The organism is Arthrobacter sp. ok909 (assembly GCF_900104405.1).
GTDB lineage: Bacteria > Actinomycetota > Actinomycetes > Actinomycetales > Micrococcaceae > Arthrobacter > Arthrobacter humicola.
The window spans coordinates 1-55,872 of the sequence record NZ_FNJS01000004.1; the positions used below are offsets into that span (position 1 = coordinate 1).

General features: G+C 68.2%; 53 protein-coding genes and 1 tRNA gene. 31 read left to right on the plus strand and 23 right to left on the minus strand.

The window, feature by feature from the left end; all coding sequences use genetic code 11:
- Positions 1 to 1,170: AAA family ATPase (locus BLR03_RS04565; protein ID WP_139184462.1), on the plus strand; the 1,170-nt coding region annotated here is incomplete at its 5' end.
- Positions 1,171 to 1,299: 129 nt separating this feature from the next.
- Here BLR03_RS04565 and BLR03_RS04570 read toward each other — a convergent pair.
- A complete protein-coding gene (locus BLR03_RS04570; RefSeq protein WP_091250057.1) occupies positions 1,300 to 1,746 on the minus strand; it encodes a QcrA and Rieske domain-containing protein in 447 nt (148 codons plus the stop codon).
- A 158-nt stretch (positions 1,747 to 1,904) separates the two neighbouring features.
- Between BLR03_RS04570 and BLR03_RS04575 the strand changes: the two genes are divergently transcribed.
- From BLR03_RS04575 to dhaM, 7 genes are all read left to right on the plus strand, one after another.
- Positions 1,905 to 4,016, plus strand: coding sequence for a S9 family peptidase (locus tag BLR03_RS04575; RefSeq protein WP_175460411.1), 2,112 nt, complete (start codon positions 1,905 to 1,907; stop codon positions 4,014 to 4,016).
- A gap of 59 nt (positions 4,017 to 4,075) precedes the next feature.
- A complete protein-coding gene (locus tag BLR03_RS04580) occupies positions 4,076 to 4,585 on the plus strand; it encodes an amino-acid N-acetyltransferase (RefSeq protein ID WP_091250062.1) in 510 nt (169 codons plus the stop codon).
- Positions 4,586 to 4,690: 105 nt separating this feature from the next.
- Positions 4,691 to 6,106: an FAD-binding oxidoreductase gene (locus BLR03_RS04585; RefSeq protein ID WP_091250065.1), complete on the plus strand. Its 1,416-nt coding sequence runs from the start codon at positions 4,691 to 4,693 to the stop codon at positions 6,104 to 6,106.
- 69 nt (positions 6,107 to 6,175) lie between these two features.
- Positions 6,176 to 6,547 carry a hypothetical protein gene (locus BLR03_RS04590; protein ID WP_139184463.1) on the plus strand — a complete coding sequence of 124 codons (372 nt, stop codon included), beginning with the start codon at positions 6,176 to 6,178 and terminating at the stop codon, positions 6,545 to 6,547.
- 162 nt (positions 6,548 to 6,709) lie between these two features.
- Complete coding sequence (gene dhaK / locus BLR03_RS04595; protein WP_091250071.1) at positions 6,710 to 7,711, plus strand: dihydroxyacetone kinase subunit DhaK; 1,002 nt, start codon at positions 6,710 to 6,712, stop codon at positions 7,709 to 7,711.
- 2 nt (positions 7,712 to 7,713) lie between these two features.
- The gene (gene dhaL / locus BLR03_RS04600) at positions 7,714 to 8,340 is read left to right on the plus strand and encodes a dihydroxyacetone kinase subunit DhaL (protein WP_091250073.1); all 627 of its coding nucleotides are present in this window, start codon (positions 7,714 to 7,716) and stop codon (positions 8,338 to 8,340) included.
- On the plus strand, positions 8,337 to 9,008 hold the full coding sequence (gene dhaM, locus BLR03_RS04605; RefSeq protein WP_091250075.1) for a dihydroxyacetone kinase phosphoryl donor subunit DhaM: 672 nt from the start codon (positions 8,337 to 8,339) through the stop codon (positions 9,006 to 9,008). The genes dhaL and dhaM overlap by 4 nt, the downstream gene beginning before the upstream one ends.
- Positions 9,009 to 9,082: 74 nt before the next feature.
- Here the strand turns inward: dhaM and BLR03_RS04610 are convergent, their stop codons facing one another.
- Together BLR03_RS04610 and BLR03_RS04615 are read right to left on the minus strand one after the other, a co-directional pair.
- Positions 9,083 to 9,580 carry a hypothetical protein gene (locus BLR03_RS04610; RefSeq protein ID WP_091250078.1) on the minus strand — a complete coding sequence of 166 codons (498 nt, stop codon included), beginning with the start codon at positions 9,578 to 9,580 and terminating at the stop codon, positions 9,083 to 9,085.
- A 16-nt stretch (positions 9,581 to 9,596) separates the two neighbouring features.
- The gene (locus tag BLR03_RS04615; RefSeq protein ID WP_368086941.1) at positions 9,597 to 10,415 is read right to left on the minus strand and encodes an HhH-GPD family protein; all 819 of its coding nucleotides are present in this window, start codon (positions 10,413 to 10,415) and stop codon (positions 9,597 to 9,599) included.
- Between the two features lie 323 nt (positions 10,416 to 10,738).
- Here BLR03_RS04615 and BLR03_RS04620 point away from each other — a divergent pair, with 323 nt between their 5' ends.
- Positions 10,739 to 11,476 carry a hypothetical protein gene (locus BLR03_RS04620; protein ID WP_175460412.1) on the plus strand — a complete coding sequence of 246 codons (738 nt, stop codon included), beginning with the start codon at positions 10,739 to 10,741 and terminating at the stop codon, positions 11,474 to 11,476.
- Between the two features lie 167 nt (positions 11,477 to 11,643).
- Here BLR03_RS04620 and disA read toward each other — a convergent pair whose 3' ends face one another.
- The gene (gene disA / locus BLR03_RS04625) at positions 11,644 to 12,720 is read right to left on the minus strand and encodes a DNA integrity scanning diadenylate cyclase DisA (RefSeq protein ID WP_091250080.1); all 1,077 of its coding nucleotides are present in this window, start codon (positions 12,718 to 12,720) and stop codon (positions 11,644 to 11,646) included.
- A gap of 378 nt (positions 12,721 to 13,098) precedes the next feature.
- Between disA and BLR03_RS04630 the strand changes: the two genes are divergently transcribed.
- Positions 13,099 to 14,712: a peptide chain release factor 3 gene (locus BLR03_RS04630; RefSeq protein ID WP_091250082.1), complete on the plus strand. Its 1,614-nt coding sequence runs from the start codon at positions 13,099 to 13,101 to the stop codon at positions 14,710 to 14,712.
- A 180-nt stretch (positions 14,713 to 14,892) separates the two neighbouring features.
- On the plus strand, positions 14,893 to 16,266 hold the full coding sequence (locus tag BLR03_RS04635) for a protein kinase domain-containing protein (RefSeq protein WP_091250084.1): 1,374 nt from the start codon (positions 14,893 to 14,895) through the stop codon (positions 16,264 to 16,266).
- Positions 16,267 to 16,283: 17 nt separating this feature from the next.
- On the opposite strand, the gene BLR03_RS04640 is transcribed toward BLR03_RS04635, so the two are convergent.
- On the minus strand, positions 16,284 to 17,492 hold the full coding sequence (locus BLR03_RS04640) for a PucR family transcriptional regulator (protein ID WP_091250086.1): 1,209 nt from the start codon (positions 17,490 to 17,492) through the stop codon (positions 16,284 to 16,286).
- Between the two features lie 97 nt (positions 17,493 to 17,589).
- On the opposite strand from BLR03_RS04640, the gene BLR03_RS04645 reads away from it, so the two are divergent.
- Positions 17,590 to 18,672: a ferredoxin reductase gene (locus BLR03_RS04645; protein WP_091250089.1), complete on the plus strand. Its 1,083-nt coding sequence runs from the start codon at positions 17,590 to 17,592 to the stop codon at positions 18,670 to 18,672.
- 13 nt (positions 18,673 to 18,685) lie between these two features.
- Positions 18,686 to 19,915, plus strand: a complete 1,230-nt coding sequence (locus tag BLR03_RS04650; RefSeq protein WP_254788160.1) for a fatty acid desaturase family protein — start codon at positions 18,686 to 18,688, stop codon at positions 19,913 to 19,915.
- 189 nt (positions 19,916 to 20,104) lie between these two features.
- On the opposite strand, the gene BLR03_RS04655 is transcribed toward BLR03_RS04650, so the two are convergent.
- The 6 genes from BLR03_RS04655 to BLR03_RS04680 all read right to left on the minus strand — a co-directional run bounded on the left by BLR03_RS04655 (position 20,105) and on the right by BLR03_RS04680 (position 27,577).
- Entirely contained in the window at positions 20,105 to 20,740 is a 636-nt protein-coding gene (locus BLR03_RS04655; protein WP_091250091.1) for a class I SAM-dependent methyltransferase, read from the minus strand.
- Positions 20,741 to 20,756: 16 nt separating this feature from the next.
- On the minus strand, positions 20,757 to 22,925 hold the full coding sequence (locus BLR03_RS04660) for a heavy metal translocating P-type ATPase (RefSeq protein ID WP_091250093.1): 2,169 nt from the start codon (positions 22,923 to 22,925) through the stop codon (positions 20,757 to 20,759).
- A gap of 87 nt (positions 22,926 to 23,012) precedes the next feature.
- Positions 23,013 to 24,491 carry a multicopper oxidase family protein gene (locus tag BLR03_RS04665; protein WP_091250095.1) on the minus strand — a complete coding sequence of 493 codons (1,479 nt, stop codon included), beginning with the start codon at positions 24,489 to 24,491 and terminating at the stop codon, positions 23,013 to 23,015.
- Positions 24,491 to 24,838 (minus strand): SHOCT domain-containing protein, encoded by a 348-nt coding sequence (locus tag BLR03_RS04670; protein ID WP_091250099.1) that lies wholly within the window; start codon positions 24,836 to 24,838, stop codon positions 24,491 to 24,493. The genes BLR03_RS04665 and BLR03_RS04670 overlap by 1 nt, the downstream gene beginning before the upstream one ends.
- A gap of 177 nt (positions 24,839 to 25,015) precedes the next feature.
- Positions 25,016 to 26,389 carry a DNA repair protein RadA gene (gene radA, locus BLR03_RS04675; RefSeq protein ID WP_091250102.1) on the minus strand — a complete coding sequence of 458 codons (1,374 nt, stop codon included), beginning with the start codon at positions 26,387 to 26,389 and terminating at the stop codon, positions 25,016 to 25,018.
- 60 nt (positions 26,390 to 26,449) lie between these two features.
- Positions 26,450 to 27,577, minus strand: coding sequence for an FUSC family protein (locus BLR03_RS04680; RefSeq protein WP_091250104.1), 1,128 nt, complete (start codon positions 27,575 to 27,577; stop codon positions 26,450 to 26,452).
- 340 nt (positions 27,578 to 27,917) lie between these two features.
- Between BLR03_RS04680 and pstS the strand changes: the two genes are divergently transcribed.
- From pstS to pstB, 4 genes are all read left to right on the plus strand, one after another.
- A complete protein-coding gene (gene pstS / locus BLR03_RS04685; RefSeq protein WP_091250107.1) occupies positions 27,918 to 29,039 on the plus strand; it encodes a phosphate ABC transporter substrate-binding protein PstS in 1,122 nt (373 codons plus the stop codon).
- A 196-nt stretch (positions 29,040 to 29,235) separates the two neighbouring features.
- Entirely contained in the window at positions 29,236 to 30,168 is a 933-nt protein-coding gene (pstC, locus tag BLR03_RS04690; RefSeq protein WP_091250109.1) for a phosphate ABC transporter permease subunit PstC, read from the plus strand.
- The gene (pstA, locus tag BLR03_RS04695) at positions 30,169 to 31,278 is read left to right on the plus strand and encodes a phosphate ABC transporter permease PstA (protein ID WP_091250113.1); all 1,110 of its coding nucleotides are present in this window, start codon (positions 30,169 to 30,171) and stop codon (positions 31,276 to 31,278) included.
- Between the two features lie 45 nt (positions 31,279 to 31,323).
- On the plus strand, positions 31,324 to 32,103 hold the full coding sequence (gene pstB, locus BLR03_RS04700; RefSeq protein WP_091250115.1) for a phosphate ABC transporter ATP-binding protein PstB: 780 nt from the start codon (positions 31,324 to 31,326) through the stop codon (positions 32,101 to 32,103).
- A gap of 77 nt (positions 32,104 to 32,180) precedes the next feature.
- Here the strand turns inward: pstB and BLR03_RS04705 are convergent, their stop codons facing one another.
- The 3 genes from BLR03_RS04705 to BLR03_RS04715 all read right to left on the minus strand — a co-directional run bounded on the left by BLR03_RS04705 (position 32,181) and on the right by BLR03_RS04715 (position 34,900).
- The gene (locus tag BLR03_RS04705) at positions 32,181 to 33,194 is read right to left on the minus strand and encodes an inorganic phosphate transporter (RefSeq protein WP_091250586.1); all 1,014 of its coding nucleotides are present in this window, start codon (positions 33,192 to 33,194) and stop codon (positions 32,181 to 32,183) included.
- A gap of 4 nt (positions 33,195 to 33,198) precedes the next feature.
- Complete coding sequence (locus BLR03_RS04710) at positions 33,199 to 33,816, minus strand: DUF47 domain-containing protein (protein ID WP_091250118.1); 618 nt, start codon at positions 33,814 to 33,816, stop codon at positions 33,199 to 33,201.
- Between the two features lie 430 nt (positions 33,817 to 34,246).
- Complete coding sequence (locus tag BLR03_RS04715; RefSeq protein ID WP_091250121.1) at positions 34,247 to 34,900, minus strand: hypothetical protein; 654 nt, start codon at positions 34,898 to 34,900, stop codon at positions 34,247 to 34,249.
- 193 nt (positions 34,901 to 35,093) lie between these two features.
- On the opposite strand from BLR03_RS04715, the gene BLR03_RS04720 reads away from it, so the two are divergent.
- The 4 genes from BLR03_RS04720 to BLR03_RS04735 all read left to right on the plus strand — a co-directional run bounded on the left by BLR03_RS04720 (position 35,094) and on the right by BLR03_RS04735 (position 37,236).
- A tRNA-Lys gene (locus BLR03_RS04720) sits at positions 35,094 to 35,166 on the plus strand.
- A 177-nt stretch (positions 35,167 to 35,343) separates the two neighbouring features.
- Entirely contained in the window at positions 35,344 to 35,847 is a 504-nt protein-coding gene (locus BLR03_RS04725) for a MarR family winged helix-turn-helix transcriptional regulator (RefSeq protein ID WP_091250124.1), read from the plus strand.
- A 100-nt stretch (positions 35,848 to 35,947) separates the two neighbouring features.
- Complete coding sequence (locus BLR03_RS04730) at positions 35,948 to 36,280, plus strand: hypothetical protein (RefSeq protein WP_091250126.1); 333 nt, start codon at positions 35,948 to 35,950, stop codon at positions 36,278 to 36,280.
- Positions 36,277 to 37,236 carry a serine/threonine-protein kinase gene (locus BLR03_RS04735; protein WP_254788162.1) on the plus strand — a complete coding sequence of 320 codons (960 nt, stop codon included), beginning with the start codon at positions 36,277 to 36,279 and terminating at the stop codon, positions 37,234 to 37,236. Before BLR03_RS04730 ends, BLR03_RS04735 begins: the two co-directional genes overlap by 4 nt.
- Here BLR03_RS04735 and BLR03_RS04740 read toward each other — a convergent pair.
- The gene (locus BLR03_RS04740; protein WP_175460413.1) at positions 37,220 to 38,299 is read right to left on the minus strand and encodes a lactonase family protein; all 1,080 of its coding nucleotides are present in this window, start codon (positions 38,297 to 38,299) and stop codon (positions 37,220 to 37,222) included. The genes BLR03_RS04735 and BLR03_RS04740 overlap by 17 nt on opposite strands.
- 253 nt (positions 38,300 to 38,552) lie before the next feature.
- Between BLR03_RS04740 and BLR03_RS04745 the strand changes: the two genes are divergently transcribed.
- The gene (locus tag BLR03_RS04745; RefSeq protein ID WP_091250128.1) at positions 38,553 to 39,383 is read left to right on the plus strand and encodes a putative protein N(5)-glutamine methyltransferase; all 831 of its coding nucleotides are present in this window, start codon (positions 38,553 to 38,555) and stop codon (positions 39,381 to 39,383) included.
- A gap of 35 nt (positions 39,384 to 39,418) precedes the next feature.
- On the opposite strand, the gene BLR03_RS04750 is transcribed toward BLR03_RS04745, so the two are convergent.
- The 5 genes from BLR03_RS04750 to BLR03_RS04770 form a co-directional block, all read right to left on the minus strand.
- Positions 39,419 to 39,811: a YtxH domain-containing protein gene (locus BLR03_RS04750; RefSeq protein ID WP_091250131.1), complete on the minus strand. Its 393-nt coding sequence runs from the start codon at positions 39,809 to 39,811 to the stop codon at positions 39,419 to 39,421.
- 177 nt (positions 39,812 to 39,988) lie between these two features.
- Positions 39,989 to 40,252: a GlsB/YeaQ/YmgE family stress response membrane protein gene (locus BLR03_RS04755; protein ID WP_091250134.1), complete on the minus strand. Its 264-nt coding sequence runs from the start codon at positions 40,250 to 40,252 to the stop codon at positions 39,989 to 39,991.
- Between the two features lie 228 nt (positions 40,253 to 40,480).
- Entirely contained in the window at positions 40,481 to 41,452 is a 972-nt protein-coding gene (locus tag BLR03_RS04760) for an aldo/keto reductase (protein WP_091250137.1), read from the minus strand.
- Positions 41,453 to 41,550: 98 nt separating this feature from the next.
- Positions 41,551 to 41,760, minus strand: a complete 210-nt coding sequence (locus BLR03_RS04765; RefSeq protein ID WP_091250140.1) for a dodecin — start codon at positions 41,758 to 41,760, stop codon at positions 41,551 to 41,553.
- Positions 41,761 to 41,812: 52 nt separating this feature from the next.
- Positions 41,813 to 42,772, minus strand: a complete 960-nt coding sequence (locus tag BLR03_RS04770; protein ID WP_091250143.1) for an SGNH/GDSL hydrolase family protein — start codon at positions 42,770 to 42,772, stop codon at positions 41,813 to 41,815.
- Positions 42,773 to 42,934: 162 nt separating this feature from the next.
- Between BLR03_RS04770 and BLR03_RS04775 the strand changes: the two genes are divergently transcribed.
- Positions 42,935 to 43,192 (plus strand): metal-sensitive transcriptional regulator, encoded by a 258-nt coding sequence (locus tag BLR03_RS04775; protein WP_091250145.1) that lies wholly within the window; start codon positions 42,935 to 42,937, stop codon positions 43,190 to 43,192.
- Positions 43,193 to 43,244: 52 nt separating this feature from the next.
- Here BLR03_RS04775 and BLR03_RS04780 read toward each other — a convergent pair whose 3' ends face one another.
- Positions 43,245 to 43,955, minus strand: a complete 711-nt coding sequence (locus tag BLR03_RS04780) for a FadR/GntR family transcriptional regulator (RefSeq protein WP_091250148.1) — start codon at positions 43,953 to 43,955, stop codon at positions 43,245 to 43,247.
- Positions 43,956 to 44,173: 218 nt separating this feature from the next.
- Here BLR03_RS04780 and BLR03_RS04785 point away from each other — a divergent pair, with 218 nt between their 5' ends.
- The 8 genes from BLR03_RS04785 (at position 44,174) to BLR03_RS04820 (ending at position 52,642) form a co-directional block, all read left to right on the plus strand.
- Complete coding sequence (locus BLR03_RS04785; RefSeq protein ID WP_091250151.1) at positions 44,174 to 45,661, plus strand: four-carbon acid sugar kinase family protein; 1,488 nt, start codon at positions 44,174 to 44,176, stop codon at positions 45,659 to 45,661.
- Between the two features lie 53 nt (positions 45,662 to 45,714).
- On the plus strand, positions 45,715 to 46,614 hold the full coding sequence (locus tag BLR03_RS04790; protein ID WP_091250154.1) for an NAD(P)-dependent oxidoreductase: 900 nt from the start codon (positions 45,715 to 45,717) through the stop codon (positions 46,612 to 46,614).
- Positions 46,615 to 46,727: 113 nt separating this feature from the next.
- Positions 46,728 to 48,194 carry a GntP family transporter gene (locus BLR03_RS04795; protein ID WP_091250156.1) on the plus strand — a complete coding sequence of 489 codons (1,467 nt, stop codon included), beginning with the start codon at positions 46,728 to 46,730 and terminating at the stop codon, positions 48,192 to 48,194.
- A complete protein-coding gene (locus BLR03_RS04800; RefSeq protein ID WP_091250159.1) occupies positions 48,194 to 49,078 on the plus strand; it encodes a class II fructose-bisphosphate aldolase in 885 nt (294 codons plus the stop codon). Before BLR03_RS04795 ends, BLR03_RS04800 begins: the two co-directional genes overlap by 1 nt.
- Positions 49,079 to 49,248: 170 nt before the next feature.
- Complete coding sequence (locus BLR03_RS04805; protein ID WP_091250162.1) at positions 49,249 to 50,589, plus strand: acyltransferase family protein; 1,341 nt, start codon at positions 49,249 to 49,251, stop codon at positions 50,587 to 50,589.
- Positions 50,586 to 50,930, plus strand: a complete 345-nt coding sequence (locus tag BLR03_RS04810) for a GNAT family N-acetyltransferase (RefSeq protein WP_091250164.1) — start codon at positions 50,586 to 50,588, stop codon at positions 50,928 to 50,930. Before BLR03_RS04805 ends, BLR03_RS04810 begins: the two co-directional genes overlap by 4 nt.
- Before the next feature lie 142 nt (positions 50,931 to 51,072).
- Positions 51,073 to 51,834, plus strand: coding sequence for a hypothetical protein (locus tag BLR03_RS04815; protein WP_091250167.1), 762 nt, complete (start codon positions 51,073 to 51,075; stop codon positions 51,832 to 51,834).
- A 25-nt stretch (positions 51,835 to 51,859) separates the two neighbouring features.
- Positions 51,860 to 52,642: an SDR family NAD(P)-dependent oxidoreductase gene (locus tag BLR03_RS04820; RefSeq protein ID WP_091250170.1), complete on the plus strand. Its 783-nt coding sequence runs from the start codon at positions 51,860 to 51,862 to the stop codon at positions 52,640 to 52,642.
- Between the two features lie 14 nt (positions 52,643 to 52,656).
- Here BLR03_RS04820 and BLR03_RS04825 read toward each other — a convergent pair whose 3' ends face one another.
- Together BLR03_RS04825 and BLR03_RS04830 are read right to left on the minus strand one after the other, a co-directional pair.
- Entirely contained in the window at positions 52,657 to 53,739 is a 1,083-nt protein-coding gene (locus BLR03_RS04825) for an FUSC family protein (RefSeq protein WP_091250173.1), read from the minus strand.
- Positions 53,740 to 53,929: 190 nt separating this feature from the next.
- A complete protein-coding gene (locus BLR03_RS04830) occupies positions 53,930 to 55,534 on the minus strand; it encodes an MFS transporter (protein WP_091250175.1) in 1,605 nt (534 codons plus the stop codon).
- Positions 55,535 to 55,872 lie beyond the last annotated feature (338 nt).

Genomic DNA, 55,872 nt, shown 5'->3' on the forward strand with positions numbered 1-55,872 from the left:
GACTTCGAAGGTGCCGCGTCGCTGCGTGACAAGGAGCAGAAGCTCATTGCCGAACGCGCCGAGAAGGAACGCCAGTGGAAGACCGGCGGCATGGACGACATCTCCGAGGTTGATGAGGATCTCATCGCCGAGGTGCTGGCGAATTCCACCGGCATCCCGGTCTTCAAGCTGACCGAGGAGGAGTCCTCGCGCCTGCTGAAGATGGAAGACGAGCTGCACAAGCGTGTGGTCGGCCAGGACGAGGCCATCAGGGCCCTGTCCCAGGCGATCCGGCGCACCCGTGCAGGCCTGAAGGACCCCAAGCGTCCGGGCGGTTCGTTCATCTTCGCCGGCCCCACCGGCGTCGGCAAGACCGAGCTCGCCAAGGCTCTCGCGGAGTTCCTGTTCGGCGAGGAAGACGCCCTGATCACGCTGGACATGTCCGAATACTCGGAGAAGCACACTGTGTCGCGGCTCTTCGGTGCCCCTCCGGGCTACGTGGGCTACGAAGAGGGCGGGCAGCTGACCGAGAAGGTCCGCCGTCGTCCGTTCTCCGTGGTCCTGTTCGACGAAGTGGAGAAGGCTCACGCCGATCTCTTCAACTCGCTGCTGCAGATCCTGGAAGACGGCCGCCTGACCGACTCGCAGGGCCGCGTGGTGGACTTCAAGAACACCGTGATCATCATGACCACGAACCTCGGCACCCGGGACATCTCCAAGAGCGTTGCCACCGGCTTCCAGTCGGGCACGGACACGCAGACCGGCTACAACCGGATGCGCGCCCGCGTCACCGAAGAGCTCAAGCAGCACTTCCGCCCCGAGTTCCTCAACCGTGTTGACGACGTTGTGGTCTTCCCGCAGCTGACCCAGGACGAGATCATCGAAATCGTGGACATGTTCGTGGCCCGGCTCGAGAAGCGCCTCAAGGACAAGGACATGGGCATCGAGCTCACGCCCGCGGCCAAGGTCCTGCTCGCGACCCGCGGCTACGATCCCGCGATGGGTGCCCGGCCGCTGCGCCGCACCATCCAGCGCGAGATCGAGGACCAGCTCTCCGAGAAGATCCTCTTCGGCGAGCTGCACTCCGGAGACATCGTGGTGGTGGATGTCGAAGGCGAGGGCGACGACGCGAAGTTCACGTTCGCGGGCAATGCCAAGCCGCGCATCCCGGAGATCGCTCCGAGCGTCTAGGCAGTAGTTCCAAAGGCGCGATAATTCAACGCCACACAGCAAGAGGCCCCGTCCGCTCCCGAAAGGGAGGGGCGGGGCCTCTTGCTGTGTGGCGCCCAGCGGGCGCCAACTGGCGTCCGGCGGCGTCCGTCAGGCGGTGACGGTGATCCAGTCCCCGTCGATGGCGGCGGTCAGGGGCGCGAGGGGGCTGCGCGCCGGACCCGTTATGACACTTCCGTCCGCGCCCTTGAAGGCGGAGCCGTGGCACGGGCATTCGAAATTCTGGCCGGACGGGGCCACCGGGCAGCCGGCGTGGGTGCACGTCGCATCATAGGCCAGGACCTTCTGGTCCGCGGGCCGGAAAATGACCACGGTCTTTCCGTTGGCGGTCCCGGTGGCAGTGGCGCCCACTTTAACCTCGCTGAGCTTGCCGACCCGGACAGGCGTGCCCGCAGGCGCCGATGCATCGGCGGCCGTCGAAGGGGCCGCGCTGTCCGAGGGTTGGGCGGCGCACGCGGAAAGGGCCAGACCGCCACCAACCGTGGCGGCCGCACCGAGCAGCATTGAGCGTCTGGGCAGGGACTTTTCAGGGTTCATGGACCCATCATGCCAAGTCACCCTGAAAGGACGCTGCGATTCCGGCGGCAGGCCGACCCGGCCGGCGTGTCCCGGAAGGACCCGGGCACTCTGAAGCGGCCGGTTCACTCTCAGTGAACTTTTTGTGATCGACGCCACAGGAGGTGTTGAATCGGTGCATGGCTGCCAAGGACTCAGTGACCCTGAGCGAACAACCCGAGACCCCTTTCCATGACCTGGACCATTACCTCGCAATTCCCCGAGTGAGCGGTCTGGCGCTGAGCCCCGACGGAGGGCGGCTGGTTACCACCGTGGCCACGCTTAACGCCAAGGGCACCGAATACTGCACCGCGCTGTGGGAAGTTGATCCGAACGGGGCCAGTCAGGCCCGCCGGATCACGCGCAGCGCCAAGGGGGAAGCGGGCGCGGTGTTTACAGCCAACGGGGACCTCTACTTCACCTCCGCCCGTCCCGATCCGGAGAGCCCCGAGGCCGACCCCGTCAATGCCCTCTGGATGCTCCCGTCCGGCGGCGGCGAAGCCCGGGTGGCCTTTTCCCGTGCCGGCGGGATCACCGGCGTCCTGGCAGCTGCGGATGCGGACACCTTGGCGGTCGCGGCCCCGGTCCTCGCCGGCGCCACCGACGAGGACGACGACGAGGAGCGCCGGAAGGCCCGCAAGGACAACAAAGTCGCGGCGATCCTGCACAGCGGCTACCCCGTCCGCTACTGGGACGCCGACCTCGGCCCGGCGCAGCCGCGGCTGTTCGCCGTCGAGCCCGGAGAGCCACTGGAGACCGGAAAACCGGCGACGGTCGACGCCGCGCCGCCGCTGAAGCTCCGCAACCTGACGCCCGACGCCGGCAACAGGCTCAGGGACGCCCAGACAGTGATCAGCCCGGACGGCAGGACCATTTACTGCAGCTTCACGAAGCCCCTTGCGAACGCCGATTCGCGCTCCGTGCTGGTGGCCATCGACGTCGCCACCGGCACCCGGACGATGCTGCTGGACACGGACGGGATGCACTATTACCCGGGACCTGTCAGCCCGGACAACCGGAACCTCGTGGTGGTCAGTGAAAGCGATACCACCCCGTTTGCGGCCCCGCAGATCAAGCTCCACCTGCTCGACGTCACTGCCCCGGCAGGCGGGGGCGCGCTGACGCCCCTTGCCCACGACTGGGACCGCTGGGCCCGCCCCGCCGCCTGGCTGCCGGACGGCTCGGCCCTGCTGGTCACCGCGGACGAGGACGGCGCCGCGCCGGTCTTCCGGATCCCGGTCGCAGGGGCACCCGGCCAGGTGTCCCGCCTGACAGCCGACGACGCCGCGTACACCGACGTCGTGGCAGCACCGGACGGGCGCGGCGCCTACGCCCTGCGCAGCTCCTACGAATTTCCCGCCGAACCCGTGCGGATCGACCTCGCCTCCGGCGGCGTCGTCCGTTTGCCGGCACCGGCCGAGCGTCCGAAGTACAAGGGGACGCTCGAACGCGTGGAGGCGACGACGGCCGACGGCGCCCGGGTGCCCGCGTACCTGGCCCTTCCGGACGGCGCGTCCGCCGCGAACCCGGCCCCGCTGCTGCTCTGGATCCACGGCGGGCCGCTGGGATCCTGGAACGCCTGGACCTGGCGCTGGAACCCATGGCTGCTGGTGGCCCGCGGCTACGCGGTGCTGCTGCCGGACCCTGCCCTCTCCACCGGCTACGGCCAGGACCACATCCAGCGCGGCTGGGGCGAATGGGGCAAGGCGCCGTACACGGACCTGATGGCCGTGACCGACGCCGTCGTGCAGCGCCCCGACATCGACCAGGAGCGCACGGCCGCCATGGGCGGATCCTTCGGCGGCTACATGGCCAACTGGGTAGCCGGGCACACGGACCGCTTCAAGGCAATCATCACGCACGCCAGCCTCTGGGCCCTGGACCAGTTCGGTCCCACCACGGACGCCGCGCAGTACTGGCTCAAGGAAATGACGGCCGAGATGGCGATGGAGAACTCCCCGCATCTGCACGTCGACAACATCCGGACTCCCATGCTGGTCATCCACGGCGACAAGGACTACCGCGTGCCGATCGGCGAGGGGCTCCGGCTCTGGTACGAACTGCTGGCCAAGTCACAGCTCGCGGCCGACGCGAACGGCGAAACCGACCACCGCTTCCTGTACTTCCCGGACGAGAACCACTGGATCCTGCAGCCGCAGCACGCCAAGGTCTGGTACGGCGTAGTGGAGCACTTCCTCGCCCGGCACCTGCTGGACAAGGACCTCCCCGTCCCTGACGAACTGGGTCTCTGACGCCGCGGACCCGCGGGCCGGCCGCGGGCCGACCCCCGGGGCACCCGTAAGATTGGGCTGTGACTGAGACGATCCGTATCCGCCCTGCCCGCACCGGCGACGTTGCCGCCATCAAGACCTTGGTTGCGCCGCTGGCCGAGCAGCGGATCCTCATGGCCAAGGAAACCGTGGCCTACTACGAAAGCCTGCAGGAATTCCGGATTGCCGAATCGGACGACGGCGAGGTGATCGGCTGCGGGGCGCTGCACGTCATGTGGGAGGACCTCGCCGAGGTGCGCACCCTCGCGGCCTCCGATGCCTGGCGCGGCAAGGGCGTTGGGCACGCGCTCGTGGAGCGCCTGCTGGACGACGCCCGGGACCTGGGCGTGTCGCGCGTCTTCTGCCTGACGTTCGAAGTGGATTTCTTCAAGAAGCACGGCTTTGAAGTCATGGCTGACCAGACCGCCGTCGACCCTGTGGTGTATTCCGAGCTCCTGCGCTCCCATGACGAAGGCGTCGCCGAGTTCCTGGACCTCGCGCGGGTGAAGCCGAACACCCTGGGCAACACCCGAATGATCAAGGAGCTGTAGGGCGCGCCCAAAATGCCTGATTTATAGATCTTCCGATATATCCACTCGATCTATAAACTTCTAGGAGCTCGCTGGGGAGCGATTCCGCCTAGCTGAAAGTACCCCATGCGCCCTCACGCCTCTGCTCACGAAAAAACCTCCCTCCAGCTGCGCGTCCGCGGACTCGTCTACCTCCCCGGAGACTCCGCCTATGACCAGGAAGCCGCGGCCTTCAACCTCGCCACCCGCCACACCCCCGACCTGGTCCTTGCCGCTGCCGACGCCGACGACGTCGCAGCAGCCGTCCACTGGGCCGCCGAACGCGGCATGTCGATTTCGGTCCAGGCCACGGGGCACGGTGCTGCCAACGCCATCACGGACGGGCTCCTGGTCAGCACCCGCAGGCTCCTGGACCTCGACATCGACCCGGAAGAGCGCACGGCCCGGGTCGGCGCCGGCATCCGCTGGCGCGAGGTCGTGGCCGCCGCCGCACCCTACGGGCTGATGGGCCTGCACGGATCCGCCACCGACGTCGGCGTCGTGGGTTACACCGTGGGCGGAGGGCTGCCGCTGCTCGGCCGAAAGTACGGCTTCGCGTCAGACCATGTGCTGGCCATTGAGGTCGTGACGCCCGACGGCGTCCAGCACCGCGTGGACCAGCACAACAACCCCCGGCTGTTTGCGCTCCTGCGCGGCGGCAAAGGCAACTTCGGCATCGTCACCGCCATGGAGTTCAGGCTCTTCCCGGCCGGCGAGCTCTACGCGGGCGGGATCTTCTATCCCGGGGAACGGGCCCGGGAAGTCCTCACGGCCTTCCGTGAATGGGCGCCGGCGCTTCCTACAGACGCCTCGGCTTCGCTCGCTTTCCTGCGGCTGCCCGAACTCGAGGACATCCCGGAGTTGCTGCGTGGGCGCTTCGTGATGCACCTCCGGTTCGCGTGGCAAGGGACTGCCGCTGAGGGCCAACGCCTCCTTGACCCGATGCGCGGCGTGGCCCCCGTCCTGGCCGACCTCACCGGTCCACTGCCATTCACGCAGGTCGATGCGGTGCACCTGGATCCGGAGAATCCCGTCCCGGTGCGCGAAGGCGGCATGCTGCTAAATGAACTGGACGAGGCACTCGCGGAGGCCCTCCTGGAAGTCGCCGGCCCGGACAGCAACGCACCCCTCCTCCTGGCTGAGGTCCGGCTGATGGGCGGAGCCCTCGCAGCCCCGGCGGCGCCTTCGAGCCACGACGACCACGTGGCCGGGCGGGACGCCGCGTGGTCGTTCTTCGCGGTGGGCGTCATGATGCCGGAGAGCGCCGACCTTGTCCCGGCAGCCATCGCGGCCGCCCGCCGGACGCTGGCACCGTTTGGAACCGGTGGCACCGCCGTGAACATGCACGGCCACGTCGAATCCGCCGCCGAGGCCGCCAAGGCCTGGCCGGAAGGCTCCCGCCGCCGGCTCAGCGAAGCCAAAGCAGAATTGGATCCGCAGAACCTGTTCCGGCATGGCCACGCGATTGTCCCGGCAGTTCCGGGGCCGGCCCCGGCGTTCTAGGGCCGGCGGCGGCCAGCCGTCGCACCCCGCCGAACCCCGCAGTGCCGGGGCTTCCATTCAATAAATTTGGTGGATAAACTGATGCCGGCCCAGGGGGTGGGCCGCCATACTTCCGGAGGCAAAAAATTGCATAACGACGTGATTTTTCCCGATTTCTCCGCTTCGCCCAGCAAAAATATGAGCAGGACAGCCGCCAGCGCCCCGGCAGCGCCGCCGGTCCAGAGGCTCGATACGCCGGACCAGCCGTCGCCGGAACGTGCGAATCAGTTGTCGGCCGATGCCGATGCACCCGCAGGCGGACAAACGGCCGGCCCGGGATCCGCGTCCGGGCCGCCGGCCGCGCCCCGCACCCGCAAGGGCCGACTCGCCGCGCCGCCGTTTTCCTGGCTGGGCGGCGATGCCTGGCCGCACTTTCCGGCGTGGGCCGACACGCAAGTCTGAATCGTCGTCGGAGCCAAGAGCCCGCCGCGGAACCATCCCGCCGGTACGGGCGCTCGCAGCCCCGGCAGGAAGCCTCACAAGGGAAACGGGAGCCTACCGCCGGCCGTGCCCCGGTAGTAGGGTCTAAGCAAGCAGCCAGGACACCATCCAGGGAGCACCGCCATGAAGAAACTCATCAATGATCCCAAAGCCGTGGTCGACGAGTCAGTGGAAGGGTTCGGGCTTGCACATGCCGACCTCGTGACCGTTTTTGCCGACCCTAAGTACATCGTGCGCAAGGACGCGCCGGTGGCCGGGAAAGTCGGACTCGTCTCCGGCGGCGGCAGCGGTCACGAGCCGTTGCACGGCGGCTATGTGGGAATGGGCATGCTCGACGCCGCCGTTCCCGGCGCCGTCTTCACTTCGCCCACACCGGACCAGATCCTGCCGGCCACGCTGGCCGTGAATTCCGGCGCCGGCGTCGTGCATATCGTGAAGAACTACACCGGCGACGTCCTCAACTTCGAGACCGCCGCCGAACTCGCGCAGGCCGAAGGCGTCGAGGTCCGCACTGTCCTGGTCAACGACGACGTCGCCGTGCAGGACTCGTTGTACACCGCCGGCCGCCGCGGCGTCGGCGGCACGGTCCTGGTCGAGAAGATCGCCGGCGCCGCCGCCGAGCGCGGCGACAACCTGGACGCCGTCGCCGCCATCGGTGACCGCGTCAACCAGAACGTGCGCAGCATGGGCGTGGCATTGTCCGCCTGCACCGTTCCGCACGCGGGCGTTCCCAGTTTCGAGCTCGAGGAAAACGAGATCGAGATCGGGATCGGCATCCACGGCGAGCCGGGACGGCACAAGATCCCCATGGAAAACGCCGACGGCATCACCGACCGGCTTCTGGACCCCGTGGTCAGCGACCTCGGACTGAGCTCCGGGGACAAGGTGCTTCTGTTCGTCAACGGCATGGGCGGCACCCCGGCGAGCGAGCTGTACATCGTTTACCGCCGGGCCGCGCAGAGGCTGGCGGAGCAGGGCGTCACCGTGGCCCGCTCGCTCGTGGGCAACTACATCACCTCCCTTGAGATGCAGGGCTGCTCCATCACAGTCCTGCGCCTCGATGACGACATGACGTCGCTCTGGGACGCTCCCGTGCACACCGCGGCCCTCCGCTGGGGCGTCTGACCGTGGGGCTGGACGTCGGCTGGGCCGTTCGCTGGCTGACCCTGTCAGCGCAGGCCATGGCGGAGCACCGGGTTGAGCTGATCGAGCTGGACCGGCCGATCGGGGACTCGGACCACGGCGAGAACATGGACCGCGGCTTCAAAGCCGTAATGGTCAAACTCGCCGAGGCGCCGCCGGAAACCCCGGGCGCGGCCCTGAAACTGACCGCCATGACGCTGATGTCCAAGGTCGGCGGGGCCGCCGGCCCGCTGTACGGCACGGCGTTCCTGCGGGCCGCCACCGCGCTGGGAGACACTTCCGACGTCGACGCCGCCACCCTGGCCACGGCCCTGCAGGCCGCCCGCGACGGAATCGTCGCCCGCGGAAAGGCAGAGTCCGGGGACAAGACCATGGTGGACGCGTGGACTCCCGCGATCGAGGCGGCCGCTGCCGCGGCAGGGGACGGCGACGTCCGGAAAGTCCTCGTGTCCGCGGCGGAGGCGGCGGAGGCAGGGGCCGTTTCCACGGATCCGATGCTCGCCCGCAAGGGCCGTGCCAGCTACCTGGGGGAGCGCAGCATCGGCCACCGCGACCCCGGAGCGGTCTCCAGCGCACTGATCCTGCGCGCCGCGGCCGGAGCAGCCGAATGACAGTCCGGCTTGTCGTCGTCTCGCACAGTGCAAAAATCGCGGACGGCGCCGCCGAACTCGCCGCGCAAATGGCGCCCGACGTCCTCATCCTTTCCGCCGGAGGCACTGACGACGGCCGGATCGGCACGAGCCTGGAGAAGGTCATGGCGGCCCTCGAAAAGGCCGCCGGTGACGGCGTCGTGGTGCTCACCGACCTCGGATCCGCCGTGATGACGGCCGAGTCCGCAGCGGAGTTCGCGGCGGATCCGGAATCCGTGCTGCTTGCGGACGCACCCCTGGTGGAAGGACTCGTGGCCGCTGCTGTGGCGGCACAGACGGGGGCCGACGCAGCGGCGGTGAAGGACGCCGCCGAAGCCGTCTACCGGCCCCCGATCCACCCCGCGGAGGCCGAACACGTGCACCAGCAGCCGCCGGACGCCACGGGGGACTTCGAGCTCGTCAACCAGGCCGGCATGCATGCCCGGCCGGCAGCCAAAATCGCCGGGGGACTGTCCGCCATGGACGCCGACGTCACCGTCAACGGGGCGGATGGCGCCTCCATGACGGAGCTCATGATGCTTGCCGCCGGCAAGGGAACCGTCCTGCATGTGGAGGCCAGCGGCCCGGACGCCGCCAAAGCAGTGGGCTATCTGGAACGCCTGGTCAGCTCGGGGTTCGGCGAGCCCTAGTCTTGTCCTGCCGGCCGTAGCCCGGGCGCGGAGAGGCGTCCGGGCCGGGCCCCTCGGAGTCCGGGGAATATGAGCTAGGGGGACGGCCGAAGGCCGGCCGCGTCGAGCACCACGTGGGCCGTGATGAAGCTTCCGCAGTGCTCTCCAAACGGATGCGCCACGCGGGGCGTGAAAGCCGCGTTCCGTGCCGGCAACGGGTCCCCGCTGATGGACGTGCCCGTGGCCGTCACCTCGATCCGGTTGGCGGTCAACGTCTCCATCATCAGTATCCCGGTCAGGGTTCCGTCGGGGGAGGACGTGGCCGAACAGACGCCGTCGCTGCCCGACGGGCCCGGTTTGCAGCCCTGGTCCACGGCGACGCTCCCCGGAGCCAGTTCCAGGTCCGCTTCCTTGCAGCGGCCGTCCTGGCAGGCCAGCAGGTGGATAGTCTTCACGGACGGGGCGTACTCCCGGTCCACGGTCAAGGACACCACCGGCGCCTGCGCGATCGCCGGACAAACGGCCTCCGGCCGGCACGAGGTGACCAGGACGGCGGTGAGGGCCAGAGCGGCCACGGCCGCCAGCTTGCGCATGCTCCAGCGTAGATCCTCAGCCAGGGAGCCGGAAGCCGCCCTGGTGCAGTTCCGCGAGCCCGTCGCCCAGCAGGCCGGCCAGCGCGCGTTCCAGCTGTTCGGGAGCCGCATTGAGCCGGTGGAGGGCCGCGAGGGGAATCCCGATTCCATGCGGTTCGAAGCCCAGGTCCGCCGGGGCCTGATGGAACAGTTCCGGCGCCACGGGGTCCTCGGCCACCCGCAGGACAGCCATCACAGCGCCGCGCACCTGCCGGTCCGTTCCATGCCATGACTGGCCCTTTGGCGTGTACGTCGGCGGCGGCTCGCCGGCGGCAAGCCAGGCGCAGGAGTCACGGACCGGGCACTGCCCGCACTTGGGGGCCCGGGCGGTGCAGACCATCGCGCCGAGTTCCATCACTGAGGCGTTCCAGCGCACAGAGGCGGCCGGGTCGTCCGGCAGCAGCGATGCCGCCAGCCGCATTTCGGCTGCGGTCAGGGCCTGCGACGGCAGTGCCGAGCCCGAGACCAGGCGTGCGTGGACCCGGCGGATGTTGGTGTCCACCACCGTCTCTCGGCGGCCAAAGGCGAAGGCGGCAACAGCGGCTGCTGTGTAGCTGCCCACGCCCGGGAGTTCCAGGAGTTCGGTGTAGGCGCCGGGGACCGCCCCTCCGTGGCTGTCCCTGATGGCGACGGCGGCCGCGTGCAGGCGCAGCGCGCGCCGCGGATACCCCAGCCGGCCCCAGGACCGTACGGCTTCTCCCGCGGGTTCCGCGGCGAGGGCGGACGGCTCCGGCCAGCGGCGCAGCCACTGCTCCCAGACCGGCAGGACCCGGACCACGGGCGTCTGCTGGAGCATGACCTCGCTGACCAGGACGCCCCAGGGCGTGCACTCCGCCGCCCGCCACGGCAGCTCCCTGGCGTTGGACGCGAACCATTCATCCAGCGCGGCGAGGAGGGCGGGCAGATCCGCGGCAACGGCAAGCCCTCCGGCGGCCAGCTCGCCGGAGGAAAGCGGACCGGCGGCCCGGGATCCGGGAGGCGCCACGGTGGCTACGGAAGGGGTCTGGGTTAGAGTTTCGATCCATTCAGCGTAATAGATCCGGCGAACCGATCCGGACGGCTGCGGGTCCCGCGGCGTGGTCGGACGCCATAGCCCGCACGGTTCTCTAGGCTAGAAGCATGGTCAGGCAAGGCAGTTCAGCAAAGGGTGGTTCACGGCCGAAAGGACCCGGCGGAGGCCAATCCGCCGGAAGGCCCGGGCGGCGTCCGCTCAGCCCGGTCTACCGCCGACGCCGGCTGTTTGCGGGCGTTGTCCTGCTAATCGTCCTCGCCGTCGCCTTCGGCGGCTTCGCCGCCGTCTCGAACGCCCTGGGTGGAGGGCAGCCTTCCGGAGCGGGAACGGCGCCGTCGGGCCAGCCGTCCGCGGCAAGTGCCGCGCCGTCGAACCAGCCAACAGCCTCTGCGTCGGGGAGTCCTGGGGCGTCGGAGGACCCGTCGGCCACTCCTACCCCCACAACATCCGGCGATGGCTGCGAGCAGAATCTGCTGATCGTCACGGCCGCCACCGACCAGCAGGTCTATGCCGCGGGGGAGAAGCCGCTGCTAACCCTGAAAGTGACCAATAACAACAAGGTGCCGTGCGCGGTCAACATCGGGACGTCGCAGATGGAATACATGATCACCAGCGGCTCGGACCGGATCTTCTCATCCAAGGATTGCCAGGCGGAGAGCACTGACCTGATGAAAACCATCGCGCCGGGCAAGAGCGAGACCGCGAACTTCCCGTGGCAGCGCAACCGCACGGTGCAGGGCTGCGAACCCGTCGCCGCCAAGCCCGGAGCCGGCGGCGCCTACTACGTCTTCACGGCCCGGCTGGCGAACAAGACCAGCGACAAGGCCGTATTCCAGCTCAACTAGTTCCCGTCGAAGAAACCCCACATCGACTGCTCCCCACCGGCCCCTCGCCTCGCAAGCTCGGCCAGGGAACCCTGCCGGCGTGGGCCCAGGTGCCGTTTTGGGCGCCCGAAAGGGCCGGTACGGAGTAATTGAGGCGTGTTGGAGGGGTGTTGGAGAGTTGAGGCGGGCTAGAGGAAGCGGTCCAGCAGGCTGGCCTCGGCCATGCGGCTCAAGCCCTCCCGCACGGTCCTGGCCCGCTGGTCGCCGATCCCGTCCACGGTCATGAGGTCATCGATCGTTGCCGCCATCAGGAACTGCAGGCCGCCAAAGTGGTCCACCAGGCGGTCGGCGACAGCCTTCGGCACGGCCTTGAGGCCGGAGAGCAGGCGGTAGCCGCGCGGCTGCACGACGGCGTCGAGGTTCGCCTCGCCGCCGGCGAAGCCGACGATCCCGGCGATCTTGCCCAGATCGATCAGCTCGGTGGGGCCCAGGCTCACGAGGGCCTTGACCGCCTTCTCAATGTCCTCCGCGGTGGCCGCCGGGCCGGAGTAGTCGCGGATGATCACGTCGCTGCCCGGGCCCCGTCCCACGGTGAGCTCGTCGAGCTGCAGCGAGAGCAGGCGGCCGTCCTCGCCCAGTTCGAGGACGTACTGGGAGATTTCCTCGGAGATCCTGCGCACCATTTCCTGGCGCTGCAGCGTGACCGCGACGTCGCGGACCGTCACCATGGCCTCGATTTCCAGGGCGGAGAGCGAGCTGGTCACCTGGTCCAGGCGCGAGCGGTAGCGTTCCAGGGTTGCCAGGGCCTGGTTGGCGCGGGCCAGGACCTTCTCCGAGCCCTCCAGGACATGCCGCAGACCGTTCACGTACAGTGCGATGATCTGCATCGACTGGCTGACCGAAATGACCGGGACGCCCGTCTGGATGGCCACCCGCTCCGCGGTCCGGTGCCGGGTGCCCGATTCCTGGGTTTCGATGCTCGAGTCCGGAACGAGCTGGACCGCCGCCCGCAGGATATTGCTGGCATCTTTGTCGCAGACAATGGCGCCGTCCATTTTGGCCAGTTCGCGCAGCCGCGTGGGGGAGAAATCGATGCCGATCTCGAAGCCGCCCGAGCAGATGGACTCGATGGTCCTGTCGATGCCGAGCACGATCAGCGCGCCGGTGCGTCCGCGGAGAATGCGTTCCAGACCGTCTCGCAGGGCGGTGCCCGGTGCCACTCTGGCCAGAGTCGCCTTGAGCGAATCTTCAGGGCTCCGAGCCATAGATTTCCCTTCAAAGGTGCGGGCACTGGCCCGCAGGTACGCCGGTTTCCAGGGTCCACCGGCAGGATCAAAAGTACTCAGTTCCCCGCTCTCCCCATGATAGGGGTAAAGCAGGGGCACTTCCGCACAGGCAAGCCTTAAAGTGGTCCATTGCGACGTGCCGCGGGAAGCCCCCCGAATGGCTGTCGCGGGTCCCGTCGGCGGCGGCACTTTGGTGCCGCCGGGCGGCCGCCGCGCGTGGTGCCCTGCGCGGTGTTGGCACAGGTGTTTGGACGCCACTTCGTGCGGGGTCGGCGGCCTGCGATAAACTTGGATCCTTGGGTGTACCGCGGGCTCTCCGCGCCGTGACCCGTCCACAGCCGCAGCGAAAGTAGCATCGTGTCTCAAGAAGTCCTCAGCCCCGCCCGAGTCCAGGAGATTCACAAGCAGGCGGCCCGGCGCCGGACTTTCGCGGTCATTTCGCACCCCGACGCCGGCAAATCCACCCTCACGGAGGCCCTCGCGCTGCACGCCAAGGTGATCGGCACGGCCGGCGCCTCCAGCGGCAAGGCCAACCGCAAGGAGACGGTCTCGGACTGGATGCAGATGGAAAAGGACCGCGGCATCTCCATCAGCTCGGCTGCGCTGCAGTTCGCCTACCGTGACACCGTCATCAACCTTCTGGACACCCCCGGCCACGCCGATTTCTCGGAAGACACCTACCGCGTGCTGGCAGCCGTGGACTGCGCCGTCATGCTGGTCGACGCCGCGAAGGGCCTGGAAACCCAGACCATGAAGCTCTTCGAGGTCTGCAAGCAGCGGAACCTGCCCATCATCACCGTCATCAACAAGTGGGACCGGCCGGGCCTGGACGCACTGGCCCTCATGGACGAGATCACCGAGCGCACCGGGCTGCAGCCGATGCCGCTGACCTGGGCCGTGGGCATCTCCGGGGACTTCCGCGGCGTGTGGGACCTGCGCAACGACCGTTTCGCCCAGTTCAAGCGCAACAACGCCGGTGCCAACATCGCCCTCACCGAGTACTTCACCCCCGACGAGGCCGCCGTCAGCCAGGGCGACGACTGGTCCAACGCGGTGGACGAGGCCGGACTGGTCATCGAATCCAACCTCGCGTTCGACGTCGAGGCCTTCCATGCCGGCAAAGCGACGCCGATCCTCTTCAGCTCTGCCGCCCTCAACTTCGGCGTGAAGGAAATCCTCGACGCCCTTGTCGACTTCGCCCCGCCGGCCGCGCCGCGGCCCGACGTCGACGGCGAGCCCCGCCCCGTCGATGCCCCCTTCGCCGGGTTCGTCTTCAAGGTCCAGGCCGGCATGAACAAGGCCCACCGCGACCACGTGGCCTTCATCCGCGTCTGCTCCGGCATGTTCGAGCGCGGCATGGTGGTCACCCAGGGCCGGACGGGAAAGTCCTTCGCCACCAAGTACGCCCAGCAGGTTTTCGGCCGCGAACGCGAGGTGATCGATGAAGCCTTCCCGGGCGACGTCGTGGGCCTCGTCAACGCCTCCTCCCTCCGCGTGGGGGACAGCCTGTTCCTGGACCAGCCCGTGGAGTTCCCCGCGATCCCGCTGTTCGCCCCGGAACACTTCCAGGTGGCGCGCTCCAAGGACCCCAGCCGGTTCAAGCAGTTCCGCCGCGGCATCGAACAGCTCGAGCACGAGGGCGTCATCCAGGTGCTCCGCTCCGACATCCGCGGTGACCAGGCACCCGTTCTGGCCGCCGTCGGACCGATGCAGTTCGAGGTGGTTGAAGACCGCATGGCGCACGACTTCAGCGCGCCCATGCGGCTGGAGCGGCTCCCGTATTCCCTGGCCCGGATTTCGACGGCGGATGCCATGCCTGCGCTGGCCAACGTGCCCGGCGCGGAGGTTCTCTTGCGGTCCGACGGGGAATACCTGGCACTGTTCAACGACGTCTGGGCCCTGCGCCGGATCGAAAAGAACCACCCGGACCTCACCCTGGTTCCGATCGGCACCCACAACCCCGCCAAATAGCGCAAGGCGCCGATGCCGGAAGATTCCCTGGAGAGTCTTCCGGAATCCGGTTTCCGCGTTATCATAAGTAACCTTGCTAATAAGGCGGGCGCCGGGCGAGTTTCCGGCTTTGGACTGATCCGCCCGATATTCACCGGCGGGCCCCATTAGAGGGACCACGTAAAACTTTTGACAATAACCATGGACCTCGGTTTCCTGCTTAGCGGGCGTTACCGGATTGAAGAACTCATTGGACGGGGCAGCCAATCGAGCGTGTACCGTGCCACGGACGAGGTCCTGGGTCGCGAAGTGGCGGTCAAACTCTTCCGCGACGGCGCCGTGTATGAAAGCGCAGTGGACGAGGAACGCATCCGCCGGCAAAACGACGAAGTGCGGATCCTCGCCGGGATGGCCCACCATGCCCTCGTGACGCTCTTCGATGCCGGGACGGATCTGAGCAACCCCGACCGCAGGCTCAGCTACCTCGCGATGGAACTCGTCCGCGGCCCCGACCTCCGCCGCCGCTCGGCCGAGGGGCCGCTGTCCGCAGCCCACATGGCGCTGATCGGACACGATCTCGCCGACGGACTGGCACACATCCACCACCACGGCATCATCCACCGGGACGTCAAACCGGCCAACATCCTCCTTGTGGACTACAGCGTGGAGGACCGGCGCCCGCGCGCCAAACTCAGCGACTTCGGAGTGGCGATCACCATCCGCGAAGGCCACCACGGAGACCCGGACGACAGCTCGGGCACCCCCGCCTACCTGAGCCCCGAACAGGCCGCCGGGGAACCGGCCGGCCCCGCCAGCGACGTCTATTCGCTGGGGCTGGTCCTGCTGGAAGGCCTGACCGGGAAGATGGCCTACCCCGGCGCGCCGGTCCAGTCCGCACTGGCCCGCCTACTCAACGACCCGGACATCCCCGAAGGGCTCGCGCCCATGTGGGTGGCCCTGCTGACCTCCATGCTGGACAGGGATCCGGCGGGCCGCCCGCCGGCCCGGGAAGTGTCCCTGGCCCTGCGGCAGGAAGTCATCAACGGTGCCGGGCGCCATCGCCGGGACGCGGCTCCTCTGCTGACCGATGAAGTCGGGCGCATGCAGGCGGTCGAGCGGTACCGGATCCTGGACACCCCGGCGGACGGCGCCTTCAACCGCATCGCGGCCCTCGCCGCACGCATGTTCTCGGTGCCCGTGGCGATTGTCAGCGTGGTGGACCACGACCGCATCTGGTTCAAGGCCCACCACGGCACGGACGTCAGCGAAATCGGCCGCGACCCCGGATTGTGCGCCTCCGCCGTCCTGCAGGGCGATGCCTGGATTGTCCAGGACGCCACCAGGGATCCGCGGACGCTGTCCAATCCGCTCGTGGCGGGCGATTTCGGCCTGCAGTTCTACGCCGGGGTGCCGCTGCGTACTCCGGACGGCTACAACCTGGGCACCTTCTGCATCCTGGACCGTGAGCCCCGCGAGTTCAGCGATGAGGACACGTCCGCGCTGGAGGACCTGGCGGCGCTCGTGATGCATGACCTGGAACTGCGGCTCCACAGCCGGCAGGCCCTCGCCGGATAACTCGCCGGGTAAGCGGCCTACCGCCGGCCGGCGTGCAGGGCCAGCTCAAGCTCGAAGCGCGCCGTCGGGTCCTCGAGGGCGTCGCCAAAGAGCTCGCGCAGCTGCGCCGCCCGGTAACCGACGGTCTGCGGATGGATCCCGAGTTCGGCGGCCACGGGGGCCCGCTGGCCCCAGTGGCGCAGCCAGGAGAGCAGGGTTTCGGCAAGCCGCTCCCGCTGCGCAGGCCGGAGTCCTTCCAGCGGTGCCAGACGGCGGTTGGCCAGCTCGGTAATCGCCGAGGGCTCCGCTCCGAGAACCACCTGCGCCAGGTGCTCGTCGGCCCAGATCGGTGGGTCCTCGGGCCCTTCGCGCGGAGGCAGCGCCGCGGCCGCCAGCACGGCCAGCCGCAGTGAATCCGGGACCCTTTCCCAGCCGCCGGACGGCCCCACGGAGGCTCCGCGCCCCTTCAGGGCGCGGTCCAGTTCCTCCCGGGCGGACTGCGACTTCCGCGCCGGCACCAGGGCCACGACGTCGGTCTCGCGTTCAATCACCAGGGCTCCGGGACCGAGCCGCAGCCGCAGCCCGGCTGCCCGGTCCAGCGGAAGGGTGACCACCGCCATGCGCTGGGGCAGGGACCAGTCCGCCATCGCCGCCGTCTGGCGCAGGGCCGCCTCGTCGGCCTGGCCGAGCAGAAGCAGGTCCAGCAGTTCGGTGCGCCGACGGTCCACCGCTCCGGCGCGTTCGGACTGTTCGAAAGCGTAGGCCTCGGCGCTCACGGCCGAGAGCTCGTCGATGTAAGCGAGGATCGATTCCCCCAGGTCCACCACGACGCCCTGGCCCAGATGGTGTTCTACCGAGACCCGGGACATTTCCCGGAAGGTCACGCGGGCACCCATGCGGTAGGCGCTCAGCAGGGCGTCCATGCTCCGCCCCTGCCGGAATTCCCCGCTGCCCAGCCCGGCCACCAGATCCCGGCTTTCCTGGGACAGCGCCGGCAGCCGGGTCCCGGGCAGCTGCAGGAACCGGTCCAGCGCCGCGGCCACGCCCCTCCTCAGGCCGCGGCCGAAGCGCCCCTCAATCGGCCTGGCATACGCCGGAACAAGCTGCGGGACGGCCTCGATGATGGCCTCGACGATGCCGGGCATCCTGGGCCGCAGCATGTCGCTGACCTCCCGGGGCAGCGCCAGCCACGGCGGATCGTAGGCGGGGGCGGAGCCGGCGGGCTCCCGGGCAGGGGAGGCATTCATAGACAATCCAACGAGTTGTTGCGGCGGGATAGTTTTCTACAGTCGATCGTATGCCTTGGGTGAAGAAGTATGGCGCAAACTGACATATGCTTAATGAATGATCCGGCTCCGTAAGCTGGCGCGCGCCGCATCTCTACTGACCACCCCCCTAGCTCCAGAAGACATTCTGTCGCTGTTCAACCCCGTGTTCTCCGCACGCCAATTGCGTGGCGTAGTCACCCGGGTGGTTCCAGAAACGGCCGATTCCGCCACCATTTTCTTCCACCCCGGCCGCGGCTGGCAAGCGCACCTCGCCGGCCAGTGGGCCCGTATCGGCGTCGAGCTCGACGGCGTCCGCCACTGGCGGTCCTATTCGCTCAGCGCCCCCGCGGGGCAGGATCCGGCCATCACGGTTACCGACATGGGAGCCGTTTCCGGCGCTCTTGTCCGCGGCACCAAGCCCGGCGACATCCTGTTCCTGGCGCCTCCGCAGGGCGACTTTGTCCTGCCGGAACACCCGCGCCCGCTGCTCATGCTCACCGCGGGCAGCGGCATCACCCCCGTGATGTCGATGATCCGCACCCTCGTGCCGCACCGTCCCGACTCCGACGTCGTCCTCATCCACACGGCCCGCACCGCCGCGGATGCCATCTTCCGTGAGGAACTCGCCGAGCTCGCAGACCAGTTCCCCAACTTCCGCGTCACGCACTGGTTCACCGGGGACCGCGGACGGCTGGACTTCACCTCCGCTGCCGACCTGGACCGGTTGTGCCCGGACTGGCGCCAGCGCGCCGCCTACGCGTGCGGTCCGGAGGACTTCCTCAACGACACCGAGGCGCTCTGGGAGGCCGAAGCCGGGGACGCCGCGCCGGCCGCGGCAGTCCGGCCGGGCACCCTGACCATCGAACGCTTCACCACCAGCCTCGCCGCCGGTGCCGGGCACGACGGCGGCCTGGTCACCTTCGAGGCCTCCGACCGCGAGGTCGAGGCCGACGGCGACACCCCGCTGCTTGATGTCGGCGAGGACGCCGGAGTCCTGATGCCCAGCGGCTGCCGCATGGGCATCTGCCACAGCTGCCTCATCCCGCTGCGGGCCGGCCACGTCCGCGACCTTCGCACAGGCGAAGTGCACGGCGAACCGGGCCAACTAATCCAGACGTGCGTGTCGGCAGCCGCCGGCCCCGTTAACCTCGACCTCTGAGGAGAATCACCGTATGACGATTGTTTCCAACAAGCCTGATCTATCCGACGCCGACACCCCCGCCGCAGGCGGTTCAGCCAGCGGTTCAGCCGTAGACGCAGCAGCAAAGGTGCGCGCGGCCGCGAAGAAGCGGCCAGGCGCCCTTGCCGAGTCCGGCAGTCCGCTGGTGCGTCCGCCGGCAGCCGCGCACCTCTCTGACGAGCAGGTAGCGGAGCTGGGCCGCGAACTTGACGCCATCAAGGACGACATCCTCGCCAAACGCGGATCCTCCGACGCCGCCTACATCCGCCGCATGATCAAGATCCAGCGAGGCCTGGAGATTTCCGGCCGCGCCGCACTGCTGGTCAGCAAGAACAAGACCGCCTGGGTCGCCGGCACCTCCCTGCTGAGCCTCGCCAAGATCCTGGAAAACATGGAACTCGGGCACAACATCCTGCACGGCCAGTGGGACTGGATGCGGGACCCGGACATCCACTCCACGACGTGGGAGTGGGACTTTGTCACCCCCGCGCGCTCCTGGCAGCACACTCACAACGATCTCCACCACCGTTGGACGAACGTGATCGGCAAGGACAACGACGTCGGATACAACCTGCTGCGCATGGATCCCCAGCAGAAGTGGACGCCGTTCAACCTGGGCAATCCGGTCTACAACGCGCTCCTGGCCCCCGTCTTCGAGTGGGGCATCGCGATCTACGACCTCGAACTCCAGGACTTCAAGGAGGGCAAGAAATCCAAGGAAGCCCTCGTTCGGGACCTGAAAGCCCTCGGCCGCAAGGCCCTCAAGCAGTTCACCAAGGACTACGCCGCCACGCCCGCCGTCGCCATGCTCACCGGTTCCGGCAAGCAGGCCCTCTACGGCACCCTGACAGCCAATGCTGTCCGCAACGTGTGGGCGCACGCGGTGATCTTCTGCGGCCACTTCCCCGAAGGTACTGACACCTTTACCGAGGAAATGGTCGAGGGCGAGACCCGCGGTGACTGGTACGTGCGGCAGATGATCGGCTCGGCCAACATCTCCGGTTCCAAGTTCATGCACCTCATGACCGGCAACCTCTCGCACCAGATCGAGCACCACCTGTTCCCGGATCTGCCGTCCAACCGCTACGGGGAAGTGGCTCCCAAGGTGCAGGAGATCTGCCGGCGTTACGGACTGCCGTACACCACGGGCCCTCTCCTGAAGCAGGTCGGCTCCACGTGGGCCAAGATCTTCAAGCTGGCCCTGCCTCCCAAGAAGGCCTAGGCACCAAGGCCGGGTCCGCCCGGAGAACATTGACGAAAGGGACGTCCGCCATAGTGGCGGGCGTCCCTTTCGCGTGGCGCGCCCGTTTGCGTGCCGTCCCGGGAACTTTGGGCCGGAAACGTTGAGGGGAACGTTGGGCCGGGAACGTTTTGGCCGGAGGTTGGACGGAACCTCACGCCGCCGGCGGTCTCAGGCTTTGCTCGCCACCCCAAGGACGTGGGCCAGCCGCGGGTTGCCGGGGAGGGCCGAAAAGCCGAAGCGCTCCAGTCCCTCCACGGTGAGGCCGGCCCCGGCGATCACGGCCGCGGTGTCCCGGTTCGGGTGGCATCCGCCTGCCGCGCGGCTCCACAACGGTGTGAGCAGGTCTTCGGCGGCCCCCAGCACCCGGTGCGCCGAACGGACATGTTCATAGAACAGCAGCACGCCGCCGGGCCGCAGGACCCTGGTCACTTCCGCCAGGGCGGCCGCCTGGTCCGCCACGCTGCACAGCACCAAACTGGAGACGGCCACGTCCACCGAGGCATCCGCCGCCGGCAGCGCTTCCGCCACGCCGTCCTGCACGGTGACGGGCACCGGCGCCTTGCTGGCAGCAGCGCGGGCCAGCCCCCGGAGCGTGGGATCAGGTTCGAGGGCCAGCACGCCCGTTACCGCGGAAGGGTAGAACGGGAAGGTGGCCCCGTAGCCCGCCCCGATTTCGATGACCACGCCGTAGGCCGCTTCCACGAGGCGCCGACGGTGCTCCGCCGCCCCACGGGCGTCCATCCGCGGGCCCATGCGGGCAAAGGATCGCCCGAATGATGAACCGCGGGGGTTGGTCTCCGGCATGCCTGGCTTCTTCCGCTCAGCCGGCCGCAGCCGGATTGAGCTTGAGCCTGCGCAGCAATTGCGCGTTCAGGGCCACCACAATCGTCGACGCCGACATCATCACGGCGCCCGCGGCGGGGGAGAGGACGATCCCCGCGAAGGCCAGGACCCCGGCCGCCAGCGGCACTGAGATGATGTTGTACCCGGTGGCCCACACGAGGTTTTGCCACATCTTCCGGTAACTCGCCTTGGACAGATCGAGCATCGACAGCACGGCCCGGGGGTCGTTGCCGGCCAGGACCACACCGGCGGATTCCACGGCCACATCCGTGCCGCCGCCGATCGCAATCCCCACCTCCGCCCGTGCCAGCGCGGGGGAGTCGTTGACGCCGTCGCCCACCATGGCCACTCTCAGCCCCCGGCCCTGCAGTTCGGCCACCTTCTTGTCCTTGTCCGCGGGCAGGACCTCGGCAAACACTTCGTCGATGGCGAGTTCAGCGGCGACGGCCTGAGCGACCTGCCGGGCGTCGCCGGTGATCATGGCCACCTTGATGCCGCGGGCCTGGAGGGCCCGGACGGCCTGGCGGGACTCGGGCCGCACGGCATCCTCGAGGCTGACAGCGCCCAGCACGGTGCCGCCGTCCACCACGTGGAGCACGGCGGCGCCGCGCTCCAGCCAGGGCCCGGTGGCGGCGGCCAAAGCCGGGGGCTCCTGCAGGCCCAGCTCCCGGAGCAGGGCCGGGCCGCCCACGTAAACGGTGCGGCCGCCGACCGTGGCACGGACTCCGCGGCCGGTCAGCGAGGTGAACCCGTCCGCCGTCGGAACCTCCAGCCCCCGTTCCCGGGCGGCGGCGACGATGGAACGGGCCACGGGATGTTCACTGTCGGCTTCCACGGCGGCCGCGAGGGCCAGGACTGCGTCCTGGCCGGTTGCCGTGCCGGCGCCTGCGGCGGTCACGACGCCCTTGAGCTCCGGTTCGCCCCTGGTCAGGGTTCCGGTCTTGTCGAACAGCACGACGTCGACCGTCCGCATGCGCTCCAGCGACATCCGGTTCTTGATCAGGACGCCCGCCCGGGCTGCCCGCTCGGTGGAGATGGCGATGACGAGCGGAATGGCAAGGCCCAGGGCGTGGGGGCAGGCGATCACGAGGACGGTCACGGTGCGGGTGACGGCGTCGGTGACGCTTCCCATCAGGGTCCAGAAGACGAAGGTGAGGAGGCCGATTCCGGCGGCGAAGTAGAAGAGAAACGCGGCTGCCCTGTCGGCGAGGGCCTGGGCCCGGGAGGACGATGCCTGCGCCTCGGCCACCAAACGCCGGATCCCGGCGAGGGCGGTGTCCTCGCCGATGGCTGACACCCGGACCCGCACGGAGTTGTCTGTGGCGATCGTGCCTGCCACCACGGGATCACCCGGTGTTCGCAGGACAGTTTTCGATTCGCCGGTGATCATGGATTCGTCGAATTCGGCCTGGCCGTCGCTGACCGTGCCGTCGGCCGGCATCCGGCCGCCGGGGCGGACCAGGATGGTGTCTCCGGCGCGGAGCTCGGAGACGCTGACAGTCTCCGTCCCGGCGCCGGTCCCGGTGCCGGTGACGCGTTCCGCTTCGTCGGGCAGCAGAGCCGCCAGGGCATCCAGTGCGCCTTGGGCCGAGCCGAGGGCGCGCATCTCGATCCAGTGGCCTAGCAGCATGATGGGGACCAGCAGCGCCAGCTCCCACCAGAAGTCGAGGTCGAAACCGCCCAGGCCCAGGCTCGTCACCCAGGAGGCGATGAAGGCAACGCTGATGGCCATCGCGATGAGCAGCATCATCCCCGGCTTGCGCGTCCTCAGCTCACTGAGGCCGCCCGTGAGGAAGGGTCGGCCGCCGTAAATGAAGATCGCCGTGCCGAACACCGGGGGAATCCAGGCCGAGCCGGGAAAGTCGGGGGGCTCGTAGCCGAGGAGATCCGCGAACATGGGGCTGAAGAAGATCACCGGAACGGCCAGGGCCAGGCTCAGCCAGAACCTGTCCCTGAACATCGCGACGCTGTGCCCGGCATGCTGTCCCTGGCTGTGCACCATGTGGGTGTCCCCGGCGGTGCCCGCCTTGGCGGGGGCGGCCCCAAGCGCCCCGTGGTCACCGTGCGGCGCCCCGTGCGGGCTGCGGCTGCGGGTGTGTTGGTCGACACTCTTGTCAACGCCGGGGCCGGAGTGCCGGTGTTCCATGGTGCGTGCTCCTGAAGGTTGCTCGGTCATTGGTGAATACGCCCCAACATACCCCTGGGGGGTATTTCGCGCAAGAGGTCGAGTGATTCAGCGGACCTCGATGACGCCCATCATCCCGAGGTCCTCGTGGTCCAGGATGTGGCAGTGATAGGCGGATCGTCCGGTGAAGTCTTTGAAGGCAATCCGGACGGTCACGCGTCCGTTCGCGGGCACATTGACCACGTCCTGCCAGACCAGGGAGACGGGGGCTGCGCCATTGACCGAGATGAGCTGCATCGGCCAGACGTGCAGGTGGAACGGGTGGTCCATGGGACTGGTGTTGACCACGGTCCACTCCTCCACGGTGCCGGCCGCTACGGTGGTGTCGGTCCTGGCCTCGTCGAATTCCCGGTCGTTGATGGTGAAAGCCATCATCCCGGTGCCGCCTCCGCCCATGCTCCCTCCGCCCATGCCGGCCGCCAGCAGGAATTGCCGGTGCGCGGCGACGGAGCCTTGGCGCAGATCCGCGGGGGCCGGCTGGGGCGGCACCCCGGAGGGGCCGGGGGCGGAATCGCCCGACACCTGGAGCGTCGCCAGGGAGACGCCTTGGGAAGGGTCCGCCTGGCCCCGTCCGGCGGGACCGCGGCCCATCATGCCGGGCATGCTGCCGCGGTCATAGTAAGCGGATCGGAGAACCGACTCGCCGGCCATCGTCGTCACCAGAAGGTCGGCCCGGTTTCCCGGCGCCAGGAGCACCTCCTCCACGGCTGCCGGCGACTGGAAGCGTCCGGAGTCCATGCCGAGCAGCTGCATGCTCTGTCCGTCCAGCTGCAGCCGCAGGTAGCGGGCAGCGCAGGCGTTGACTAGCCGCCACCGCTCCCGTTGCCCGGGAAGGGCGCTGAGCAGAGGGTTGCTTTGGCCATTGACGAGCACCAGCCCGCCTTCGCGGCCGGCCATGCGTTCTGATGGCGGAACGTCCCGGACGTCTCCGGCGGCGTCCAGGTCCGTGTCGGACACCACCAGGACGCGGTCCATGGACACCGGAAGGGGGGCGGCGTCCTCGACGACGATCGCGCCGAAAAGGCCGCCGAAGATCTGCTCCGCGACCATGCCGTGGTGGTGGGGGTGGTACCAGTAGACGCCGGGCGGGTGGTCGGCCGGCAGCCGGTATTCATAATCAAAGCTGCCGCCGGGGTCCACCGCGACAAACACGTTGTCCCCAGCCCCCCGCGGGGACACATGGAGCCCGTGCACGTGAAGGTTGGTGGGTTCAGCCAGGCGGTTGGTCAGCCGGATGCTGAGCACGTCACCTGCACGCAGGCGCAGCGTGGGGCCGGGGCTGGTCCCGTTGTAGCCAAGGGCCGTGGCCTGGCGGCCGGCAATCTGTACGGGACCCCTGGCGGCTTCCAGCTCCAGCGCGAGGCTGCCGCCAGCGCTGAGAAGTTCGGCCGGGTGCGTCAGGGCAGCGCCGGTAACCGGCGCGCTGAGGGACGTCAGCGTCCAGGCGAGCCCCGCTGCGCCGGCCGCGGTTCCGGCCACGCCAAGGCCGCCCAGGAGCAGGGCGCTGCGGCGGCTGAGCGGCTGCACTAGGACTCCTCACCCAGCACCTTCAGGCTCTCGCGGTACTCCTCGGCGGTGAGCTCGCCCCGGGCAAAGCGTTCGTCAAGGATGAGGCGGGCCTGGGATCGTCCGGGGAGCGGGGAAGCAGGCCCGTTGGGGGGAGGAGGAAAGGAACCGGGAGGGGCGCCCTGCCCCGGCGGCGGATACTGCCCGGGACCATGCGGGCCCGGGGCCGGCGCCACGCCCCCGCCGTTATGGCGAACTCCGCCTGTCAGGAGCCGGATAGCCAGGGTGACCAGCACCGCAATCCCGGCGAGCAGCAACACGCCCCAGAGCCACATCCAGCCGATCTGGTACCCGTAACCCCACATCATGACGCGTCCCTTCGCCGCGGTCGCGCCGGCCGGGCCGGCCGCATCCCGTGCAACCGTCCCCTGGCCACAATCCAATCGTGCGTCCGCCGGGGCTCCAGTGCTAGGGCCCTAAGTCGTCCTTGTGCCTGTCGCCGGAGGCTCTCGTTGTAGGCGGCACGTTCCAGGGCTGCCGCGGCTTCAGCTAATCAGCAGCCCCAGTGCCTCGGCCAGGTGGCCGACCTCCCGGACCGTGAATCCCGCGGGCACCGGGCCGTGCCCGTTGGGGCTGGACGGCACCACAGCATGGGTGAAGCCGAGCCGGTGTGCTTCCTGGATGCGTTGGTTGATGCCGGGGACAGGACGGACTTCGCCTGCCAGGCCCACCTCGCCGAAGGCGATCAGGCGCTGGGGGAGGGGCTTCTTGGCCTTCGCCGAAGCCACGGCCAGGGCCACGGCGAGGTCCGTGGCGGGCTCGCTGAGCTTGACTCCGCCGACCGTTGCCACATACGAGTCATCCTTGTTCAGCAGGCAGCCCGCGCGCTGCTGCAGGACGGCGAGCAGCATCGCGACGCGCGAGCTGTCCAGGCCGCTCGTGGCGCGGCGGGGCTGCGAGCTGGCGCTCTCGGCGAGCAGCGCCTGGACTTCGGCGAGCAGCGGCCGGCGGCCCTCGAGCGTCACCGTGATACAGGTTCCGGACACCGGGTCCTTCGTCCGCGAGACGAACAGGCCGCTGGGATCGGCGAGGCCCTCGATGCCATCCTCGTTCAAGTCGAAGCAGCCGACGTCGTCGGTAGGTCCGTAGCGGTTCTTGACGGCGCGCAGCAGGCGCAGCCGCGAGTGCCGTTCGCCCTCGAACTGGCAGACCACATCCACGAGGTGTTCCAGCAGCCGGGGCCCGGCAATGGAGCCGTCCTTGGTCACGTGGCCTACCAGCAACGTGGTCATGTTGCGGCGCTTGGCCGCGGCGATCAGGGAGGCCGCAACCTCGCGCACCTGGGACACCCCGCCGGCGCTTCCCTCGACGTCGGCGCTGCTCAGGGTCTGCACCGAATCCACCACGAGCAGCCGCGGTTCGAGCTTTTCCACCTGCCCCAGGGCCTGCCCGAGGTCCGTTTCGGCCGACAAATACAAGGATTCGGCGACGGCGTCGATCCGGTCCGCGCGGAGCTTGACCTGGGCGGCGGATTCCTCGCCGGTGATGTAGAGGACGTCCTGCGCGGTGCGGGCGAACTTCGCGGCAACGTCCAGCAGGAGGGTGGACTTGCCCACCCCGGGTTCGCCCGCCAGCAGGATCACGGCGCCGGGCACCAGCCCGCCGCCGAGCACGCGGTCAAGTTCGTCCACGCCGGTGGGCAGGAAGGCCGCCGTGGTGGCGTCGACGTCCGCGATCCGGCGGGCCGGTTCAAGGACCGTAGCGGCCGCCGTCGTCCGGGCGACGGCGGTGCCGGTCTCCTCGACGCTGCCCCACGCCTGGCACTCGCCGCAGCGGCCCACCCATTTGACTGTCGTCCAGCCGCATTCGGCGCATTTGTAGCCCGGTGCCTTCGGCCCCCGGGAAGTCTTTGTAGCCATTGGTCCACACTATCCGGGGGCAGCGACAACGAACGGCGCGGCCGGGGTGAGGGGCCGTACTTAGAGCGGGGGAAGGATGTCCCGGGCTTCCGCCGAATCCACGCCGGCCGCCTCGAGCAGGTCCACCATGAGCGGACGGAACAGCATGACCACCGTTTCGCCCTCCAGCCGGTGAACGTCCAGGATCCGGGGATGTAGGCGCCCGGCGATCTCCCGCAGCTCGGACCGGGCCGTGCGCAGGTGGGCGCGGCGGGTGCCGTCGTGCACCTCGGCCAGGCCCAGCGACAGTTCGTCGACGGCAGCGGCCGTCTCCTGCAGGACTTCAGCGATGTTCTGGGTGGCCTCGTCCGAGAGCGCCGCATGGTTGATGGCGCTGGTCAGCCGGCGGGCAAAGACCCGGCTGTTGCGCAGCGCGAGATCTATATAGTCCAGCGACTGATCCATCTGGTCCAGCTCGTCCCGGTGCCGCCGGTAGGCGGGCGCCAGGGTGGCCACCTCGCCGGAAGCGCGCAGGGACTGCCGCATGGCGTCGATGAGGGGCTGGCAGTTCCGCCCGCGGATGAGCGCATGCCAGGCCTGGGTGGAGTCGCTGTAGCTCAGCGCCGAGGCGCATTCCCGCAGCACCTCGGCGAGCTCGTGCAGGAGTTTCTTGACATCATTGCGGGGTTCACGCCGGGGGTCCTTGGGCACGAGGATGGTCACGAGCAGCGCGAACACCCCGCCCACCACGGCATCGATGCTCCGGGTGAACGGGCCCCCGGCCGGCGCGGGCAGAAGCACCACGAGCACTGACTGCAGACCCAGCTGAGTGGTGAAGATGGTCCCGCTGTCCAGGAACCGGGCCAGCAGGATGGAAAACAGGAGAACGACGGCGGCCTGCCAGATCCCGGAGCCCAGCCAGTGCAGCAGCAAGTCCCCGACCACGATCCCGAGGGTGCAGCCCAGGCCCACCTCGATGACGCGGCGAAGCCTGGGGTCGCGGGAGAAGCCGAGGGCAATCAGGGATGAGGTGGCCGCGAACAGCGGCCCGCTATGCCCCAGGACGTATTCGGCGAACGCGTAGGCGCCCACGGCGCACGCGGTCATCTGGATGGCCGGCACGAGGGAGTTCCGGCTCCGGACAAAGCCCGTGCGGACCCGGCCGCGCAGGAATCGTGCGCTTGCGGAGAGTCCAGTCGCGGAGGCCATGCCCTCCAGTCTATTTGCTGCCCCCGGGCCGGCCGTTCACGGCACGGCACAGCCCTGTTGCGGGCCGGGCGGCTCAACGCACAGGCGCACCGGGCAGTGCGGCACGCGGGTCTGTCCCAAGGGTTCTTTTCAGGGCTTCACCGATACGACTGTGACGCACAGAACACAATGGTGACCCGGCAGATGTAAACCAATAGTCCGGCGTCGTTAACCAGCCGTTCACCTTGGACCGCAATTCTCTTCATCTGGGCGACCTACCTTCGGTAAAGGTACAAACCGTACGCATCCTTGCGGGCCTTCTCCGGCCCGGCACGCAAAGCCCTGGAAGGGGTACATCTAAGTGAAGGCACTCCGCTTCGGCCGCAACGCGGCTATCGCTGTTATCGCCGTTGGCGCGCTCGCGCTGACCGCTTGCGGTTCGGACAACGCAACCAACGCGGCTACGTCCGCCGCGCCGTCCGCCTCGGGTCCCGCTGTCACCGGCACCCTGACCGGCGTCGGCTCCACCGCCCAGGGCGCGGCCATGGATGTCTGGAAGACCAACTTCGCCTCCGCGAACCCGGGTGCCACCGTGCAGTACTCCCCGGACGGTTCCGGCGCCGGGCGCAAGGCGATCCTCGACGGCTCGGCCCAGTTCGCCGGCTCCGATGCTTACCTCAAGGACGACGAGCTCGCCAGCTCCAAGACCAAGTGCGGCCCCGACGGAGCCCTCGACATCCCCGTCTACATTTCCCCGATTGCCGTGGCGTTCAACGTGCCGGGCATTACGGACCTGAAGCTCGACGCCACCACCATTGCCAAGATCTTCCGCGGCCAGATCACCAACTGGAACGACGCCGCCATCGCTGCCCTGAACCCGGGCGTCCAGCTGCCGGACCTCAAGGTCACCCCGGTGAACCGCTCGGATGACTCCGGCACCACCACGAACTTCACCGACTACCTGGCCGCCGTCGCCCCCGAGGTCTGGACCGACAAGGCCGCCGGCGTGTGGCCCGCGAGCCTGAAGGGCGAGAACGCCAAGGGCACGTCCGGCGTCGTCAAGACCGTCACCGACACCCCGGGCGCCGTGACCTACGCCGACGACTCCGCAGTCAGCGGCAAGCTCGGCACCGCGCAGGTCAAGGTCGGCGACTCCTTCACGAAGATCTCCGCCGAGGCTGCCGCCAAGGCAGTCGACCAGGGCAAGCCGGTCGAGGGCCGCAACGCCAACGACCTCGCCATCAAGCTGGACCGCACCACCACGGTTGCCGGCGCCTACCCGATCGTCCTGGTGTCCTACCACATCGTCTGCACCACCTATGACACGAAGGCCACCGCCGACCTCGTCAAGGCCTTTGTGAACTACGCAGCGTCCGACGCCGGCCAGAAGGCCGCCGCCGATTCCGCCAAGTCGGCGCCGCTCTCCGCGGCCCTCCAGAGCAAGGTCAAGACGGCCCTCGAGGCAGTCAAGGGCAAGGCCTAGGGAAACGTTGCGCTCAAAGGCATAGTGGAAACACCAGCCTGACGAAGGTTCCCTGTTCCGAAACGGCCGCCACCGGCGGCCGCGACGGGGCAGGGAACCGACGCATTTGTTCGAAGAACCAAGATTTGCCGGACCCCGGCCGCGGAGGCGTCCGCAGCCGTACCCGGGATTCCCACCCAAACCGAAGGACCATGAAGTGACCACCACCTCCCTGACCAAGTCCCGGGGCGCAGGCCACACCGGTGACAAAGTCTTTTCCGCCGCCACCTTGGCGGCAGGGTGTCTGATCCTCGCCGTGCTCTTCGGCGTGGCACTGTTCCTGGTCGTCCAGGCGATCCCGGCCCTCGTGGCCCCGGCCGACCAGATCCAAGGCGGCGAAGGATTCTTCACCTATATCTGGCCGCTCGTCATCGGCACCCTCATCGCCGCCGTGATCGCCCTGGTGATTGCCACGCCGCTCGCCATCGGTGTGGCGCTCTTCATTTCGCACTTCGCCCCGCGCAATCTCGCCTCCGGCCTCGGCTACGTGGTCGACCTGCTAGCCGCTATCCCGTCGGTGGTTTATGGCGCCTGGGGCGTTGCGTTCCTCGCCAAGGAAATCTCCCCGTCCTACGACTGGCTGGCCAAGAACATGGGCTGGCTGCCGATCTTTCAAGGCCCTGCCTCGGCCACCGGCAAAACCATCCTCACCGCTGGAATCGTCCTCGCCGTCATGGTCCTGCCGATCATCACCTCCCTGACCCGCGAGATCTTCCTGCAGACCCCCAAGCTGCATGAAGAGGCCGCGCTGGCACTCGGCGCCACCCGCTGGGAGATGATCCGGATGACCGTGCTGCCCTTCGGTCGGCCCGGAATCATCAGCGCCGTGATGCTGGGACTGGGCCGGGCCCTTGGAGAGACCATGGCCGTCGCGCTGGTCCTTTCCTCCGGCGCGCTCACCGCCAGCCTGATCCAGACCGGAAACCAGACCATCGCCGCCGAAATCGCCCTGAACTTCCCCGAGGCCAGCGGGCTCAAGGTCAACACGCTGATCGCCGCCGGCCTGGTGCTGTTCGTCATCACCCTCGGCGTGAATGTGATCGCCCGCGGCATCATTAGCCGGCACAAAGAATTCTCGGGAGCCAACTAAATGACCTCCACCCTGACCCCGGTCCGGAAGCGCTCGGCCCTCACCAAAGGCCAGCTGCCCAAGACCGCACCGTATATCGTCCTGGCCGTTGCCTTAATCCTCGGCGCCGCTATCCTGGCGCTGATCGGATTCAACGCCTTCGGCTGGGGACTCGTCTCCGCCATCCTCTTCGCCGCCGGCCTGGTGGGCTGGAGCCTCGTCGTGGAAGGCTCGCGCAAGGCCAAGGACAAGCTGGCGACCTGCCTCGTCGTGGGTTCCTTCCTGATTGCCCTGCTGCCCCTGGTATCGGTGATCTGGACCGTGCTGGTGAACGGGCTCCCCGGGCTCCTGGATCCCGGCTTCCTCACCACCTCCATGAACGGCGTCACCGGCGCCTTCGACAACAAGACCGTCGAGGAAGGTGCCCCGTTGCTGGGCGGCATCTACCACGCGATCGTGGGCACCCTGCTGATCACGGTGCTCGCGACCCTCATCTCGGTCCCGGTGGGCCTGCTGACCGCGATTTACCTCGTGGAATACGGCCAGGACCGCGCGCTGGCCCGCGCCATCACCTTCTTCGTGGACGTCATGACGGGCATCCCCTCGATTGTCGCCGGCCTGTTCGCCGCGGCCGCCTTCTTCGCCATAGTCGGCCCGGGCACCAAGACCGGTGCCGTCGCCGCCGTCGCACTTTCCGTGCTGATGATCCCCGTTGTGGTCCGCTCCAGCGAGGAAATGCTGAAGATTGTCCCCAACGAGCTCCGCGAGGCCGCCTATGCCCTTGGTGTCCGCAAATGGCGGACCATCCTCAAGGTGGTCCTTCCGACGGCGATCTCCGGCATCGCATCCGGCATCACCCTCGCGATCGCCCGCGTGATCGGCGAAACCGCACCGATCCTGGTCACCGCCGGCTTCGCCACCACCATCAACACCAACGTGTTCAGCGGCTGGATGGCGTCGCTGCCAACCTTCATCTACACCCAGATCCTGAACCCCACCTCACCGTCCAACCCGGACCCGTCCTCCCAGAGGGCCTGGGGCGCGGCCTTGGTGCTCATCATCCTGGTGATGCTGCTCAATCTGGGCGCCCGCCTGGTTGCAAGCCTTTTCGCCCCCAAGACCGGCCGCTAGGCCAGCGCGCCCGCCGTCAATACCTCCAGCAAGTGAAGGAACACCATGTCTAAGCGCATCGACGTCAAGGACCTGAACGTCTACTACGGCAAATTCCTGGCCGTCGAAGACGTCAACATCAACATCGACGCCAAATCGGTCACGGCCTTCATCGGCCCCTCGGGCTGCGGCAAGTCCACCTTCCTGCGCACCCTGAACCGCATGCACGAGGTCATTCCCGGTGCGCGGGTTGAAGGTGAGGTCCTGCTGGACGGCGACAACCTGTACGGCCCCGGCGTTGACCCGGTCACGGTCCGCTCCCAGATCGGCATGGTGTTCCAGCGCCCCAACCCGTTCCCCACCATGTCCATCCGGGACAACGTGCTGGCCGGCGTGAAGCTGAACAACAAGAAGATCTCCAAGGGCGAGGCCGACGTTCTGGTGGAGCGCTCCCTGCAGGGCGCGAATCTGTGGAACGAGGTCAAGGACCGCCTGTCCAAGCCCGGCTCGGGCCTGTCCGGCGGACAGCAGCAGCGCCTGTGCATTGCCCGCGCCATCGCCGTGGAGCCACAGGTGATTCTCATGGACGAGCCCTGCTCGGCCCTGGACCCGATCTCGACGCTCGCCATTGAGGACCTCATCAACGAGCTCAAGGACCAGTACACGGTGGTGATCGTGACGCACAACATGCAGCAGGCGGCCCGCGTATCCGACAAGACGGCTTTCTTTAACATTGCCGGTACCGGCAAGCCGGGCAAGCTGATCGAGTTCGGCGACACCCCGACTATCTTCAGCAACCCCACCGAGAAGGCCACCGAGGACTACGTCTCCGGCCGCTTCGGATAGACCCACCTGCTCGTCGGTTGCTCCGCAGGTGCCGTTTTGAGCGCTCAAAAGGGCACCTGCGGAGCAATCGAGGAGTCCTACAGTCCGGCCAGCGGCGAGAGCGCCAGCTGAAGGACGAACGCGGCGGCGGCGGTGGCAAGCGGGGTCAGGGCCCAGAGCGCCAGGATGCGGATCACCAGCTTGCGGTTGGTGCCCGGGAAGCTCTGGTTGGCGCCGGCGCCAAGGGCTGCCGACGTCACGGTATGCGTTGTGGAGACGGGCCAATGCAACCCGATCGCGCCCACCAGCAGCATTACCGAGCTGTACATCTGCGAGACAAATCCGCGCAGGGGGTCGATCCGGGTCAGCCGGTAGCCGATCGTGTAGGAAATCCGCCAGCCCCCGGCCAGCGTTCCGGCCGACAGCAGGACGGCGGTCAGCACGGCCACCCACACCGGCACGGAACCGCCGTCGGACAGCCCGGCCGCTATCAGCGCGAGGATCACCACAGCGCTGGTGCGCTGGCCGTCCTGCAGCCCGTGGCCGAAGGCAACGGCGCCCGCAGCGATAGCCTGGGCCCGCCGCGACCGGGAGTTGACCACGTTGGGCGGCGTGTAGCGGGCGGCCCATGTGGCGGGCCAGACCAGCAGGTACGCTCCGATATAAGCGATCACAGGTGAGAGCAGCAGAGGGAGCGCCACCTGGTACACGAGGGAAGCGTCAACACCGGTGACGGGATGACCGCCGACGGCGACGCTTGCGACCCCTGCCCCGGCAAGCCCGCCGACCAGGGCGTGCGTGGAGGAAGTCGGAATCCCGCGCCACCACATGTAGAGGCCCCACAGGATGGCGCTGAGCAGCGCGGCCAGGAGGATTGTGAGGCCGTTCGTGCCGGACGGCAGAGACAACCACGCCTGGCTGGCGGCCAGCGCCAGGGCCGCGCTCAGTCCGGCGCCGATGAAGTTGAACAGGGCGGCCAGCAGGACCGCCACGGTGGGGGTCAGCGCCCGTGTCCGCACGGCCAGGGCCACCGACGAGGACGCGTCCCTGAAGCCGTTGAGGAACGCGAACACCCCGGCGCAGATCAGCACCAGGGCAAAGAAGAAGACCATCACGTCAGGATTCCTTGACGATGATGCTGCCTACTTGGGTGGCGATCCGGCGCATGTCCCTCGTGACTTCCACGAGTTGGTTCGCGATGTCGCGGTTGCGCGCGTACTGCGTTGACTTCATCTCGCGGAGCATGTCCGCAACCCAGACCCGGTGCGTGCGTTCAGCACGTTTGGCCAGGCGCAGGATCTCGATCCAGTAGTCCTCAAGGTCATCCAGATTGTTTAGCTGCCGCATGGCCTCGACGGTGAGTTCGGCCTGCCGGCTGATGATTTCCAGCTGGTCCGCGGCGCGTTTGGGCAGCCGTTCCAACTTGTAGAGGGAGACGAGTTCGGCGGCGGCGTCGAGCTTCTCGATGGCCTCGTTGAGATACCGGGACAGCGCGTACATGTCCTCGCGGGGAAGCGGGTTCACGAAACTGGTCCGCATGTGGGTCAGGAGGGCAAAGTGCAGCTCCACCGATTTGGCCTCATGGTTGTGCATGTCCTCCACGAGCCGGGCATGCTCACTTGCCGGGACCCCCAGGATCTCCGAGAGGGTTCCGGTTGCCAGCACGATCTGGCGCGCCATTTGGGAGAGCAGGTTCAGCCCGGCGGTCTCCTGCGGGAACATGCGCAGCTTCACTTGGTGTCACCGGTCTTCCGGGAAGAGGTTCGCGGGTGGAGTCGCCGGGCCGTGTGACTTGACGATGACCAGCGCATAGGCATCACTTTACCGTCCGCGTCCGGCCCCCAGCGGCGGGACGCGGTCTGTTACCGCGCAGGCAATGCCTCATCCAGGGCCCTACACAAATGCGCAGAAAGAACCGTAGGCAATGCCGCAGTCAACAGGGCATAAAAATGGTGCCGAACCGGATACGCCTCTCGGCGGTAGGCCGCTCTAGGCGGCTAAATGTTGAAGCCCGGGGGTTTCGCGGTTCGGCACCGCTTTTAGTTTTCTACGTAGGATCAATCAAGTCAACATTGACAGCCTGCCCCCGCCATGCGTGCCCGTCGCGGCGCCGGAACTCGGTCCGCGGGCGCACAGCAGCCAGGCAGGCCCGGCTGGCCGCCCTCTAGTCCAGCTCGCCGAGCCGCCACGCGTTGGCGGCGTGTTCGAGGTCCTCCGCCGTCTTGACCAGGAGATGGGAGTTGCGGGTGAGCTTGCTGGCATGGTTCTCGTTGCTGTGCTCGGCGCCGTCGGCCAGGGTAGCCTGGCCCAGAGCCACAACGCGGCAGAACGCGGCGGAGCGTTCCAGCGCGACGTCAAAGTCGCCGTCGAAAGCTCCGGAGAGGATGGCGTCCGCCATGGATTTCATCTCGTCCGCTCCCGGCGGCTCGGCAGCGCCGGCCACGACATGGGACACCTGGGCCGTGTCCTTTCCCGCCTTGAAGTACACGGAAATCCGTTCGGGATCCTGGATGGTGGCGGCCCGCAGGGCATACAGGCGCCACAGGGCGCCGGGGAGTGAGCGTGCGGGACTCTCGGCCCACATTTCGGCGATCGCTTCCAGGCCTTGTTCGTCGGCGAGCTTCACGAGCCGCTTGGTGACTTTGGGGTCATCGCTGTCGCGGCCGCGGCGCACGAGCGCCTGGGCGGCCAGATGGGCCGCCTCCGAAACGCGGGCGGGATCGGCCCCGCCGGCGAACGGTTCAAAATCGATCGGCGCGAAAGGTTTCGGCTTGTGGTGCCGCGGGCCGGGGGCGCTGGATCCTGCTTGCTCGCTCATGCCACCACGCTACTCCAGTGCCGCCGGGTAATCGAGGCTCGGCCGGCGGTCCCCCCGGTGCCGGCCGACGCCGGTCCCGCCAAGGTGAAAAGCCGGCCCGGGTCTGGGGTACAGTATTAATCGTCCAGAAATGGACTGGACTGAAATGCGCCGCAGCTACGGATTTGTCCGCTGACTCGGACGCTTTTGGTTGGGGCCTTTAGCTCAGTTGGTAGAGCATCGGACTTTTAATCCGTGGGTCGTGGGTTCGATCCCCACAGGGCCCACTCTTTCTCGTGAAGAGTGGAAAATCCCCGGTTTCCTGGCAACAGGAGGCCGGGGATTTTTGTGTGCGGCGCCCCGGACGCGCCCGCCAGGGCAGGAAGGGCTTCGGGGCCCGGCACCTCAACGAGGCGGCCGGAATTGTACGACAGGCTAGTTACCAGTTCCGCTAGGATTGCCGGATGGACTCCCACGGCACGCCGGCCTCCGGATATTGGTATGGCCCCGATGACAGGCTGGATCCCCCCGCGGCCATCCTGCAGGCCCTCCGCGACTACAGGGCCTCGGAGGTGGCGACCCGGCGGTCCACCCGCGACTCGATGGGTATGGGCGAGACCGACCTCCTGGCCCTGCGCTACCTGCTGCGGGCCAAGTCCACCGGCGAGCGGGTCGGCCCCAAGGATCTCAGCCGCGTCCTGGGGATCACCACCGCGTCCACCACCTCACTGATCGACCGGCTGGTTGCCAGCGGACATGTCCGGCGCGAGCCGCACCCCACGGACCGGCGCTCGCTCGTTATTGTGCCGACGGTCGCGACGGACTCCGAGGTCCGCGCCACCCTTGGGCAGATGCACCGCCGGATGATGGAAGTTGCCGAGTCGATGAGCGCTGAAGACGCCCGAGTTGTCATCACGTTCCTGCGCCGGATGAGCTCGGCCATCAGCCAAGAGCGGCACCATCCCTAGCCCCTCCGCCTGGCGAAAATTAGTACGCCAAACTAGTTAGTTGGACTAGTTATATGTATGCTTACTACTTGTTCCTCACCATCGAATGAGAGTAGGCGTCGTGACTGAATCCGCAACTCCCAACGGAGGAGCCGGCGACGGTTCCCTGTCTGCCGGGCAGGTGGCCCTGGCCGACGCGGATATGGCGCTGCCGGAGATGAGGTTGCCGGACACGGTTCGGCCCCGGGTGACGGACAGCCAGGCCCCTCGGCACTGCGGATCACCCATGGAGTGGCGGTCCCCGGAACCGGGCGCGATGGCCTCCTACTCGTTCGAGCCCGCCGGCCATTCCACGGCCCTCCCCGCCCTGTGGCGCTGCCGCTGCGGCTTCCAGCTGGACGGCGTCGACCAGCGTGGCGCCTCCCTTGCCGCCGCCTACTGGCATAGCCGGTGACCGCTCCGGCGGCGGCCCGTCCGGTGCTCACGGGCAGCGTTGTTCCTGCACGCCGGCCCACGGGCGAGCCGGGCTCGTTCCTGATCCACGAACTCCTGGGCAGGGGAGCCACCGCCACCGTTTTCCGCGGAACTGATCTCGCGAACCAGCGCCCCGTGGCCGTCAAGGTGGCCGAGGGGCCCGACGGCCGGCACGCGCGCAGGATCCATGAAGAAGCCCGCATCCTGTCCGGGCTGGATCATCCGGCCGTGGTCGCGTTCGCCGGTGAGGGCCGCGTTCCGGACGGAAGCCCGTGGGCCGGCCGCCCCTTCCTGGTGGAGGAATTCGTCTTTGGCGGCAATCTGGCGGAACGGATCCACGCAGGCCCGGGGGACCCCGGGGAAGTCGCCGGCTGGGCCGCGGCGGCCCTGTCCGGGCTTGGCCACGTGCATGCGCGCGGACTTGTCCACCAGGACATCAAGCCGGCCAACATTCTGCTGAGTTCCCTGCGCAGGTCCCCGGTGCGGATTGCGGACTTCGGTATTGCGGCCCCCGCGGGGACCGTGCTCGAGCCGGGAATGTCGTCCGGCACCGTGCACTACATGAGCCCGCAGCAGGCCAACGGGGGCCCGGCTGATCCGGCGACGGACGTCTATGCCCTGGGCCTGGTTCTCCTGGAATGCCTGACGGCGGCCAGGGCATTTCCAGGGACGTATGTGGAGTCGCTGGTGGCGCGCACCTTGAGGGGGCCCGCAATTCCGCAGGGACTGGGACCGCGCTGGGTGTCGCTCCTGGCAGCCATGACGGCCATGGAGGCTGCTGACCGGCCCTCGGCCGAAGAGGCTTCCGCCGCGGCCGCCGCCATGGTGCAGCGGCCTGTACCGCCGCTTCGGGACTACGCCGCCGGGCTGTTCGCCGGCGGGTGGAGGGCGACTCCTCCCGCTTCCCGGCGCCGGCCGCTCAGTCCCGTGGCGTAAGCCGGGCCCGGGACGGCACCAGCGCGGTGGGTGACGCCACGCGCAGGCGGTCCGAGGGGGAGCCCGGCAGCCCGGATTCCGGGTCCAAGGCGTAGGTCACGACGTCGCCGGACCGTTCGTGGGCCACATGTAGCCATCCGTCGCGGACCAGGTGATGGCGGGGCCAGTCCCCGCCACTGGGCACATCGGCCACCGGGCGCAGCACCGCGCCCCCGGCCTCCACCTCCAGCGCACTGATCCGGTTCGAGCCGCGCACGCCAACGTAGGCGTGCCCGGCGTCCGGCGCCAGCGCGATCTCGGCCGCGGAATCTCCCGGCAGCGCCCCGCCGGCCGTGGCCGGTCCAACGAAGCCGAGCCGGAAGTCCCCCGAGCCCGGCGACATTGCCGCCACGGCCACCTCAATTGAATACTCAGTCACCACAAAGACCTGCCCGCCCGGGTGCTGAACCAGGTGCCTGGGACCGCTGCCCTGCGGCAGGACCACCTCGTGGTCCAGAACCAGCCCGGGCACCGGCCCGGGGCGGACGTTCCAGATCCGCAAGAGGTCGTGACCGAGGTCCGTGGTCATCACCCGGCCGTCCGCGAGCATGAGCGCGGCATGGGCGCGGCTGGGACGCTGTGCACCTTCGGAAGCGTCTCGATAAGGGTCTCGGGACTCCGCGGCGGCGGCCCGGTCTATGATCCCGCCATCGGCGTCGAGCTCGTAGTACAGCACCTGGCCGTCGCCCCAGCAGCAGACCACCAGGAAGCGGCCGGAGGGCTCGACGGCGACATGGCAGGCCGCGTCGCTGGCCGGCCACGCCGGGCCCGCCGGCTCCAAGCCGAACGCGCCGGCCCTGCGGTAGGCCCTGACCGTCCGTGCGTGCTCGGCAACGGCGTAGACCACAGGAAGTGAGGGGTGGGCGGCCAGGAAGGACGGAGAGTCGGCCGCCGCCGCAACACCCAGCCAGCGCAGGGTGCCGTCCTCCGCCGCGGCCACTGCGCCGATCCCCGTCCCGCTGCCGCCGGAGTCCGCCGTGTAAGAGCCGGTCCAGATGAGGTCTTGTGCCGGGAAGGAATCCATGGTGACATCCTGCCAGCCGGACCGGGAAGCCGCGGTCAACCGCCGCCACAAACCCCGGATTCAATGCCGCCGGATTAATCACCGCGCGACGGTCTGTCCTTGGGTAGCATGGGGGGAGTTCGAGCAACTGCGGCAAAAGGAGGTGGGTCCCGTTTTCACAAGTCCAGACAGGGTGCCCTCCTGGTGCTGCCGGCCTGTCGGCCGCGGCTAGCTCACGGTAAGGGCGTCTGACATCAGACCGAAAGGCGCTCCCATGCCAGTACTCCGCCACCATTCCCCTCACAGCACCCTCACAGCCAGGCTCCGGGCCGCCGGCTGTGTTTTCGCCGAGGATGAAGCCCGCCTGCTCCTCGAGGCAGCTCCGACGCCTGAAGCACTCGAAGCGATGGCACGCCGGAGGATAGCCGGCCTGCCCCTGGAACACATTCTCGGCTGGGCCGAATTCTGCGGACTCCGCATCGCCGTCGGCCCCGGGGTGTTCGTCCCGCGGCGCCGGACGGAATTCCTCGTCCGGGAGGCCGCCGCGCTCTTGACCGCATGGCGCCTGGAACCTCACGGGGCGGCGCGCCCGGCACCCGTGGTGATCGATCTCTGCTGCGGTTCCGGCGCCGTCGGGGCCGCGCTTTCGGCGCTCGGCGGCCCACTCGAACTCCACAGCGCCGACATCGACCCCGCAGCCGTGGCGTGTGCACGCACCAACGTCGGGCCGCTGGGTGGCGAGGTCTACGAGGGCGATCTCTATGCTCCGCTCCCTGCAGGACTCAGGGGCCGTGTCCGGGTGGTAGCGGTCAACGCCCCCTACGTGCCGTCGGCGGAGATCGAAACCATGCCCCAGGAGGCCCGCCTGCATGAACCGCGGACCTGCCTGGACGGCGGTGCCGACGGGCTTCACGTCCAGCGCAGGGTGGCCGCCGGGGCGCTGCAATGGCTGGCACCCGGCGGCCACGTGCTCATCGAGACCAGTCGCCGGCAGGCCGCGCAGACGGCGGGGATCTTTCGCCGCCACGGCCTGAGGGCCCGGGTGCTGGGCTCTGAGGAGCTCGGCGCTACCGTGGTGGCCGGTACGCTGGCGCCTCCCGGTTGAGGGCGGTGCTCTCCTGGCGGGGGCGCTGCAGCTGCCTAGGACAGCTTGTCCGCCTCGACGCTGGTGGCGGGGCCGGCAGGGGTGGCGCCGCCTTCATCAGACCAGTCCTGTCCGTCCTGGTCAGTGAGCGCCGGGTCGGATTGGATATCGGCGGCCACCGGCACTGACGTTTCCGGGCCGGCGTCGCGGTGGACGGCTGAGCCAAGGACCGTCCCTGCACGGCGGGCGGCCTCGGTGAGCTGTCCGGAGACCTCGGGGGCTTTGTCCTTGACCGTCTCGGCTGCCGCCGTGAGCTTGTCCTGGACCGGTTCGCTGTGCCAGAGGTCGGTGGTCCGGGACTTGAGCTTTTCGTAGGCTTCGCGGCCGGACCGCGAGCCCAGAACGTAGCCTGCGGCCAGTCCGGCGCCGAAAAGAAGTTTGCCCTTCATGCTGTACTCCTGTTCCTTGGGGACGTATGTGAAAAGTCGTGCGTGAAGAAGTGGCGGTTCCCGGGAAATGGCCGTGCCGCCGAAATGTGCGGTCGTGACGCCGGTGCGTCCGGCCGAAATTGTGCAAAAAACCGGCCCCGGGGATCACCCGGGACCGGTTTCCGGTCAGTTTCCGCGTTAGCGGACTGAACGCTTGCTGATCATGCCGTAAACGAGCAGGACGATGATCGCACCGCCGATGGCCAGCAGCCAGGTCGACAGCGAGAAGAACTCGTTGATGCCAACACCGAACAGTGCACTGCCGATGAATCCGCCCAGGAGAGCGCCGACGACGCCCAAGATCAGGGTGATCACGATGCCACCGCCCTGACGTCCCGGGAGGATTGCCTTAGCGATTGCGCCGGCGATGAGGCCCAGAATCAGAAATGCGAAAAAACCCATTTTATCGTTCCTTCTTCTTTCATTGAGGAGGCACCCGGATCGCCGGGTGCGCTTCATCCTTCTGCCCTAATACTAATCATGCTTAGTATAAAAGAGCCACCCGGCTCCCGGCAGGCTTCGCCGGCGGACAGGGAAAACGGCTGAAAGTGGCCGGAAGGTTCACGCGGGATTCATCCCGGGTTCGGAAATTGTTTTATTGCCCACAGGGTGCCCGGAGGCGGCCACGGCCTACCAGGCGTAATCTTCGGGTGCCGTGCGGTGTCCCGGGAAGATCTCGTCGAGGCGCTTGAGCGCGTCGGCGTCGAGCTTTAATTTCTGCGCCCGGATGGCACCTTCGAGGTGCTCGAGCGTGCGCGGGCCGATAATCGGCGCGGTGACTGCCGGCTGGTGGAGCAGCCACGCGAGCGCCACATCGCCAGGCTCCTGGCCCAGTTCGTCGGCAAAGTCCTCGTAGCGTCGGATCTGTTTCTGGTGTGCCTTGAGTGCCTCGTGGGCGCGGCCGGCGATGCGGCGGACGCCGTCGCGCTCCTTCTTCAGCACCCCGCCCAGCAGGCCGCCGTGCAGCGGCGACCACGGCAGGAGCCCCAGGCCGTACTGCTGCGCGGCAGGAATCACTTCCCGTTCCACGTCCCGGGTCAGCAGGTTGTAGATCGACTGCTCACTGACCAGCCCGTTGTAGTTGCGGCGTGCCGCTGTTTCCTGCGCGCGGGCAATGTGCCAGCCCGCGAAGTTGCTGCTGCCGCTGTACAGGATTTTGCCTTGCTGCACGGCGACCTCGACGGCCTGCCAGATCTCCTCCCACGGCGTGTTCCGGTCCACGTGATGGAACTGGTAGAGATCGATGTAATCCGTCTGCAGCCGTTTCAGGCTGGCGTCGAGCGCCCGGCGGATGTGGAGAGCCGAGAGCTTGGACTCGTTGGGCCTGTCCGTCATGGTGCCGAACAGCTTGGTGGCGAGCACCGTGCGCTCACGGCGCTCGCCCCCCTGGGCAAACCAGCGGCCGAGGATTTCCTCGGTCCAGCCGCGGTGGCTCGACCCGCCGTACACATTGGCGGTATCGACGAAATTGATGCCGGCTGCCTGCGCGGTGTCCAGGATGGCGAAAGCCTCCGCCTCCCCGGTCTGCGGGCCAAAGTTCATGGTGCCCAGGCACAGGCGCGAGACTGTCAGGCCGGAGCGGCCCAGATGCGTATAGCGCATGAAGCGTTCCTCTCCGTCCTGACCTCCTCCGCCCTGACGCGTTGCGGGTTGGCTCCGAAGGCGGCCCGGTGCGCGCCGCTGCCGCTCCGAAGCGGGGGTCAGCGCTCCAGGCGGAACCCGAGCTTGATGGTGACCTGCCAGTCCGCGACCTGACCGTTCTCAAGGTGGCCGCGGATTTCCTTCACTTCGAACCAGTCAAGGTTCCGCAGAGTCTTGGCGGCCTCGGCAATGCCGTTCCGGACGGCCGCATCGACACTCTCGTTCGAGGTTCCGACAATTTCAGAAATGCTGTAGGTGTGATTAGACAACTTCGCTCCTCGTGATCGCCATCGATGCCCGGCTGTGGGCCGTTCCTGCAGACTAGCCCACGGAACCCGGCCGGACTAGGGGTGCGGGGCCCGGGCTCGGGGACCCGGGGGGCGGGCCCGGCAGCGGGCGCTTGGCCTGGCGGGGCAGGGTGTCGGCCCGCGGCCTGATCCGGCTCACCATCCAGGGCAGCATGTAGTGCGCCACCCAGGCGAGGTCTCCGGCCCGGGTTTCGCGCCAGTTGCCGGGCGGCATGGGCTTGGGTTCCAGCGGCCGCAGCCGGTGCGGCACGCTGAGCGTGTCCAGGACCATGGCGGCAATGGTGTGGTGTCCCAGCGGCGAAAAGTGAAGGCGGTCAGGGTCCCACATCCGCGGATCGCTTAGTTGCCGCAGCGCCCACAGGTCGGCGATGACCCCGTTGTGCCGGGCGGCGATGACGCGGATATTCTCGTTGAACACCGCGACCTTGCCGCGGATGTGCCCAAACACGGGCGTCTCGCCCCAGTCCGGGCCGGTAAACAGGACCACCGTTGCCCCGGTGGCCGAGAGCGCGGCCACAGCGTCGTCAAGGGCGGCGGCCATCCGGTCCGGATCGCCGCGGTGGAACACGAGATCGTTCCCGCCGGCCGAGAGGGTCACGAGGTCCGGCTTCAGGCTCAAGGCCGGCCCGAGCTGCTGGTCAAGGATGTCGCGCAGGACCAGGCCGCTGATGGCCAGGTTGGCGTAGCCGAACTCGCGACCCTCGCCGAGTTCTTCGGCAATGCGGTCGGCCCACCCGCGCATGCCGCCGGGGCTCAGCGGCTCCGGGTCGCCGACGCCTGCCGTGAATGAATCCCCCAGGGCGACGTACCGGCTCCACGGCTGTGAGTGCCAGGCGCCGTACTGCCCCCGTGCGGAGCCCTGGTTCCCCCGTGGCCATGGCCCCGGGGAGGGGGTGTTGGCGCCGGTATGGCCGGCGTCCGGCTCGGGGAACCTGGCGGCGTTCACATCACCAGCAATACGCCGATAATGCATGCCGCACAAGGTACTTATGCCCCTAGCGACGCGTCGTGGAGACGCTCCCATGTCCGCTCCGGGGCCGGTCACGGAGCCCGCGTCGCCGTCGCGGCGACGAGGTCGCCCAAATACTCAGGGGGGTATGATATTAAAGCTGACGCATCGAACCCGGAGGAACAAATGGAACTCGATCCCACAGACATGAAGCCTGTCATCAACCGGCTTCGCCGCGCCCAGGGCCAGCTTGCCGCGGTCACCCGGATGATCGAGGAGGGCCGTGACTGCAAGAGCGTCGTGACCCAGCTGGCTGCCGTATCGAGCGCCCTGGACAAAGCCGGATTCTCCATCATCGCCACGGGCCTGCAGCACTGCATGCAACAGGAGGACCCCAGCCTGGACCGGGCCGAACTGGAGAAGCTCTTCCTCTCGCTCGCCTGAGTGCTTCCACCGGGCGCGTCCGCTGTGGGCCGCCCGGACCGGTGCGTCGGTGTCAGGCGGTTCCGTCGCCCAGGACATAGGTCTTCAGATCATCCAGGGTCTGCTGCATGTGCGCGTCCATGGCATCGCGGGCGCGGTGCGGGTCCCGTGAGGCGAGGGCATCCGCGATGTTCTGGTGGTGTCCGATTGCATGCTCCTGGATGTCCGGCACCTTGGACGTTTCCGTCCGCCGCTTCTCCAGGACGCGGTGCAGCGGCTCGAACAACACGGCGACGAAGACATTGTCCGACGCCTGCAGGATGAGGTCATGGAAGGCCAGGTCCGCCTCCACGAAGGCCGCCAGATCGTTGCGCTCGTGCGCCAGCCGCATCTTTTCCACGTGCGCGCGGAGAGTCTGGATGTCCGAATCCGCCATCCGTCCGGCGGCGAGCTCGCAGGCGCCCGTCTCCAGCATCCGGCGCAGCTCGATGAGCTGAATGGCGGCGGAGGCGTCGTTTGTGCCTTCCGAGGCCGCCCGCAGCACGGCGTCCAGGGAGCCCCAGCGGTTCACCGGGTTCACGAATGTGCCCCGGCCGCGTTCCACGCTGAGAATCCGCTGGGCTTCGAGGGTCTTCATGGCCTCGCGCACGGTCATTCGGCTGACTTCGTGCCGCGAGCTGAGCTCCAGTTCGCCGGGGACGCTTGCGCCGGGCGGAAATTCGCCGGCAATGATCCGGTCCAGCAGTTCATCGGCCACTACGCCGACCAGCGATTTCCTAGCCAATTCTCCCCGTCCAGCGACTCCGCTTTGCCTGAAGCTCTGCCTGATGTTTTGTCTCATGGCATGTTCCCTGATGGCCAAGTCTACTTGCGCGTCGTTGTGCCATATGCCACACTAGCACTCGGAAATAAGATGTCTGACATCTTACATTTAGTTTTAACTGCGGTTCCCTCCCGGGCCGTAGCTTTTCACCGATAGATCCCCACACAATGGAGTGCATAGTGCCCCTCGAAGCAGACGTGCTGGCCGCTTTCCCCGCGGAAGTACAGATCCCCGCCCGGCTAGTGGCGGACAGCGTGGCGGCCTCGTCCGAGGCATCCCCCCGCGTCTTGATAGTGCTCGACGACGACCCCACCGGCACCCAGTCCGTGGCGAACCTCCCGGTTCTCACGCGCTGGGACGTGGCGGACTTCGCCTGGGCGTTCGGCTACGAAGTCGACGGCCAGCGCCAGCGCGCGGTCTACGTGCTGACCAACACCCGCAGCCTTGACCCGGCAGAGGCGGCATCCCGCAACGAGGAGATCGTCCGGAATGCCCTCGCGGCCGCCGCTTCGGCTGATCCGGCACTCCGGCTCAGCTTCGTCAGCCGCAGCGATTCCACCCTCCGCGGCCACTACCCGCTCGAACCCGACGTCATCGCCGCCACCGTCACGGCCGTCAACGGCGAGACGACGGACGGCGTCGTGATTGTTCCCGCGTTCCCCGATGCGGGCCGCGTGACCATCGGCGGCGTGCACTTCATGCGCGGCACGGGCGAGGACGCCGGACAGCTCACCCCCGTGGCCGAAACCGAATTCGCCCGGGACGCCAGCTTCGGTTTCGCCAATTCGGAGATGGCCAAGTACGTCGAGGAAAAGTCGAAGGGCCGGTTCCCCGCGGATTCGGTGATCGTGCTGGATCTGGACATCATCCGGGCCTCAAATGATCCGCTGATCTCGGCCAAGGCCATTGCCGATGCCATCGCGCCAGCCACGGACTCCACGCCGATCGTGGCGGACATCGTCACCGAAAACGATCTCCGCGCCCTGGCCCTGGGCCTGGAAGAAGCAGAGCGCCGCGGCAAGAAACTGCTCTACCGCGTAGGGCCGCCCTTTGTCCGGGCACGGATCGGCCAGGAAATCCGCACCGAACTCAGCGGCGACGAAGCATATGCCGGCAACACGCCGTCGGAAGCCGGCGGCCTGATCGTCGTCGGCTCGCATGTCGGCGTCACCACCCGCCAGCTCAATGCCCTCACCGAGCAGCACAGCGCGGCGCGGATCGTGGAGATCGACGTCGAACAGCTGCTCGGCGACAACGCGGGGGCGAACCTCGACGAAACCGTCGGCACGGTGGTCGCTGCCCTCCGCGCCGGCGACGTGATCGTCCACACCAGCCGGCTGCTGATCAAGACCTCCGACGCCGCCGAAAGCCTGCGGATCGCCCGCACCGTCTCCGCCGCCGTCGTCGCCGTGGTGAACCGCACGCTCAAGACCTTCCCGCCCCGCTTCGTGATCGCCAAGGGCGGCATCACGTCCTCGGACGTCGCCGCGCACGGCCTGGAAATCCGCCACGCAATCGTCCGCGGACCCATGCTGCCGGGCATCGTGAGCCTCTGGGAGCCGGTGGACGGCCCGGCCAAGGGCATCCCGTACGTCGTCTTCGCCGGCAACGTCGGCGACGACCAGTCCCTGGCCCAGGTCACCCGCAAGCTCAGCAGCACCTTCTGAACCCCCGCTTTCCTTCCGCCTTATTCCCCGCTTCACTTCCAATGGAGAAGATCATGACCACCGATTACAAAGTCACCGTTCTGGGCCTGGGCGCCATGGGACTGCCCATGGCCGCGCGCCTCGCCACCCGTCTGACCGTCCACGGCTTCGACATTGCCGAGCCACGCCTCGCGCTCGCCCAAGAAGCCGGGGTCCGCACCTTCAGTTCCGCCCGTGAAGCCGCCGAGGGCGCCGACGCCCTGCTGCTGGCGGTGCGCAACGGCGAACAGCTGGACGACGTCCTCTTCGGCGAGCACGGTGTGGCCGCTGTGCTGAAGCCGGGCGCCGTCGTGATCCTTGGCAGCACCGTGGGCACCGAAGCCATCCCGGCCACCGTTGCCCGCCTTGCCGAGCACGGCGTGGCCCTGGTTGACGCACCGCTCTCCGGCGGCCCGAAGCGCGCCGGCGAAGGCGACCTCCTGATCGTCGTCGGCGCCGAGCCGGCCGCCCTCGAAACCGCCCGCCCCGTCCTGGAGCTCCTCGCCTCCACACTGACCGTGGTGGGTGAGAAGCCCGGCGACGGCCAGGCCCTCAAGACCGTCAACCAGCTGCTTTGCGGCGTCCACATCGCCGCCGCTGCCGAGGCAATGGCGCTGGCAGACGCCCTGGGCCTGGACCAGGGCAAGACCCTCGCCGCCCTCGAAGCCGGCGCGGCGGGCTCCTTCATGCTCTCCAACCGCGGCCCGCGCATCCTGGAGGCCTACTCCGAGGACGGCGCCGAGGTCCTCAGCCGCCTGGACATCTTCGTCAAGGACATGGGGATTGTCGGCAAGGCCACCCGCGCCGCCGGGCTCGCCGCCCCCGTGGCCGCCGCCGCGGAGCAGCTCTACCTCCTCGGCCAGGCCCAGGGCCTCGCCGCCGCCGATGACTCCGCCGTCATCAAGGTTGTCGCACCCAGCAAGCGCACCGCCTAGACAGCTCTTCAACGGCCGGCGAGGGCGGATCCCCTCCACCGTCGCCGGCCCCCTCCCCGCCACTTTTCCCGACGACGTATCGACGACCTTCCTGTCAAAGGAGACACCCCCTCATGCCCCCCCTGCTCAATTTCCTGATGGTGCGCGCGGCCGACGCGCCCGTCATCAAGCCGGCCGTGCAGCTGGGAACTCCGCTGCTGCTGACCATCGCGGCTGCCGGCGTCGCCCTGCTGCTGATCATGATCATCCGCTTCAAGATCCAGGCCTTCGTGGCCCTGCTGACCGTCAGCATCCTGGTGGCCGTCGCCGCGCAGATCCCGCTCAAGGACGTCTTCACCGTGGTGGCCAACGGCGTGGGAAGCACCATGGGCAAGGTCGCGCTCCTCATCGCCCTCGGCGCCATCCTGGGGCGCATGATCGAAATCTCCGGCGGCGTGCAGTCCCTCGCCGACCACTTCACCGCCAAGCTCGGCGCCAGGCGCGTGGCTGTGGCTCTCACCGCCGTGGGCTTCCTCGTCGCGATTCCGGTGTTCTTCGAAGTTGGCATCATCGTGCTGGTGCCGATCGTCTACGCGTTCGCCAAGATCGCCAACGTCCACCCGGTCAAGTTCGGCCTGCCCATGGCTGGCATCATGCTGGCCATCCACGTGGCCGTGCCGCCGCACCCGGGCATTGTGGCCGGTGCCGGCGTGCTGGGCGCCGACATTGGACTGATCGCCCTGATCTCGCTGACGATCTGTGTCCCGCTGGGCTTCCTGTCCTACTGGGTTGCGTCCATCATGAACCGCAAGAACTACGATCTGCTGCCCACCGTCAAAGCCCAGGTGGACGAGTTCGGCTCCGATTCCCTGGTCCGCGTCGGTCACGAGGGCCCGGGCAGCAAAGCCATGGCCGCGCCTCGCCCCGGACTGATCATCTTCCTCATCGCCACCCCCATCGTGCTGATCCTCCTCGGCACCGTCGGCACCCTCGTGATCGACAAGAACAGCTTCTGGTACGGCGTCTCTGCTTTCGTCGGCAACCCCGTCTTCGCCCTCCTCGTCGCTGTGGCGCTCTGTTTCTTCCTCCTGGCCGTCCGCCGCCGGTGGTCGCTGACAGAAACCGGAGAAATCTTCGAAGGCGCCCTGCCCCCGATTGCCTCCATCCTTATGGTGGTCGCCGCCGGCGGCGTCTTCGGCAGCGTCCTGCAGGTCAGCGGCATCGGGACGGCGCTCTCCGAGTCCCTCGACACCCTCGGGGTGCCACTGCTGCTACTCGGCTTCATCATCTCGCTTGCCCTCCGCGCCGCCCAGGGCTCGGCCACGGTCGCGATCGTCACGACGGCCGGCCTGCTCTCCTCAGCCGTCGCCGGTGGCGGCTACACCCCGGCCCAGATTGCCGTGATCGTGATCGCCATCGGCTTCGGCGCCCTCGGCCTGTCCCACGTGACCGATGCCGGCTTCTGGGTGGTTGTGCGGTACTACGGCCTGACCGTCGCCGACGGCCTCAGGACCTGGACCGTGCTCACCACCGTGCTGGGACTGGCAGGGTTCGCTCTGACGTTCGTGGCCTGGATGCTGGTGGGAGGCCTGAGCGCCTGATGCGTACCCGACTCGACGCCCTGGTCAGTGCCGCCCTGCAGCAGGGCTCGGCCGTGCCGGCGTTCACGTGCTACGACTTCACCACCGCGCTCGCCGTTGTGCGGGCGGCCGAGGAGGCCGGCCGGGGCGCCATCCTGCTTGTCGCACCGAAGACCGCGGCCACGCCCAACGGGCTGCGGCTGATCGCCGCCCTCCGCGGGCTCGCCGACGCCGCCGGAGTACCGATTGCGGTGCAGTTGGACCACGCCGCCGATCCCCAGGTGATCGCGGACGCCGTCGCCGCGGGCGCCGACTCGGTGCTGGTCGACGGATCCTCGCTGCCCTACGACGAGAACATCGCCCTGGTCCGCGGCGTCCGTGCGGACCTCGCCGCGCAGGGCAACGCCGACGTCGTGATTGAAGCAGAACTCGGCGGACTGGCCGGCGACGAGGACCGGGCCTTCGGTACCGGCGCCGCAGACGGCGCAGGCAGCGCATCAGGGGAGGACCCCTCCGGCCTCACCGACTCCGCCCAGGTGGAGGACTTCGTGGCCCGCACGGGGGCGCAGCTGCTCGCCGTGGCCGTGGGCAACGTCCATGGAAAGTACAAGGGGGAGCCCCGGCTGCGCTGGGACGTGCTGCAGGACATCGCCGTACGGACCCGGATCCCGCTGGTCCTGCATGGCGCCTCGGGCATTCCGGCGGCGGAACTGGTCAAGGCCGCGGCCATGAACGTGGGCAAGGTCAACTTCAACACCGAGCTGCGCACCGGCGTCCTGGCCGTCCTCGAGGAACAGACCGCCGCCCACCGGGCCGACGGCGAGAACCTCCAGGCATTGCTGGGCTTGTGGGATGCCTCCGCCCGGAGTTTCGCGGCCACCGCCCTGGCGACGCTCTCCCGCTGAGAGCACCGGCAGCGGGCAGCGGCGTGCGCGACGCCACTGCCCGCCGTCGTCCCGGTCCCGGGTCCGCACCGCCTGAACGCCGGTGCGGAACCGGGCCGTAGGACCCCTCGCCGATAGGCCTCCCAAGGCCGACAATGGAGGCAACACAGCAGGCCTTTCCAGGGGGCGCCATGGTTCCACAGCAGCGGGCAGCCGGCGGCCCGGCCCCGATGCCGGACTACGACCCGGTTATTGACCTTGCCAGGTTCTTCTGCCTGACGCTGGTGGTGGTCGGACACACCATGATGGTGAGTCCCGTCCTCCACCCTGACGGGACGGTGACGAGCGAGAACACCCTGGGCAACCAGCACTGGTTTGAACCCGTCGTGTGGGTCCTCCAGATCATGCCGCTGTTCTTCGTGGCCGGCGGGATCACCGGGCTGCAGTCCTGGCGGCGGCTCCGGGCCAGGGGCGGCACTGCCTTTGATTTCATGCAGATCCGGATGCTGCGCCTGATCCGTCCGGCTGCCGTCCTGCTGGCCGTCATGTTCACTGCTCTGTCGCTAGCACTGCTCTCAGGCGTTGACCCGGAGGTCATCCAGTTGCTCACCAGTGGCGCGGGAACGCCGCTGTGGTTCCTCGCCGCGTACCTCGCCGCGCAACTCAATCTTCCCTGGCTGGCGGGTCTGCACGCCCGCGCACCCTGGCTGACCCTCGCCGGGCTCATCTCCCTGGTGGTGACGGTCGACTGCCTGCGGGGAGTGCTGCCGGACCTTGCCTACCTCAACATGGTGTTCGTGTGGTGCGCCGTCCAGCAGCTCGGATTCATCGTGGCCGACAACCGGGGGCCGAAGCCGGGCCGGACGGCACTGTTTGGCATCATCGTCGCCAGCAACCTGCTGCTGGGACTGCTCGTGCTGCTGGGGCTGTACTCCGGGAACATGCTGGTGAACCTCAACCCGCCCAACCTGACGCTGGTACTCCTGGGCATTTCGCAAGCAGCCGCCCTCCAACTTTTCCGTCCGGCGCTGTCCCGGATCGCGTCCCTGGCCTGGGTGCGCCGGCTGGTGGGCGCGGCCGGCAGGCGATCCATGACGGTCTACCTGTGGCACCTGCCCCTTCTGGCGGCGATGTCCGGGGTGCTGCTGCTGACAGATTTTCCCCAGCCGGCCGGCGGATCCGCGGCGTGGTGGTGGGGGCGGCCGCTGGTGCTGATGGCCGTCATCGCGCTGTTGCTGCCGGTAGTGGCGCTGTTTGGCCGGCTGGAGAATCGGCCGACGTCGTCCGGCCCGTCACCGAGCCGTCCGGCGGCGGCCGTGCTGCTGGCCGCCGTCGCCGTTTTTGTTCCGGCGGTCCAAGCAGCGCTCAACGGGCTCACGCTAGGGCTCCTGGGCGGCGGCGCCGGCTGCTTCGCGCTCGCGGTCGTGCTGCTGGGACGGATACCGGCCCGGCTCATTACGCCGGCTGAACGGTCCGGCGGACCAGAACCGCCATTGCCACACCCGCCATTAAGTGCCAATGTCGAACCATGACGGAGAACTCGGCAGCCACGGAAGACCCCTTCAGCCCGGACGTTGCCACCACCCGGAACGACGAGTTGCACCGCTACGAGCTCCACGTCGGCGGCAAGCTCGCCGTCCAGGTGCGCTTCATCGACCGGCCGGGTCACATCGACTTCATCCACACGGACACGTCACCGCAGTTCCAGGGGCAGGGGCTCGCGAAAGTGCTGGCGCATTTCGCCCTCGACGACGTGGTGGCCTCCGGCAAGCGGATCATCCCCAATTGCCCGTTCATGTACCGCTATCTGCGCAGGCATGAGACGTACCACCAGTACGTGGACTGGCCGGAACGGGCACCCGAGGGAGCTTAGCCCCTCGGGCATGGCGCGCCGGCCGGCAGGGGCCCGGAACTGCCATGGGCGCCGGGCCCGGCTTGTGAGCCGGGCAACAACCTCGTAAGGTTTGAGCAGAGTTATGCAGTTGGCTCTTGGACAGGTCCCTTTGGAGAACCCCATGAACCATAAACTGCGTGTGCTTGTCCGCGTGGACGTCGATCCCGCACATGTCACCCTCGAAGTCACCGGCTGCGTTACCCAGTCCGATTCCGCTGCGCTCCTGCATATCGTGCGCCGCGCGTGCCGCCTCGAAGCGGGAGCCGAGGTGGTGATCAACCTCCACGGCGCCTCCCATCTGGATCCGGAAGTGCTGCTTGACCTTCGGCGGCTCGCGGACAGCGGACCGTTGCCGGCCCCTGACGCCGGGGATTCCGCCGCGCCCGTGCCGTTCCGACTCACCCTCCACGAGCCGGCCGTTCTGCCCATCTGCCTCCTGCACGTGGGGCCCGACGCCGAAGTCCTCGCCGGACTCGAGACCGATTTATGCCCGGCCCCTGTCACCGTCTCGGCCGGCAACAGCGAACCAGCCGGACTGCTCGACGTCGGGTTCGGTTCCGGACCCGACTCCGGGCCGGGGGATGCCAACAGCCCGCTGGCCGCGGAAACCGGCGGAGTCAATGACTTCGGCACCATCAACGGGCTGGCGCTCTCGGAGTACTTCGAAGGCACGCTCGATCCAGCCGCCACGGTCCGCGCCTTGTCCGACACCGCGCTGTGCCGCCTCGCGGACGCCCTCTACCGCCACCTCGACACCAGCAGCCCGTCATTTGGCGCGCACACCTGGTACGAGCTCGCGGCCGAAGAGCTCCAGAACCGCCACCTGACGGAGGGGGAAGGCCCCGAGGAGGAAGAACTGGCGCAGGACACGGCCCTGGCCTGAGCCCGCACGAGGCTAGGCTGTCGCTATGAACCCACACACAGCGTCCACACCGGGCAGCACCGCTCTCATCACGGGCGCAACAGCGGGCCTCGGTGCCGAGTTCGCCCGCCAGCTTGCTGAGCAGGGCCACCGGGTCGTGCTTGTGGCCCGCGACGCCGGCCGCCTCGCGGCCACTGCCGCGGAGCTGGAGAACCGGTACGGCTCCGCGGCGGAGACGATCGCCGCGGACCTGACGGACGACGCCGGGATCGCCGCCGTCGTCGCGCGCCTCGCCGATCCCGCCCGGCCCGTCGAAATCCTGGTCAACAACGCGGGAATCGGGTTGCTGCGGTCCTTCGAGGACAACGACATTGCCGAGGAGAAGCGGCACCTGAAACTTCATGTTGAAACCGCCATGGAGCTGACCCATGCCGCCCTGCAGGGCATGCTCGTCCGGCAGTCCGGCAGGATCATCAACGTCGCCAGCGTGGCGGCCTTCCTGCCCCGCGGCACGTACTCGGCGGCGAAGGCGTGGCTGCTGAGTTTCTCGCGCTGGGCCAATATGGCCTACGCGGCGCGCGGGGTGCAGGTCACTGCCGTGTGCCCCGGCTTCACCCACACGGAGTTCCACGACCGGATGGGGATGGACAAGACCGTGGCGCCCCGCTGGATGTGGCTCGAGGCCCGCCAGGTGGTCAGCGAGGCCCTGGCCGATAACGCCAAGGGCAAGGCCGTCTCGATTCCCAGCAGGCGCTACAAGGTCCTGACATCGGTTTCGCGGGTGCTCCCGTCGCGGCTCGTCGCCGGACCGCCGCGCCGCGCGAAGTAAGAGCGCCGGGTTCCTCAGGGGCCGGCCGCGCGACCGCGCCGGATCAGTCTGTGCCGGATCAGTCTGGGCCGGATGAGTACGACGACGAGGATCCCGACGGCGGCGCCCACCAGCGTCTCGACGGCCCGTTCGGTCACAAGGACCTGCGGGTCGGCCGGCGCCGCAAGCTGTCCGATGAGCAGGATCACCGGGGTGAAGGAGATCATGGCGAGGCCGTAGTGCCGGGTCATGAACAGCTCCGTGCTGAACTGCAGTACGATCACCAGGCAGGCCATGACGGCAGCTGCATGGCCGGGGAAGGCCTGCAGCGGTGATCCCGGCCAAGGGAACAAGACCGCTGCCACCACCACGAGGCCCAGGAGTGTGCCGACGATCCTGTGGATGCCGCGGTAGACGCTGCTGGGCAGATCCGCCCCGGCAAGCGGCACCGCGGCGGCGGCCATGGCCCAGTGCGGGTGGCCGCTGCCGCTGAGGACACCGATGGCCCCGGCGGCGCCGACGGCGCTGACGTAGCGGGCGGCGTGAAGCCACGCGGCCCGGCGGCGTTCCCCGCGCAGTACCGTGACATCCCGCCGCCAGCCGCGCTGCCAGGTCCGGCCCCGGAACCAACCGCCAAAGCCGACGGCGATCGAGAACGCGGCCGATCCGGCGGCGATGAGGACGGCGACATGCCAGGGGACGGTGGCGGGAACGGACGCGCACGCCCCCAGTGCCAGGATCCCGAAGAAGGGGCCGGCCGGTTTCAGGGTGGTCCTGTCCGCGAACAGCGATCCCGCGCCGGCGAACACGGCCTCCGTGAGCACCAGCGCCCACGAGTGGATGTGATGGGCCGAGAGAAGGACGCCCGTTCCTACGCCGGTGAGCAGGAGGACAGCCGCCTGGCCTTGGTGCCGGAGCCTGAGCTGGTGGGGCTCGGTGCGGCCGTACATGCCGGTCAGTGCGCCGAAGACGGCGTAGGCGATCAGCTCCGGGTGCCCGCTTGCCAGCAGCACGAGGGACGGCACGGCGACGCTGATCGCCACCCGCCACGCCGACACGTGGTCTTTGTTGGCCGGGGCCAGGCTGTGCAGCGAACGCACGTGGCGCTGCAGGGACATGAGACTGCCTCTCGGCTTTCTCCGGGGTTTTCCCGGGTTCTCCGGGATTCCCCGGGGGCTGATCGGAGGGCGGACACGCCTAAGGCCTGTTCCGTATGCGTCCCCCAACGGGTAAGCATACGGAACAGGCCTCAAAGGGCGGGGCTGTTACGGAGTCCGGACTAATGCTGCCGGGCCGGGACGGGCCGGACTAGGCCCCAGCCGGGACTTTCCCGGCGTCGACGCGCCCTGTTGCCGAGTCTGCGGCCGGGGCCGGGACCATCGGCATGTCCATGTGCTCGAGGTCGATCAGCGGGTTTTCGTCCTGCGTCGCGACCAGTTCGCGGGCCTCGGCCTGGGTGTCCACGCTCGGCATGGAGCCCGGAAGCGGCATCTGGGCGGACTCCTTGAGGAAGTAGATCGCCACTGCGCCGATCGCCGAGGTGGCCATCAGGTAGTAGGCCGGCATCATGTCGTTGCCGGTTGCATTGATGAGGGCGGCCACGATGAACGGCGTGGTGCCGCCGAAGATGGCCACGGAGAAGTTGTACGCGATGCCCATGGCGCCGTAGCGGCTGGCCGTCGGGAACTGGGCCGGCAGGGCAGAGGCCAGGTTGGCCACGTAGAACGTCACCGGGAAGGCAATCAGGGAGAGGCCGGCCAGGGTGGACCAGATTTCGCCGATGCCGATGAGCAGGAACGCCGGGGTAGCCAGCACAACCGTGCTGACGGCACCGATCCACAGCACGGGGCGGCGGCCGATCCGGTCAGAGAGCTTGCCGGTCAGCGGGATGCACAGGCTCATGATGACCAGCACGGGGATGGTCAGCAGGGTGCCATGCAGCTCGTCGTAGCCCTTGGACTCCGTCAGGTACGTCGGCATGTAGGAGGTCAGGGCATAGCCGGCGGTGTTTGCCGCCGCAACCAGGATCATCGCCACGATCAGGGAGCGCCAGTATGCCTTCACGATGCCCACCGGGCCCTTGGAGGCTGCGGCGTCCGAGGCGGTGGCGTCCTTTGCCAGGCTTTCCTGGGCGTCCAGGGTGGCCTGGAACTGCGGCGATTCCTCGATCTTGCTCCGGAAGTACACGGCGATCAGGCCGAGCGGACCGGCAAGCAGGAACGGAATCCGCCAGCCCCACTGCTCCATGGTGTCCTGGCCGAGGGTCAGTTGCAGCACCGAAACGAGTGCCGCGCCAAGGGCGAAGCCGAGGTAGCTGCCCATGTCCAGGAAGCTGGCGAAGAATCCGCGCCGCTTGTCCGGGGCGTACTCGCTGACGAAGGTGGTGGCACCGGCGTATTCGCCGCCGGTGGAAAAGCCCTGGATGACCTTGAACAGGACCAGCAGGACCGCGGCCCAGATGCCGATTTGGGCATAGCCGGGCAGGAGCCCGACGGCGAAGGTGCTGGCGGCCATGATCATCAGGGTCGCGGCGAGCACCTTCTGGCGGCCGACCTTGTCGCCGAGCCAGCCGAACACGACGCCGCCGAGGGGGCGGGCGATGAAGGTGGCGGCAAAGGTTCCCAGCAGGAACAGGGTCTGGACGGATTTGTCCGCGTCCGGCAGGAACACCGGTCCCATGGTGGTGATCAGGTAGCCGAACACGCCGACGTCGTACCATTCCATGGTGTTACCCACGATGGTGCCGCCGAGCGCTTTCTTGAGCATCGGCTGGTCGACAACGTTGACGTCGGACTCACGGAGTCGACGGCGACGCAGCTTTGGTTTCTTCGCACCCTTGGGTGCCACTTGGTTGGTTCCGCTGGCGCTCAAAACGCCTGCTGAAGAGTCGGTCATGCTTCGGTCTGTGGGCATTTGGGCCACTCCTATGGAGGTCATTTGCTTGCGACTTGTAGCTGCCCCGCTCTGGGCAGGCCTTCAATTTTACGGGATTTCTCTGGAGTTTCCGAGTTCGGTGCCGTATCATCCCGCATTTGAGGTTCTATTTGGGGGCAATTGTCCACATTCTTTTGCCCTGTTTCACCGCGCGGTTACTGGGAACCGGCACTGCCCGCGGTGCCGCGGCCAAAATCTTCCGCGCCAGCCCCCGCAAACCCTTGTTTTGGGCCGGATTCAGGCCGAAAGGAAGTCCGCCGGCACCTGCTACAGACATCTCATCCCAGCAGTCCTACGATTGATGAACACTTCATTTC

Coding starts and splice junctions, on each gene's coding strand:
- BLR03_RS04570 (WP_091250057.1), bottom strand. CDS start 1,746: ATGAACCCTGAAAAGTCCCTGCCCAGACGCTCAATGCTGCTCGGTGCG.
- BLR03_RS04575 (WP_175460411.1), top strand. CDS start 1,905: ATGGCTGCCAAGGACTCAGTGACCCTGAGCGAACAACCCGAGACCCCT.
- BLR03_RS04585 (WP_091250065.1), top strand. CDS start 4,691: ATGCGCCCTCACGCCTCTGCTCACGAAAAAACCTCCCTCCAGCTGCGC.
- dhaK (WP_091250071.1), top strand. CDS start 6,710: ATGAAGAAACTCATCAATGATCCCAAAGCCGTGGTCGACGAGTCAGTG.
- dhaM (WP_091250075.1), top strand. CDS start 8,337: ATGACAGTCCGGCTTGTCGTCGTCTCGCACAGTGCAAAAATCGCGGAC.
- BLR03_RS04610 (WP_091250078.1), bottom strand. CDS start 9,580: ATGCGCAAGCTGGCGGCCGTGGCCGCTCTGGCCCTCACCGCCGTCCTG.
- BLR03_RS04615 (WP_368086941.1), bottom strand. CDS start 10,415: ATGCTCCAGCAGACGCCCGTGGTCCGGGTCCTGCCGGTCTGGGAGCAG.
- BLR03_RS04620 (WP_175460412.1), top strand. CDS start 10,739: ATGGTCAGGCAAGGCAGTTCAGCAAAGGGTGGTTCACGGCCGAAAGGA.
- disA (WP_091250080.1), bottom strand. CDS start 12,720: ATGGCTCGGAGCCCTGAAGATTCGCTCAAGGCGACTCTGGCCAGAGTG.
- BLR03_RS04635 (WP_091250084.1), top strand. CDS start 14,893: ATGGACCTCGGTTTCCTGCTTAGCGGGCGTTACCGGATTGAAGAACTC.
- BLR03_RS04640 (WP_091250086.1), bottom strand. CDS start 17,492: ATGAATGCCTCCCCTGCCCGGGAGCCCGCCGGCTCCGCCCCCGCCTAC.
- BLR03_RS04645 (WP_091250089.1), top strand. CDS start 17,590: ATGATCCGGCTCCGTAAGCTGGCGCGCGCCGCATCTCTACTGACCACC.
- BLR03_RS04650 (WP_254788160.1), top strand. CDS start 18,686: ATGACGATTGTTTCCAACAAGCCTGATCTATCCGACGCCGACACCCCC.
- BLR03_RS04655 (WP_091250091.1), bottom strand. CDS start 20,740: ATGCCGGAGACCAACCCCCGCGGTTCATCATTCGGGCGATCCTTTGCC.
- BLR03_RS04660 (WP_091250093.1), bottom strand. CDS start 22,925: ATGGAACACCGGCACTCCGGCCCCGGCGTTGACAAGAGTGTCGACCAA.
- BLR03_RS04670 (WP_091250099.1), bottom strand. CDS start 24,838: ATGATGTGGGGTTACGGGTACCAGATCGGCTGGATGTGGCTCTGGGGC.
- radA (WP_091250102.1), bottom strand. CDS start 26,389: ATGGCTACAAAGACTTCCCGGGGGCCGAAGGCACCGGGCTACAAATGC.
- BLR03_RS04680 (WP_091250104.1), bottom strand. CDS start 27,577: ATGGCCTCCGCGACTGGACTCTCCGCAAGCGCACGATTCCTGCGCGGC.
- pstA (WP_091250113.1), top strand. CDS start 30,169: ATGACCTCCACCCTGACCCCGGTCCGGAAGCGCTCGGCCCTCACCAAA.
- pstB (WP_091250115.1), top strand. CDS start 31,324: ATGTCTAAGCGCATCGACGTCAAGGACCTGAACGTCTACTACGGCAAA.
- BLR03_RS04705 (WP_091250586.1), bottom strand. CDS start 33,194: ATGGTCTTCTTCTTTGCCCTGGTGCTGATCTGCGCCGGGGTGTTCGCG.
- BLR03_RS04715 (WP_091250121.1), bottom strand. CDS start 34,900: ATGAGCGAGCAAGCAGGATCCAGCGCCCCCGGCCCGCGGCACCACAAG.
- BLR03_RS04725 (WP_091250124.1), top strand. CDS start 35,344: ATGGACTCCCACGGCACGCCGGCCTCCGGATATTGGTATGGCCCCGAT.
- BLR03_RS04740 (WP_175460413.1), bottom strand. CDS start 38,299: ATGGATTCCTTCCCGGCACAAGACCTCATCTGGACCGGCTCTTACACG.
- BLR03_RS04745 (WP_091250128.1), top strand. CDS start 38,553: ATGCCAGTACTCCGCCACCATTCCCCTCACAGCACCCTCACAGCCAGG.
- BLR03_RS04750 (WP_091250131.1), bottom strand. CDS start 39,811: ATGAAGGGCAAACTTCTTTTCGGCGCCGGACTGGCCGCAGGCTACGTT.
- BLR03_RS04755 (WP_091250134.1), bottom strand. CDS start 40,252: ATGGGTTTTTTCGCATTTCTGATTCTGGGCCTCATCGCCGGCGCAATC.
- BLR03_RS04760 (WP_091250137.1), bottom strand. CDS start 41,452: ATGCGCTATACGCATCTGGGCCGCTCCGGCCTGACAGTCTCGCGCCTG.
- BLR03_RS04770 (WP_091250143.1), bottom strand. CDS start 42,772: ATGCATTATCGGCGTATTGCTGGTGATGTGAACGCCGCCAGGTTCCCC.
- BLR03_RS04775 (WP_091250145.1), top strand. CDS start 42,935: ATGGAACTCGATCCCACAGACATGAAGCCTGTCATCAACCGGCTTCGC.
- BLR03_RS04790 (WP_091250154.1), top strand. CDS start 45,715: ATGACCACCGATTACAAAGTCACCGTTCTGGGCCTGGGCGCCATGGGA.
- BLR03_RS04795 (WP_091250156.1), top strand. CDS start 46,728: ATGCCCCCCCTGCTCAATTTCCTGATGGTGCGCGCGGCCGACGCGCCC.
- BLR03_RS04800 (WP_091250159.1), top strand. CDS start 48,194: ATGCGTACCCGACTCGACGCCCTGGTCAGTGCCGCCCTGCAGCAGGGC.
- BLR03_RS04805 (WP_091250162.1), top strand. CDS start 49,249: ATGGTTCCACAGCAGCGGGCAGCCGGCGGCCCGGCCCCGATGCCGGAC.
- BLR03_RS04810 (WP_091250164.1), top strand. CDS start 50,586: ATGACGGAGAACTCGGCAGCCACGGAAGACCCCTTCAGCCCGGACGTT.
- BLR03_RS04815 (WP_091250167.1), top strand. CDS start 51,073: ATGAACCATAAACTGCGTGTGCTTGTCCGCGTGGACGTCGATCCCGCA.
- BLR03_RS04820 (WP_091250170.1), top strand. CDS start 51,860: ATGAACCCACACACAGCGTCCACACCGGGCAGCACCGCTCTCATCACG.
- BLR03_RS04825 (WP_091250173.1), bottom strand. CDS start 53,739: ATGTCCCTGCAGCGCCACGTGCGTTCGCTGCACAGCCTGGCCCCGGCC.
- BLR03_RS04830 (WP_091250175.1), bottom strand. CDS start 55,534: ATGCCCACAGACCGAAGCATGACCGACTCTTCAGCAGGCGTTTTGAGC.